This window comes from Pseudomonas brassicacearum (genome assembly GCF_003732265.1).
GTDB lineage: Bacteria > Pseudomonadota > Gammaproteobacteria > Pseudomonadales > Pseudomonadaceae > Aquipseudomonas > Aquipseudomonas brassicacearum_D.
Genome location: NZ_MOBK01000006.1, coordinates 287774 through 343637 on the forward strand (window position 1 = coordinate 287774; position 55864 = coordinate 343637).

Annotated in this window: 53 protein-coding genes (2 of these 53 cut by a window edge); 26 read left to right on the plus strand and 27 right to left on the minus strand. The window is 60.0% G+C overall.

The annotated features are described in order from the left end of the window. Positions 1–362, minus strand: the 5' portion of a protein-coding gene (locus BK660_RS14025) for a COG3650 family protein (RefSeq protein WP_123433769.1). Its footprint begins 292 nt before the window's first position; the window shows 362 of its 654 coding nt (coding positions 1–362); its start codon is at positions 360–362; the stop codon falls past the left edge of the window. A gap of 134 nt (positions 363–496) precedes the next feature. On the opposite strand from BK660_RS14025, the gene BK660_RS14030 reads away from it, so the two are divergent. Beyond that, positions 497–1597, plus strand: a complete 1101-nt coding sequence (locus BK660_RS14030) for an acyltransferase family protein (RefSeq protein ID WP_123433770.1) — start codon at positions 497–499, stop codon at positions 1595–1597. Positions 1598–1616: 19 nt separating this feature from the next. Here BK660_RS14030 and BK660_RS14035 read toward each other — a convergent pair whose 3' ends face one another. Continuing rightward, positions 1617–2216, minus strand: a complete 600-nt coding sequence (locus tag BK660_RS14035) for a short chain dehydrogenase (protein ID WP_123433771.1) — start codon at positions 2214–2216, stop codon at positions 1617–1619. Between the two features lie 104 nt (positions 2217–2320). Between BK660_RS14035 and BK660_RS14040 the strand changes: the two genes are divergently transcribed. Beyond that, positions 2321–3235, plus strand: coding sequence for a LysR family transcriptional regulator (locus BK660_RS14040; protein WP_123433772.1), 915 nt, complete (start codon positions 2321–2323; stop codon positions 3233–3235). Between the two features lie 140 nt (positions 3236–3375). Here the strand turns inward: BK660_RS14040 and BK660_RS14045 are convergent, their stop codons facing one another. From BK660_RS14045 to BK660_RS14090, 9 genes are all read right to left on the minus strand, one after another. Then, a complete protein-coding gene (locus tag BK660_RS14045; RefSeq protein WP_123433773.1) occupies positions 3376–3858 on the minus strand; it encodes a DoxX family protein in 483 nt (160 codons plus the stop codon). Further along, complete coding sequence (locus tag BK660_RS14050; RefSeq protein WP_123433774.1) at positions 3855–4616, minus strand: HvfC/BufC N-terminal domain-containing protein; 762 nt, start codon at positions 4614–4616, stop codon at positions 3855–3857. Before BK660_RS14050 ends, BK660_RS14045 begins: the two co-directional genes overlap by 4 nt. After that, positions 4613–5467, minus strand: coding sequence for an MNIO family bufferin maturase (gene bufB / locus BK660_RS14055; protein WP_123433775.1), 855 nt, complete (start codon positions 5465–5467; stop codon positions 4613–4615). Before bufB ends, BK660_RS14050 begins: the two co-directional genes overlap by 4 nt. A gap of 25 nt (positions 5468–5492) precedes the next feature. Beyond that, positions 5493–5795, minus strand: a complete 303-nt coding sequence (locus BK660_RS14060; RefSeq protein ID WP_123433776.1) for a BufA1 family periplasmic bufferin-type metallophore — start codon at positions 5793–5795, stop codon at positions 5493–5495. A gap of 301 nt (positions 5796–6096) precedes the next feature. Beyond that, positions 6097–6798: an ABC transporter ATP-binding protein gene (locus tag BK660_RS14070; RefSeq protein ID WP_123433777.1), complete on the minus strand. Its 702-nt coding sequence runs from the start codon at positions 6796–6798 to the stop codon at positions 6097–6099. Beyond that, entirely contained in the window at positions 6799–7566 is a 768-nt protein-coding gene (livG, locus tag BK660_RS14075) for a high-affinity branched-chain amino acid ABC transporter ATP-binding protein LivG (protein ID WP_123433778.1), read from the minus strand. Beyond that, positions 7563–8819: a high-affinity branched-chain amino acid ABC transporter permease LivM gene (locus tag BK660_RS14080; protein WP_123433779.1), complete on the minus strand. Its 1257-nt coding sequence runs from the start codon at positions 8817–8819 to the stop codon at positions 7563–7565. The genes livG and BK660_RS14080 overlap by 4 nt, the downstream gene beginning before the upstream one ends. Beyond that, positions 8816–9739: a high-affinity branched-chain amino acid ABC transporter permease LivH gene (gene livH / locus BK660_RS14085; protein ID WP_027925628.1), complete on the minus strand. Its 924-nt coding sequence runs from the start codon at positions 9737–9739 to the stop codon at positions 8816–8818. Before livH ends, BK660_RS14080 begins: the two co-directional genes overlap by 4 nt. A 232-nt stretch (positions 9740–9971) precedes the next feature. Beyond that, positions 9972–11099, minus strand: a complete 1128-nt coding sequence (locus BK660_RS14090; RefSeq protein WP_123433780.1) for a branched-chain amino acid ABC transporter substrate-binding protein — start codon at positions 11097–11099, stop codon at positions 9972–9974. A gap of 350 nt (positions 11100–11449) precedes the next feature. Here BK660_RS14090 and BK660_RS14095 point away from each other — a divergent pair, with 350 nt between their 5' ends. Then, positions 11450–11755, plus strand: a complete 306-nt coding sequence (locus BK660_RS14095; RefSeq protein WP_123433781.1) for a DUF2288 domain-containing protein — start codon at positions 11450–11452, stop codon at positions 11753–11755. A gap of 303 nt (positions 11756–12058) precedes the next feature. Here the strand turns inward: BK660_RS14095 and BK660_RS14100 are convergent, their stop codons facing one another. Next, a complete protein-coding gene (locus BK660_RS14100) occupies positions 12059–14260 on the minus strand; it encodes a hypothetical protein (protein WP_123433782.1) in 2202 nt (733 codons plus the stop codon). Positions 14261–14455: 195 nt separating this feature from the next. On the opposite strand from BK660_RS14100, the gene BK660_RS14105 reads away from it, so the two are divergent. After that, positions 14456–15343, plus strand: coding sequence for an NAD(P)-dependent oxidoreductase (locus BK660_RS14105; RefSeq protein WP_123433783.1), 888 nt, complete (start codon positions 14456–14458; stop codon positions 15341–15343). Here the strand turns inward: BK660_RS14105 and BK660_RS14110 are convergent. Further along, positions 15243–17525 (minus strand): putative bifunctional diguanylate cyclase/phosphodiesterase, encoded by a 2283-nt coding sequence (locus BK660_RS14110; RefSeq protein WP_123433784.1) that lies wholly within the window; start codon positions 17523–17525, stop codon positions 15243–15245. The two genes, BK660_RS14105 and BK660_RS14110, sit on opposite strands and share 101 nt — an antisense overlap. Positions 17526–17673: 148 nt before the next feature. Next, on the minus strand, positions 17674–18039 hold the full coding sequence (locus BK660_RS14115) for a YkgJ family cysteine cluster protein (protein WP_123433785.1): 366 nt from the start codon (positions 18037–18039) through the stop codon (positions 17674–17676). A 291-nt stretch (positions 18040–18330) separates the two neighbouring features. Here BK660_RS14115 and BK660_RS14120 point away from each other — a divergent pair, with 291 nt between their 5' ends. Beyond that, positions 18331–19680, plus strand: coding sequence for a spinster family MFS transporter (locus BK660_RS14120; RefSeq protein ID WP_123433786.1), 1350 nt, complete (start codon positions 18331–18333; stop codon positions 19678–19680). Between the two features lie 180 nt (positions 19681–19860). On the opposite strand, the gene rapA is transcribed toward BK660_RS14120, so the two are convergent. Then, entirely contained in the window at positions 19861–22707 is a 2847-nt protein-coding gene (gene rapA, locus BK660_RS14125; RefSeq protein ID WP_123433787.1) for an RNA polymerase-associated protein RapA, read from the minus strand. Between the two features lie 218 nt (positions 22708–22925). On the opposite strand from rapA, the gene BK660_RS14130 reads away from it, so the two are divergent. From BK660_RS14130 to ccoM, 3 genes are all read left to right on the plus strand, one after another. After that, positions 22926–23267 (plus strand): hypothetical protein, encoded by a 342-nt coding sequence (locus BK660_RS14130; RefSeq protein WP_027925620.1) that lies wholly within the window; start codon positions 22926–22928, stop codon positions 23265–23267. Between the two features lie 59 nt (positions 23268–23326). Further along, positions 23327–23488 (plus strand): hypothetical protein, encoded by a 162-nt coding sequence (locus BK660_RS32590; RefSeq protein WP_007935839.1) that lies wholly within the window; start codon positions 23327–23329, stop codon positions 23486–23488. A gap of 143 nt (positions 23489–23631) precedes the next feature. After that, complete coding sequence (gene ccoM, locus BK660_RS33445; RefSeq protein ID WP_027925619.1) at positions 23632–23745, plus strand: cytochrome c oxidase subunit CcoM; 114 nt, start codon at positions 23632–23634, stop codon at positions 23743–23745. Positions 23746–24008: 263 nt separating this feature from the next. Here the strand turns inward: ccoM and BK660_RS14135 are convergent, their stop codons facing one another. After that, positions 24009–25484, minus strand: a complete 1476-nt coding sequence (locus BK660_RS14135) for an inorganic phosphate transporter (protein ID WP_123433788.1) — start codon at positions 25482–25484, stop codon at positions 24009–24011. 376 nt (positions 25485–25860) lie between these two features. Further along, the gene (locus BK660_RS14140; RefSeq protein WP_007935837.1) at positions 25861–26061 is read right to left on the minus strand and encodes a hypothetical protein; all 201 of its coding nucleotides are present in this window, start codon (positions 26059–26061) and stop codon (positions 25861–25863) included. A 675-nt stretch (positions 26062–26736) separates the two neighbouring features. Between BK660_RS14140 and pcaR the strand changes: the two genes are divergently transcribed. From pcaR to pcaC, 11 genes are all read left to right on the plus strand, one after another. Continuing rightward, positions 26737–27579 (plus strand): pca regulon transcriptional regulator PcaR, encoded by an 843-nt coding sequence (gene pcaR / locus BK660_RS14145; RefSeq protein ID WP_027925617.1) that lies wholly within the window; start codon positions 26737–26739, stop codon positions 27577–27579. A gap of 153 nt (positions 27580–27732) precedes the next feature. After that, positions 27733–29079 carry a 4-hydroxybenzoate transporter PcaK gene (gene pcaK / locus BK660_RS14150; protein ID WP_123433789.1) on the plus strand — a complete coding sequence of 449 codons (1347 nt, stop codon included), beginning with the start codon at positions 27733–27735 and terminating at the stop codon, positions 29077–29079. Positions 29080–29347: 268 nt separating this feature from the next. Then, on the plus strand, positions 29348–30205 hold the full coding sequence (locus BK660_RS14155; protein WP_123433790.1) for a CoA transferase subunit A: 858 nt from the start codon (positions 29348–29350) through the stop codon (positions 30203–30205). Then, entirely contained in the window at positions 30205–30984 is a 780-nt protein-coding gene (locus BK660_RS14160) for a CoA-transferase subunit beta (RefSeq protein WP_123433791.1), read from the plus strand. Before BK660_RS14155 ends, BK660_RS14160 begins: the two co-directional genes overlap by 1 nt. After that, positions 30981–32186 (plus strand): 3-oxoadipyl-CoA thiolase, encoded by a 1206-nt coding sequence (gene pcaF, locus BK660_RS14165; protein WP_185045123.1) that lies wholly within the window; start codon positions 30981–30983, stop codon positions 32184–32186. The genes BK660_RS14160 and pcaF overlap by 4 nt, the downstream gene beginning before the upstream one ends. Before the next feature lie 37 nt (positions 32187–32223). Further along, positions 32224–32928: a protocatechuate 3,4-dioxygenase subunit beta gene (gene pcaH, locus BK660_RS14170; protein ID WP_123433793.1), complete on the plus strand. Its 705-nt coding sequence runs from the start codon at positions 32224–32226 to the stop codon at positions 32926–32928. 1 nt (position 32929) lies between these two features. Then, a complete protein-coding gene (pcaG, locus tag BK660_RS14175) occupies positions 32930–33496 on the plus strand; it encodes a protocatechuate 3,4-dioxygenase subunit alpha (protein ID WP_123433794.1) in 567 nt (188 codons plus the stop codon). 185 nt (positions 33497–33681) lie between these two features. Then, positions 33682–34986, plus strand: coding sequence for an MFS family transporter (locus BK660_RS14180; protein WP_123433795.1), 1305 nt, complete (start codon positions 33682–33684; stop codon positions 34984–34986). Between the two features lie 45 nt (positions 34987–35031). Continuing rightward, positions 35032–36396, plus strand: a complete 1365-nt coding sequence (locus BK660_RS14185; protein ID WP_123433796.1) for a 3-carboxy-cis,cis-muconate cycloisomerase — start codon at positions 35032–35034, stop codon at positions 36394–36396. An 11-nt stretch (positions 36397–36407) separates the two neighbouring features. Continuing rightward, a complete protein-coding gene (pcaD, locus tag BK660_RS14190) occupies positions 36408–37196 on the plus strand; it encodes a 3-oxoadipate enol-lactonase (RefSeq protein WP_123433797.1) in 789 nt (262 codons plus the stop codon). 13 nt (positions 37197–37209) lie between these two features. Next, on the plus strand, positions 37210–37602 hold the full coding sequence (pcaC, locus tag BK660_RS14195) for a 4-carboxymuconolactone decarboxylase (protein ID WP_123434609.1): 393 nt from the start codon (positions 37210–37212) through the stop codon (positions 37600–37602). A gap of 130 nt (positions 37603–37732) precedes the next feature. Here the strand turns inward: pcaC and BK660_RS14200 are convergent, their stop codons facing one another. The 5 genes from BK660_RS14200 to emhA all read right to left on the minus strand — a co-directional run bounded on the left by BK660_RS14200 (position 37733) and on the right by emhA (position 46220). Further along, positions 37733–38548 carry a methyltransferase domain-containing protein gene (locus BK660_RS14200; RefSeq protein WP_123433798.1) on the minus strand — a complete coding sequence of 272 codons (816 nt, stop codon included), beginning with the start codon at positions 38546–38548 and terminating at the stop codon, positions 37733–37735. Positions 38549–38744: 196 nt separating this feature from the next. Beyond that, complete coding sequence (locus tag BK660_RS14205) at positions 38745–40004, minus strand: OprD family porin (protein ID WP_123433799.1); 1260 nt, start codon at positions 40002–40004, stop codon at positions 38745–38747. Between the two features lie 433 nt (positions 40005–40437). Next, positions 40438–41898, minus strand: coding sequence for an efflux RND transporter outer membrane subunit EmhC (gene emhC, locus BK660_RS14210; protein WP_123433800.1), 1461 nt, complete (start codon positions 41896–41898; stop codon positions 40438–40440). Beyond that, on the minus strand, positions 41895–45059 hold the full coding sequence (emhB, locus tag BK660_RS14215; protein ID WP_123433801.1) for an efflux RND transporter permease subunit EmhB: 3165 nt from the start codon (positions 45057–45059) through the stop codon (positions 41895–41897). Before emhB ends, emhC begins: the two co-directional genes overlap by 4 nt. A 3-nt stretch (positions 45060–45062) precedes the next feature. Beyond that, complete coding sequence (gene emhA / locus BK660_RS14220; protein ID WP_123433802.1) at positions 45063–46220, minus strand: efflux RND transporter periplasmic adaptor subunit EmhA; 1158 nt, start codon at positions 46218–46220, stop codon at positions 45063–45065. A 265-nt stretch (positions 46221–46485) separates the two neighbouring features. On the opposite strand from emhA, the gene emhR reads away from it, so the two are divergent. Beyond that, positions 46486–47118, plus strand: coding sequence for an efflux system transcriptional repressor EmhR (gene emhR / locus BK660_RS14225; protein WP_123433803.1), 633 nt, complete (start codon positions 46486–46488; stop codon positions 47116–47118). Positions 47119–47341: 223 nt separating this feature from the next. Here the strand turns inward: emhR and BK660_RS14230 are convergent, their stop codons facing one another. The 3 genes from BK660_RS14230 to BK660_RS14240 are packed head-to-tail and all read right to left on the minus strand — an operon-like array spanning position 47342 to position 49923. Next, entirely contained in the window at positions 47342–48391 is a 1050-nt protein-coding gene (locus tag BK660_RS14230; RefSeq protein ID WP_027925598.1) for an alkene reductase, read from the minus strand. Positions 48392–48419: 28 nt separating this feature from the next. Then, positions 48420–49586 carry an MFS transporter gene (locus tag BK660_RS14235; protein ID WP_123433804.1) on the minus strand — a complete coding sequence of 389 codons (1167 nt, stop codon included), beginning with the start codon at positions 49584–49586 and terminating at the stop codon, positions 48420–48422. A 34-nt stretch (positions 49587–49620) separates the two neighbouring features. Beyond that, complete coding sequence (locus BK660_RS14240) at positions 49621–49923, minus strand: ArsR/SmtB family transcription factor (protein ID WP_110966785.1); 303 nt, start codon at positions 49921–49923, stop codon at positions 49621–49623. Between the two features lie 171 nt (positions 49924–50094). Here BK660_RS14240 and BK660_RS14245 point away from each other — a divergent pair, with 171 nt between their 5' ends. Continuing rightward, positions 50095–50673, plus strand: a complete 579-nt coding sequence (locus BK660_RS14245) for an acyl carrier protein phosphodiesterase (RefSeq protein WP_123433805.1) — start codon at positions 50095–50097, stop codon at positions 50671–50673. A gap of 108 nt (positions 50674–50781) precedes the next feature. Here BK660_RS14245 and BK660_RS14250 read toward each other — a convergent pair whose 3' ends face one another. After that, positions 50782–51573, minus strand: a complete 792-nt coding sequence (locus BK660_RS14250; protein ID WP_123433806.1) for a lysophospholipid acyltransferase family protein — start codon at positions 51571–51573, stop codon at positions 50782–50784. Then, positions 51573–52328, minus strand: coding sequence for an L-ornithine N(alpha)-acyltransferase (gene olsB / locus BK660_RS14255; RefSeq protein WP_123433807.1), 756 nt, complete (start codon positions 52326–52328; stop codon positions 51573–51575). Before olsB ends, BK660_RS14250 begins: the two co-directional genes overlap by 1 nt. Positions 52329–52482: 154 nt before the next feature. Here olsB and BK660_RS14260 point away from each other — a divergent pair, with 154 nt between their 5' ends. The 5 genes from BK660_RS14260 to BK660_RS14280 all read left to right on the plus strand — a co-directional run. Beyond that, positions 52483–53361: an acyl-CoA dehydrogenase middle domain-containing protein gene (locus tag BK660_RS14260; RefSeq protein ID WP_123433808.1), complete on the plus strand. Its 879-nt coding sequence runs from the start codon at positions 52483–52485 to the stop codon at positions 53359–53361. A gap of 157 nt (positions 53362–53518) precedes the next feature. Then, positions 53519–54613, plus strand: a complete 1095-nt coding sequence (locus tag BK660_RS14265; RefSeq protein ID WP_123433809.1) for a serine hydrolase domain-containing protein — start codon at positions 53519–53521, stop codon at positions 54611–54613. Further along, a complete protein-coding gene (locus BK660_RS14270) occupies positions 54610–54930 on the plus strand; it encodes an amidase (protein WP_123433810.1) in 321 nt (106 codons plus the stop codon). Before BK660_RS14265 ends, BK660_RS14270 begins: the two co-directional genes overlap by 4 nt. Positions 54931–55180: 250 nt before the next feature. Continuing rightward, on the plus strand, positions 55181–55771 hold the full coding sequence (locus BK660_RS14275; RefSeq protein WP_123433811.1) for a YceI family protein: 591 nt from the start codon (positions 55181–55183) through the stop codon (positions 55769–55771). Between the two features lie 2 nt (positions 55772–55773). Further along, positions 55774–55864, plus strand: the start of a protein-coding gene (locus BK660_RS14280) for a phospholipase D-like domain-containing protein (protein WP_123433812.1). The gene runs 1067 nt beyond the window's last position; only the first 91 of its 1158 coding nucleotides appear in the window; its start codon is at positions 55774–55776; its stop codon lies off the right edge, out of view.

Genomic DNA, 55864 nt, shown 5'->3' on the forward strand with positions numbered 1-55864 from the left:
AGAATCTGCAGTTTGAAATTGGGATCGTCGCAGGCCGTGCCCGAGCGCTCGACGCGGTACAGCTGCTCCAGATCGAGGCGGCTGTCGATGATGCGCCCGCGCACATCGGCAAACAACTTGCCCTTGGTATCAGCCAGGGACGCCGCCTGTTGCAGCACGCTGGTGCCGCCGGTGTCGTTGACCACATAGCTGCTGGTTTCATTGCAGGGCTGGAACAGCAACTTGCCGTCCGCCGCCGTCAATTGGCCTTGCATGCGGGTCTGACCCACGTGGGAGGCGCTTTCACGCGGGCCATCAAACAACTGACAGGCGGCAAACAGCGGCAGCAGGGCAACGACGACTAAGGAACGGGCAACACGCATCTTTGGCTCTCCAGACAAGTGCCGCCACGTTACTCAGGCACGCCTGCGATCACAAGGCTTGTGTGCCAGGGATTGAGTTGCCGGGTGCGTCCCAGCATAGTGGCGCCCTTGTTCAGGATCGGGCCCACTTGCGCATGAACCAACACCTGTCTGTTTTCCCCAAACGGTTGTACGCACTGGATGCGCTACGCGGTATCGCGGCGTTGGCGGTGGTGTTCTGGCATTGGCAGCATTTCTTTTTTCAAGGAGCGTTGCCGGGCCCGCTGCAAACCGGACAGCAACCGTTCTACAGCGTGTTCGCCTTGTTTTATCGACACGGTGGCGATGCGGTCGCGTTATTCTTCAGTTTGTCCGGGTTCATCTTTTTCTGGTTGTTCGGTCAGGCCCTGGCGCGCAGGGACCTGACCGCAAAACAGTTCTTCATCGAGCGTTTCAGCCGCATCTATCCGCTGCATCTGGCGACCTTCGCCGCTGTTGCGCTATTGCAGATGATCTACACACGGCACACGGGGAGCGCCTTTGTTTATCCGTTCAACGATTTCTATCACGGCGTGTTGAACCTGTTTCTCGCCCCGGCGTGGGGATTGGAACAAGGCTGGTCATTCAACGCCCCAGCCTGGTCGATTTCGGTTGAAGTGCTGCTCTACGCGGCGTTCTTCTTGCTGTGGCGCTATTCGCCCCTGCCCATACTGATCAGCCTGTTATTGATCGCTGTGGCCGCTTACGTCTTTCCGGCGCAATACAAAGTCACGCTGGGCGTGTTCAGTTTTTTCTGCGGTGGCGTTGGCTATGTGTGGGTGGCGTGGCTGCTGCAACGAATGCCACCGCGCTGGGTGGGAATGGGTTTGACGATCGGGTGTGTGGCAGGGTGGTGGTTGTTTGGCGCTGATCAGCCGTTGATCAAGTTTGCGCTGTTGTTCCCGCTGACAACCATGGCCATTGCAGCCTGTCATCAGGTACTGGAACCGGTTGCCCGGCGCCTGGCGTGGCTGGGGGATATCAGCTACGCCTCCTATTTGCTGCATTTCCCGTTGCAAATTATCGTCGCGCTGCTGGCCGATAAATTCTTTCCGGGGCGAAGCGTTTTTTATCAGCCGTGGACGTTGCTGCTGTTCTTTGCGGTACTGGTCGGTGCCAGCCTGATCTGCCATCGCTGGTTCGAACGGCCAATGCAACAGTGGCTGCGACGGTTCGGGCGCGAGCGCCTGGCGAGCGGTGTGATCGCTCGCCAGTAACGCCTGTCAGAAAGGACGGTCAGCCGACGTGAAACGTCTGACCTGTCTGCAAGCCTTCCACGCTTTTGGCGTAGGCCAATGCCACATCGGCTGCGGGAACCGGTTTGAAACCGCGGAAGTAAGGCGCGTATTTGCCCATGGCTTCCAGCAGCACATTCGGGCTGATCGAATTCACTCGCAGGCCGCGAGGCAGTTCGATGGCCGCGGCGCGCACGAAGCTGTCCAGCGCACCATTGACCAGCGCTGCCGAGGCGCCGCTGCGAATCGGGTCGTGGCTGAGCACGCCGGTGGTGAAGGTGAACGAGGCGCCGTCGTTGGCGAACTCGCGACCGATCAGCAACAAATTGACTTGGCCCATCAGTTTGTCCTTGAGGCCCAGGGCGAAGCTGTCTTCGCTCATTTCATCCAGTGGTGCGAAGGTCACGTTACCCGCCGCGCAGATCAGGGCATCGAACTTACCGGTCTGTTCGAACAGCTTGCGGATCGAGGCGCTGTCGCTGATATCCACGTGAAAGTCGCCACTGTTGCGGCCGATGCGGAGGATCTCGTGACGCTGGGACAGTTCCTTGTCGACGGCCGAGCCGATGGTGCCGCCTGCGCCTATCAATAGAATTTTCATCGTGCTGATTCTCGATTGGTTGAAAGTGATCTCAGTCTAGAGTGGTTTTTTCTGTTGATAAGCGCACTAATAGGCAACCTTTGGTTTTCAAATGGAAACAATCCATGAGCGAGATGGATGACCTGGCGGCGTTCGCGGTATTGATCGAAGCAGGCAGTTTTACCTTGGCAGCGCAGCAATTGGGTTGCAGCAAGGGCCAATTGTCCAAGCGCATCAGCTTGCTGGAGTCACGGTTTTCGGTGGTTCTGCTCCAACGCACTACGCGCCGCTTAAGCCTGACGGCGGCGGGCGCGGCGCTGTTGCCACAAGCTCAGGCACTTGTCGTCCAGGTCGAAAGGGCGCGTCAGGCATTGGCGCGGTTGAAGGACGACATGGCCGGGCCGGTGCGCATGACCGTTCCGGTGTCGCTGGGGGAAACCTTCTTCGATGGTTTATTGCTGGAGTTTTCCGGCAAGTACCCACAGGTGCAGATCGAGCTCGATCTGAACAACAACTTTCACGACCTGTCCCGGGATGGTTTCGATCTGGCTATTCGTTCCGAGGTGGGCAAAGACGAGCGTCTGGTGGCCAGACCGCTGTTGGCCTGGCATGAAATGACCTGCGCGAGCCCGGCTTATCTTGAACAGTATGGCGAGCCGGTAACGCCGCAGGCATTGGCCGAGCATCGCTGTTTGCTCAACAGCCATTACAGCGGTCGTGAAGAGTGGCTGTACCACCAACAACATGAGTTGCTGCGCGTGCGGGTGTCGGGGCCGTTTGCCAGCAACCACTACAGCTTGCTGAAAAAAGCCGCATTGGCGGGGGCGGGTATTGCGCGTCTGCCGTCCTATTTGCTGCAGGCGGAATTGGCTGATGGGCGATTGCGCTGGTTGCTGCGTGACTATCAGACGCGGCGCATGCCGATGTACCTGGTTCATCCGTATCAGGGCGGTTTGCCGAAACGTACGCAGGTGCTGGCGGATTACCTGATCGGCTGGTTCAAGCGCAGCGGTGAGGCGCTGGATCGCCTTCAGCGCTAGATTTTGAATCCACACACACACATTCCAAATGTAGGAGTGAGCCTGCTCGCGATGGCGGGGTGTCAGTCAACATCAATGCTGATTGTCACACCGCTATCGCGAGCAGGCTCACTCCTACAATGGTTCTTCATCGCCTGGTATTAGCGGGCAAAGCGCCGGGCGATCAGGTGATCGATGGACAACTTACCCGGCCCCGTCGCCATCAAATACAGCAGCACCGCCGCCCATGTGCCGTGAGTCGGGTACGCATCCGGGTACACGAACAGTTGAATCGTCAGGGTCATGCCGAGCAAGGCCAGCGCCGAAAAACGCGTGGCAAAGCCAATCAAAATCAGCGCCGGGAAAAGGTGTTCGGCAAACGCCGCCAGGTGCGCAGCGATCTCTGGCGACAGCAATGGCACGTGATACTCGCTCTTGAACAATGGAATGGTCGAATCGGCGAGGCGTGGCCAGCCGAGCTGGAACGTGCCGTCGAACAGATCAATGGCGAGCCCTTCGACTTTGGTTTGCCCGGACTTCCAGAACACCGCCGCGATGGAGAACCGCGCAATCAAGGCGATCAGGCTCTGTGGAATCATCTCCAGCAGCGCGATGGCGCGGCTGATCGGGTTCTGAGTGTTCATGGCGATACCTTGTTGTGGTGTAGGTGAGTAATGGCGTTGTGGCTGATCAGCAGGGCCAGGGTTTGGCTGAGGTCGAACGCGGGGGCGGACTCCACGGCCTGAATCAGCGGCTGGCCGTTTTGCAGGTTCTGGATGAAGGCGCTGGCGCCGGGTTCGATGACGAAGACTTCAACGTCCAGACCGTTGCGCAGGATCAACGCGTGTTCGCCGTGGTCCAGATCAATCCCCGCCAGCATTGCTTCTTGCTGATGTGCGGCCCAGATCGAGACCACGGCGAAGGCCGATTTCAGCAGGTTGAGCGAGGGGTGAAGTTCGACGCTCAGCTCACTCAGGGTTTGCGGGTCAGCGAGCGCTGCGCTGATCTGTTCAGGGCTCAACGGCTGGGCGTCGGCCGCGTGATAAGCGAGGGTGCGCAGGCGTTCCAGCCTCGCGACATCGGCCAGGTACGGCACGCTGCCCGCCGGTTCGAAGCCTTCGATAAAGTCCGCCAAATCCTGGCCGTAATCCTTGATCAACGGACTCTGAGGCGCATTGCCGAGCAAATAGATCGCGGCCATGGCACGGAAAAATTCATCGCCGACCAATTGCGCAACCACGGGGTAGCTGTGCGCCAAGGCGTTGATCAGTGACCTCTGTACGTTATTGCGATACACCGCGAACCGGCTGGCGGGATCGGCGCCGTTAGCGCTGATCAAACCCTCGGGGCAGTTCAGTCGGGGATCAAGCAGGGCCGCAGCAAAAGCCGCTTGCGTGCTCATGACCGGCCTCCCGCGCACCGCAACAATTCGTCAGCCTGACGCGCCTCTGCGTGCAAGACGCTGAAGGCCGGCAACTGATTGTCGCGTTCGATCAGGGTCGCTATCGGGCCCGTTCGCTCCAGTACGTGCTGGTACAAGGTCCAGACGGCGTTATCGATGGCGGCGCCGTGATCATCGATCAGCAGACGGTCACCGAGGCTGTCGGTGTCTTCGGCGAAGCCGGCCAGATGAATCTCGCCGACGGCATGGAGGGGCAGGGCGTCGATGTATGCCAACGGATCGCGCTGATGATTGATGCTCGATACATAGACGTTGTTCACGTCCAGCAACAGCCCGCAGCCCGTGCGGCGGATGACTTCGCTGATGAAGTCGGCTTCATCGAGCGTCGAGCGTTCAAACGCCAGATACGTGGCCGGGTTCTCCAGCAGCATCGGGCGTTTGAGGGTGCTTTGGACGTGATCAATGTGTTCACAGACGCGGCTCAGCGTCGGCGTGTCATAGGCCAGGGGCAGCAGGTCATTCAGAAACACCGGGCCATGGCTGGACCAGGCCAGGTGTTCGGAAAAGGACTGGGGTTGATAGCGCTCGATCAGTGCGCCGAGGCGCTTGAGGTGCCGAATGTCCAGTGGACCTTCAGCCCCAATCGACAAACCCACGCCATGTAGCGACAGCGGGTACTGCTCGCGAATCAAACCCAGGTAGTGGTGAAACGGGCCGCCGGCCACCATGTAGTTTTCGGCGTGGACTTCGAAGAAACCGATGTCCGGTTGCGAACCGAGCACTTCACGAAAGTGCTCGGTCTTGAGGCCCAGCCCGGCGCGGGGCGGGAGCCCGAACGGTAGATTGTTCATGGTCGACACTCGGGCTGGGTCGGGATCAGGCTTTGGCTTTGAACGCTTCCATCTGCCCGAAACCGGTCGGCGAGGTCTTGCTTTCGGTGGTAGCGCAGGTGCCTTTAGGGACCAGTTTCCAGGCGTTAGGCTGGAAGTCGGTTTTCGAGGTGCCGGCGCAGGTGGTACCGGCGCCTGCTGCGCAATCGTTATGACCTTTCATGGCCACGCCGAAGCATTTTTCCATGTCGTCGGCCGCGTGGACGGTGGACACGGCGGCCATGCTCAAGGCAGAACCGAGGGCCAGAACCAGGGCAGTGGCGGACAGGGTGCGGGTGGTAGCAGTCATGATGTTTCTCCGGTTTTTGAGGTTTTGGTCAGCAGCGTTTGTGCTGGCTTACCCCTCTAGAGAAAGGTCATGGCGATGCGTTACAGCCGTGCCCGATATTTTTTAAAAAACTTAAAAACACCACCAATCTACTGTGGGAGCGGGCTTGCTCGCGAAGGCGTAGGGTCAGTCAATATGTATGTTGAATGACACACCGCCTTCGCGAGCAAGCCCGCTCCCACAAGGGATCTCCGTTGTCAGTACGGTTTGTGGCTGGCACAAAAAAACGGCCCGAAGGCCGTTTTCTGTTTACCGCAAAGACTCAACCACCCAGATACGCTTCACGCACTTTCGGGTCAGTCAGCAGGGCTTCCCCGGTGCCTTGCATCACCACCCGGCCGTTCTCGAGAACGTACGCGCGGTCTGCAATTTTCAGCGCCTGGTTGGCGTTCTGCTCGACCAGGAACACGGTCACGCCATCCTTGCGCAGTTGTTCGATGATGTCGAAGATCTGCTGGATGATGATCGGTGCCAGGCCCAACGAAGGTTCGTCGAGCAGCAGCAGCTTGGGTTTGCTCATCAGCGCACGGCCGATGGCGAGCATTTGCTGTTCGCCGCCGGACATGGTGCCGCCGCGCTGGGCGAAACGTTCTTTCAGGCGTGGGAAAAGTTCGAGAACCTTGTCCATCTGTTCCTGATAGTCGCCCTTGTCGGTGAAGAAGCCGCCCATGGCGAGGTTTTCTTCCACGGTCAGGCGGGAGAACACTCGACGACCTTCCGGGACCACCGCGATGCTCTTGCGCATGATCTGCGACGAGCTCTGGCCGACCAGTTCCTCACCCATGTAGCGGATGCTGCCGCTGTGGGCCTGCGGCGAACCGCAAAGCGTCATCAGCAGGGTCGACTTGCCGGCACCGTTGGCGCCGATCAGGGTCACGATCTCGCCCTGACGGACTTCCACGTTGACGCTGTGCAGGGCCTGGATCTTGCCGTAGAAGGTGGAAACGTTTTCGAATTGCAGCATTTACGCTTCCCCCAGGTAGGCTTTGATCACTTCGGGATTGTCGCGGATCTGTTCCGGCGTGCCGTTGGCCAGGGGCGTGCCCTGGTTGATCACGACGATGTGGTCGGAAATGCTCATGACCAGTTTCATGTCGTGTTCGATCAGCAGCACGGTCACGTTGTGCTCTTCACGTAGCACGCTGATCAGCGCCTTGAGGTCTTCGGTTTCCTTCGGGTTCAGGCCGGCAGCCGGTTCGTCGAGCATGAGGATCCGCGGGCGGGTCATCATGCAGCGAGCGATTTCCAGACGACGTTGCTGACCGTAAGCCAGGGTGCCGGCAGGACGGTTGGCGAAGGCCTTGAGGTTGACCTTCTCCAGCCAGTACTCGGCGAATTCCATGGCTTCGCGTTCGCTTTTGCGAAAGCCCGGGGTCTTGAACAGGCCGGCCAGGAAGTTGGTGTTCAGGTGACGGTGCTGGGCGATCAAGAGGTTCTCGACCGCGGTCATGTCCTTGAACAACCGCACGTTCTGGAAGGTGCGCACCACGCCTTTGAGGGCGATCTTGTGGCCCGGCAGGCCTTCGATCGGCTCGCCGTCCAGCAGGATGCTGCCGCCGCTCGGCTTGTAGAAACCGGTCAGGCAGTTGAACACGGTGGTCTTGCCGGCGCCGTTGGGGCCGATCAATGCCACGACCTGTTTTTCCTTCACGGTCAGGGCGACGCCGTTGACCGCCAGCAAGCCGCCGAAGCGCATGCTCAGATTTTCGACTTTAAGGATCTCGCGGCTCATTTGCGCAGCTCCATGTGAGGACGTTGCATGGGCAGCAGGCCTTGAGGACGCCAGATCATCATCAGCACCATCAAGGCGCCGAACATCAACATGCGGTATTCACTGAACTCACGCATCATTTCCGGCAACAGGATCATCACCGTGGCCGCCAGTACGACGCCCAGTTGCGAGCCCATGCCGCCCAGCACCACGATGGCGAGGATGGTCGCCGACTCGATGAAGGTGAAGGACTCCGGTGTCACCAGGCCCTGACGCGCAGCGAAGAAGCTGCCGGCGAAACCGGCGAAGCACGCACCCAGGGTGAACGCTGAAAGCTTGATCGCCGTCGGGTTCAGCCCCAGCGCCCGGCAGGCGATTTCGTCTTCACGCAGCGCTTCCCAGGCACGGCCCAGAGGCATGCGCAGCAAACGGTTGATGACGAACAGGGCGAACAGCGACAACAACACCGCGATCAGGTAAAGGAAGATCACCTTGTTCACCGGGTTGTAGACCAGACCGAAGTACTCGTGGAAGGTCTGCATCCCCTCTGCGGCCGTTTTATCGAACGTCAGACCGAACAGCGTTGGCTTGGGAATGTTGCTGATGCCGTTCGGGCCGCCGGTGATGTCGGTCAGGTTGCGCAGGAACAGACGGATGATTTCACCGAAGCCCAGGGTCACGATCGCCAGGTAGTCACCGCGCAAACGCAAGACCGGGAAGCCCAGCAGGAAGCCGAACGTGGCCGCCATCAGGCCGGCAATCGGCAGGCAGATCCAGAAGCTCAGGCCGTAGTAATGCGACAGCAGCGCATAACTGTAGGCGCCGACTGCATAGAAACCGACGTAGCCGAGGTCGAGCAGGCCCGCCAGGCCGACCACGATGTTCAGGCCCAGGCCCAACATCACGTAGATCAACACCAGGGTGGCAATGTCCACCGCGCCGCGCGAGCCGAAGAACGGCCACACCAGTGCCCCGATGATCAGCGCAATGATGATCCAGCGCTGGGTGGTCGGCAGGGTCAGGAAGTTACTGGCCTTGGCCGGCATCACCGGCATGTTCGGCGAGGATTTCCAGGCGGCGCTGATCGACTTGTCGAACAACACCCGCAGGAACATCAGCACCGAGCACACGGCGATGATGAGCAGGGTGGTGTTGCTGGTGCCATGAACTTCGAGGTTGATGCCGACGATGGTCAGTTTCAAACCCAGTACCGGGTAGGCGACTGCCCACACCAGCAAAGCGCTGAACAGCGCTTGTCTAAGATTCCTAGTCATACTTTTTCAACCTCCGGACGGCCCAACAGGCCGGTTGGCCGGAACAACAACACCAGAACCAATAGACCGAAAGCCACGACGTCCTTGTATTGGTCGCCGAAGATATCGGCACCAAAGGCTTCCGCTACCCCCAGCACAATCCCGCCGAGCATGGCGCCGGGAATGCTGCCGATACCGCCCAATACCGCTGCGGTGAAGGCCTTGAGGCCGACGAGGAAACCGGCGTTCGGGTTGATCACGCCATATTGCATGCTCAGCAGTACGGCCGCGATGGCCGCCAGTGCAGCACCGATGACGAAGGTCAGGGCGATGATGTTGTTGGTGTTGATACCCAGCAGGTTGGCCATCTTGATGTCTTCGGCACAGGCACGGCAGGCGCGACCCAGGCGAGAGCGGGAGATGAACAGCGTCAGGCCGAGCATGGCGACGAAGGTCACCACGAACACCACGATTTGCATGTAGGAAATCAGCACTTCATGTGCGCCACCTGGCCCGATGGTGAAGTTACCAGGGATCAGGTTGGGGATGGATTTGTCCTTGGAGTCTTGCGCCAGCAGAACCGTGTTCTGCAGGAAGATCGACATGCCGATGGCGGAAATCAGCGGAATCAGACGGTTGCTGCCGCGCAAGGGGCGGTAGGCGATCCGTTCGATGCTGTAGCCGTAGGCACTGGTCACGACGATGGTCGCGAGGAAAGCGGCGGTCATCAACAGCGGAACGCTGTCGAGTCCCATCATGGACAGGCCCGCGATGGCGATGAACGCCACGTAGGAACCAATCATGTACACCTCGCCGTGGGCGAAGTTGATCATTCCAATGATGCCGTAAACCATCGTATAGCCGATGGCGATCAGGGCATACGTGCTGCCAATGGTCAGGCCATTAACCAGCTGTTGGAAAAAGTGATAGATGTCAGGCATTACAGCGCTCCTAAAAACCTGATACGCATTTCACTGGTGGAGTCATTTTCCCGCTCGAGCCCCGTGGATCTGCATCCACTTCGAACGCGAGGTTTGCCAGCGAACCGCTGATGACGGTTTTGAGATTTTCAGGTGGGGAGACTGGCGGATCACGCCAGCGCGGCCCAAAACGTTCGTAAAACAAAGCCCACGGCACGCCGTGGGCTTTGTTGGCAGTCAGTCAGGCAAGGCCTTACTGAGGCGAAGCTTCAGTTTTTGGTTTGCCGAAGTGCCACTCGTAAACCACAAATTTGAAGTCTTTCAAGTCGCCCTTGGCATCGAACTGCAGATCGCCAGTCGGGGTCTTGAAGGTGCCAGCGTGGATGGCAGCAGCCACTTTGGCAGTGTCTTCGCTCTTGGCGGCTTCGATACCACCGGCAATCACTTCAACAGCCGAGTAGGCCGGGAACACGAACGGACCGCTCGGGTCTTCTTTCTTCGCCTTGAACGCGTCAGCCAGGGCAACGTTGGCCGGATCCTGGTCGAAGGATTTCGGCAGGGTTACCAGCAGACCTTCGGAAGCGTCTTTGGCGATCTGCGAAATGGAGTCGTTACCCACGCCTTCCGGACCCATGAACTTGGCTTTCAGGCCTTTTTCCTGGGATTGACGCAGGATCAGACCCAGCTCCGGGTGGTAGCCGCCGTAGTAGACGAAGTCGACGTTGGCTTGCTTGAGCTTGGCGATGATCGAGGAGAAGTCCTTGTCGCCGGCGTTGATGCCTTCGAACACGGCAACTTTCACGCCTTTGCCTTCCAGGGTTTTCTTCACGGCGGTGGCGATGCCTTCACCGTATTGCTGTTTGTCGTGCAGAACAGCAACGATTTTCGGTTTTACGTGATCGGCAATGTAGTTACCGGCGGCAGGGCCCTGGGCGCTGTCCAGACCGATGGTACGGAATACCATTTTGTAACCACGAGCGGTGATGTCCGGGCTGGTGGCAGCCGGGGTGATCATGATCACGCCTTCGTCTTCGTAGATGTCCGAAGCCGGTTGAGTGGAGCTGGAGCACAGGTGACCGACCACGAACTTGACGCCGTCGTTGACGACTTTGTTCGCGACCGCTACCGCTTGTTTTGGATCACAGGCGTCATCGTATTCAACGGCTTCGAGTTTCTTGCCGTCTACGCCGCCTTTGGCGTTGATCTGTTCGATGGCCATTTTGGCGCCACTGAACTGCATGTCGCCGTATTGGGCTACAGGACCGGTCTTAGGGCCGGCAATGCCGATCTTGATGGTGTCAGCTGCGAACGAATGGCTGGCAACCCCGGCCAGAACCATAGCGGCAAACAGTTTGGAAATCTGCTTAGTAGCCTTAGTCATAGTGCTCCACTCTTACTGTTGTAGTTTTTATAGTCCTGGCGCCGTAGCAGCAGAACCGGGTCAGATATCTTCGATATCCTCCGGAAAATGCCCCCGGCAACTGTACCGGTACAGTGTAGAGCGCCAATTGTTAGCCTGGGAAGCTGGCGCCAGGGGGCAAATCCAGAGGGTGTCGCTTTTTTGAAAGAAAAAGACAGAATCGCGGCGGGATGTTAGCTGGCTAATTGCTTGATTCAGCGGCATTCCTTGGCTTTCCTGCTCTTTCCAGTCGGTGACTCGATTGCAACCGGGTTTTTCTGGCGGACCACCGACGTTATCATTCGCGTCGATTTCTTTTCCGGACAGGACCCATGACTCAAGAACCTAGCACCCTCTATGCCAAGCTGCTTGGTGAAACCGCATCTATTACCTGGAAAGAGTTGGAGCCGTTCTTCGCCAGGGGTGCCCTATTGTGGGTCGACCCGAGTCTGGATTTGATCGCTGCCGCCGAGGCCGTGGCCACGGACGAAGGCGAGAAAGTGGCTGCCTGGCTGGCCGCCGACCAGGTCGCCAAGCTGTCTGAAACGCGGGCGCTGGATCTTTTTGAACGCGACCCGGAGCTGTGGGCGGTAGTGGTTTCGCCGTGGATTCTGATCCAGGAAAGGGCGACGAGCTGAATCGCTGCACATTATTGGTGCGTCATGCGCGCGAGCAAAAGTGTGTAGGTGAGTAGCGTGATGGCACGTTGCCGTAGAGAAAGGCCACAAGCATGGCCAGCATCACGGTGACGTAAACGTAACGGGAACAGTTTGTCGGGCAGCCTGAGGGCTGCTTAATTGTTTCTGGATGTTTGATTTGTGTTGAATCTGATGCCGCCTTCGCGGGCAAGCCCGCTCCCACATTCGACCGCATTCCTTCAGGAGGAACGCGGTTAAATGTGGGGGCGGGCTTGCTCGCGAATGGGGCGACGCGGTATCGGATCAGACAGTAAACGTCTTGCCAGTATGGTTATTCAGCGAAATAACCTTGGTCTTGCCAATGCGGTGACGGTAGATCTCACGCAGGTACTTGACCGCTTTCTTCACGCAATCACGCGACAGGCGAATGTCGTTGATCGAGACAAACTTGTCCTTGTCGTTGATCAGCTCGCGGTACTTCTTCTCGTACATCGGTTTGATCGCGTACCAGTTGGTATCGAGGATCTTCGCCGGGTTCTCGAATTCGTTGAGCAATTCGTCGATCCGGTCTTCGTCGAATTCTTCATTAATGATGAAGTCGAGGATCGAGTTGTCCAGCGTCTCGTCGAAGCGGTACGGGTTCTTCGCGAAGCAGCGCTTGATGAACGCGACGATCAGCGTCAGGAAGTCATCCGACAGGCACGGGCTCTTGGCGATCAGGGTGGTCAGCGACAAGTTGGCCGAGGCGCCGATCACCAGTGCGTAACGCTTGAGCGTGGTGTTCGGGAACAGGCTGTTGAGGTGGGTCTTCAACCGGTTCAGGTCCATGTAGGACAGCTTGTAGTCTTTTGGCAACGAAACGATCGACACCACCGACGAGCAGTTCTTGAAGAAATGCAGGTCGTGCAACGCGGCCGCGTCGTAACCGGAATTCTTGTACTGCTCCAGCGAGGCGCGATAGCGCTTGGACTCGATCGGCAACAGGCTGATGCCTTCGATTGCCTGGGTCACTTTGTTGAAGTGCGGCAGGTCGATGGAGCGGAAGAACAAATCATCGATGTTCAGGCGCTGCGGCTCTTTCTCGAACACCTTGAACTTGTCGCTGCTTGGCGGCGGGGTTTCCGGTACCACGGACTCGGCGTAGGCAATCGCCACCGGGCCGGCCAGGCTCATGAACAGGTCGTTGGCATCGAGGCGAATGGTTTCGCCGATGTCGATGCCGGCGCGACGGAAATAGTTCTGGTCGTAGTCAGTCGTGACCGCCTGGGCCGTCAGAATGTTGAAGATCTGTTGCGAGATGTACTGGTTGGCGTGTTTTTCCATCGCATTGACGTCAATGTTCTGGATGTTGCCGTCATCGCTTTCTTCGGCGTAACGCATGATGTCGTTGGAGATCAGCATCATCGCGTTCCATGGGCGGATACGGCCCATGACGCTGGCTTCGCTGCTGTCTTCGTTGGCGAAGTTGTAGGAGAAGTCCCACTCTTCCGACAGGTATTTGCACAGCAGGCGACCGGCGTTGATGTGCAGCGCCTCGGACATTTCACTGCGGTGATCGGAAATATTCGGCAGCACGCAAATGCCGCTGGTGAAGATCGGCTCGAAGACGAAGGAATGACCGCTCTTGCCGTCGTGCTCGTCCATCGGCTTGGTGTCGAACGTCTTGTTCATGTACGAGTGCTGCTGGGCCAGGCCGAATTCCGAGGCCATGCCCGAACCGGTACCGCCGCCGGCACTGAAGATCGAGAAATACAGGCGCGACTGGTTGGCCTTGATCCCGCAACTGTCGATCAAATACGAGTGAATCATCTTCCAGTCAGGGCTGGAGAAACGCTGGGTGTCCTTGTTCAGGATGATCTTGGCCAGGTACTGACCGAGGATCGGCGCGTTACCGGCGCCACCGGCGTGGACTTCCGACAAGTCCATGATTTTCATTTTGCTGTAGTCGCGCAGGAAGCCGCTTTTTTCGCCCTTGCGCGAGAAACGGATGCGACCGGCAATGTCTTTGTCGAGGTCGCCGAGCATGACCAGCGGTTCCACCAGGAACACCGGTTTGGCACCCTTGTTGGTGCCCAGGCGCAGGTTGTTGCGAATCCATTGGGCCGGGCTGTAGCCCTTTTCCGCAAAGCGTTTGTCCGGCGACAGACGGTCTTCGTTGTTGAATTCGTTGAGGTAGAACTTGCGGGCGTTGTACACCAGCTCCGCGACGTCCAGGGCAATGTTCGAGCCGCAACGACCGAGACCGATCAGGCACACCGACGGGAATTCCTGGTCGTTGTGTTGTTCGCTGGCGCCTTCCAGATGGGGCGGGCGCGGGAACACCATGTCGCGCAGGCCGTCGAGGTTATCGAGGATGCGGTCGGTATTGGTTTCAGTGAAATACAGGTATTGCTGAGTGGCCAGCGGGCGCGTCGGGGTCAATGGCTTCGACGATGAGGGGCTGTTCGCCGCGGGGCTCAGAGTCAGATCGGAGACCGTAGTGGCCGGGTTATTTTTAGAAGTCATTGGGCGCCATCTACCTGGACTGGTGGCTGAGCGACAACTGTCGTCAAACCTTCACGGAATGGGATCTCGCGTCTTTTTTTTGCGCGTATTTGGCCAAAGTCTCAGGGACTCGCCTGAGCAGCAGTGGGTGGAATCCTTTCCTTAGTCATGATGGATCGGCCAATATTCGGCGATCTTTAATCAAAAGGAGGCTAAATGATGTCAACGCTACCTTCGTTGGGGTTCGCCGGAATTGGTCTGATGGGCCTGCCCATGTGCCGGCGCCTGCTGGCCGCGGGCTATCCGTTGACCGTGTGGAACCGCAATCCGGCCAAGTGCGCGCCGCTGGTCGAGGCCGGTGCCCGACAAGTGGCAACTCCCGCTGAACTGTGCCGGCACGCTGACATCGTCTTGCTGTGTCTGGCGGACACCTCGGTGGTGCGTGAGGTGGTGTTTGGCCCGGCCGGGTTGGCCTCAGGGGCGAAAAGCGCTCAGTTGCTGGTGGACTTTTCCAGCCTGGAACCCAGTGCTACACGCGAAATGGCCAAACAACTGCTCGACAGCACCGGGATGAGTTGGCTGGATGCACCGGTGTCCGGCGGCGTGGTCGGCGCCGAAGCCGGCAGCCTGGCGATCATGGTGGGCGGCGAAGCGGGAGATTTGCAGCGAGTGCGTTCGGTATTGCTGACCCTGGGGCAGCGTGTCACCCACATGGGCGGCGTTGGGGCCGGGCAGGTGACCAAGGCGTGCAATCAGATGATCGTGGCGTGCAATGCGCTGGTCATTGCCGAAGTGGTGGCGCTGGCCGAGTCTTCCGGCGTTGACGCCGGTTTGATCGCCGAGGCGTTGGCCGGTGGTTTTGCCGATTCAAAACCGTTGCAGATCCTCGCCCCGCAAATGGCCGAGAGCCGGTTCGAACCGGTGAAATGGCATGTGCGCACGCTGCTCAAGGACCTCGACACCGCCGTGAAATTTTCCCGCGAACAGGGTTCGGCGACGCCACTCAGCGGATTGGCTGCGCAACTGATGCGACTGCATGGGAGCCAGGGATTCCTGGAAAAAGATCCATCGACGTTAGTGCAGATGTACCGCGAGCCAGGCTAAGAGGTGTGACGTTGCACGAATGCCTGCGCTGGTTGATTTCGTTCAGCACCGGACGCAATTCGGCGAGCGGCACCGGGCGGCTGAGCAGATAACCCTGCACAAAGTCGCAGCCCAGGCGTTCGAGAAAATCGTACTGCTCAAAGGTTTCGACGCCTTCGGTGACCACCTGCAAATGCAGGCTGTGGGCCATGACGATAATGGCCTGGACGATTTCCATGTCCTGGGTGGCTTTGGGAATGTCCTGGATAAACGAGCGGTCGATCTTCAGCGTGTTCAGCGGCAGGCGCTTGAGGTAGGCGAGGGACGAATAACCGGTGCCGAAGTCATCGATCGACAACGAAACCCCAAGGGCGCGAATCTGGCGCAGCAGAACCAGCGTGTTGGCGAGGTTGCCCATCAGCGCATTTTCGGTGACTTCCAGCTCCAGCCGCTGCGGCGCGACCCCGGAGGCGTGCAGCGCCACTTCTATTTCGTCGGCCAGCTCTTCACGGGCAAGGTTCAGCGGTGAGCAGTTCACGGCGATTTTCAGCGCTTCGCAACCATTGCGCGACAGTTCACCCAGGTCTTCGCAGGCTTTGCGCAGCACCCAGTTGTCGAGCTCGCGGATCAGGCCGTTCGCCTCGGCAATGGCGATAAACCGATCAGGCGCGAGCAAACCGTGAACCGGGTGCTGCCAGCGAACCAGTGCTTCGAGCTTGCTGACCTGGCCGGTTTTCAGATCGAAGATCGGCTGGTAATACAGCATCAACTCATCATCTTTACGCAACGCGTGGCGCAGTTCCTCTTCGAGCTGCAGCTCCATCGTGGCGCGGGTCTTGAGAATGGAGCTAAAGAAATTCAGGCCGTTGCGGCCAGCGTCCTTGGACTGGTACAGCGCCAGGTCGGCGTTTTTCAGCAGTTCTTCACAGGTCTTGCCGTCTTGCGGGAACAGGCTGATGCCGATGCTGGTGGTCATGACCATGTTGCGGCCGGAGAGCTCGATGGGCTCCTTCATTTTCAGCATGATGCGCTCGGCCATGTGCTGCGCTTCTTCGGGATCATTCAGGCTGATGAGGATGCAGAACTCGTCCCCGCCAAATCGGGCCACGACATCCTTGTGGCTGCGCACCGAGCTTTTGATATGGCCGGCCAGCACCTTGAGCAGCTCATCGCCGGCGTCATGGCCGAGGCTGTCGTTGATGCGCTTGAAGTGGTCGATGTCGAGGAACATCACCGCGAGCATGCCGCCTTCGTTAGTCTTCTCGATCAGCTTCTCGGCGAATATCTGATTGAAACCACGACGGTTGATCAGGTTGGTCAAGGCGTCGTAGTGCGCCACTTGTTGCAGCGACAGGCGCGCCTGATCCAGTTGGCTGAGCAGCGAGTTGACCCGCTGCAGATCACGCTCCTTGTGTTGCAGTTTTTTGTCCGCCAGTGCCGCGCTGATGCTGCTGCCAATGATCAGCAGCGTGATGACCGCCACCGTCAGCGCCAGTTGCAGGTGGCTGGGTTCGCTCGCCGGCGCCAGGACGCTACTGCTGGGCATCACCAGATTGAAGGCGGCCATGCCGGTGAAGTGCATGCTCAGGATGCCGGCCCCGAGGAGCAGGCTGGCGCTGTACTTGAGCAGTTGGTGAAACATCCCGGTGCCGTTACGCAAATAACGCGACAGCAGCAGCGCCGCGAGGCTGGCGCCAATCGCGATGGCGATGGACAAGGCGAACAACGTCGGCTGGTAGTAGACCGTGGCACTCGAATGCATCGACGCCATGCCCACGTAATGCATGGCGGTAATCCCCAGCCCGACCCACACCGAGGCCTTGAGGCAATGCCGGACATTCAGGTCGGGGAGGCTGAGGGTGTGCATCACCAGCCATGACGTGCACAGGGCGATCAGCAGTGAAAGCAGGGTGACGGGGAGTTGATAGTGAAGTTCGACAGGCGCCTGAAACGCCAGCATGCCGATAAAGTGCATGGCCCAGATTCCGCCCGCCAGGCACCCGCTGCCGACCCAGCGCCAAAGCCTTTGCGAGGCCGGACTTTCTGCATGCGCTACACGCTCTGCCATATCCAGCGTGGCAAAGCAGCCGACACACGCCACTACATAAGCCAGCAGCACCAGAAAAGGGTCATGCGTGCAATTGAGTATGAATTGCCCGCTCGCTGTCTGCTCGGTAATGAAATGCAGACCAAGCCACTCCATAGCACGCCCCGTCGTTGTCATCCTGGCCGGCGTAATAAACGCCAGCGAATGTCATCGAGTATAGAGGCCGTGTCTGGAGTGCAAGCGGTGATGTCAAAATGGCTCCATATGATTTTGGCATCAAGCTAATAGCGTTTGGTACTAAGCCTCAGGCGCTTTGTTCAAAAGGGATTTCGTACGCCGGTTGCAGGGCTGGAAGGCCGAATGCTGCCCGGGCCGCGTCGCAATCAACGTTTGCCTCGCCATTTTCCCAAGACGCCTCAAACTCCCGGCATGTGCTGGAGCGTTCGTTGTAGATCGAACATTTGACCTCGCTGCCGACGTCTCCCACCAGGCTGATGCAGCGGGTCGGTTTGCAATCGGTGCCGAGCATCGCTACGCGACTGGGGCTGATCGACGCGACCAGATCATCCGGCACCGTTCCACCGGACGAGGCGCATTCACCCCAGAAAAAAGACACACGGAAATGGGAACAGCAGGCACCGCAATTCAGACACGGACTGACTTCGGACATGGTCGATTTATCTACGCAGGAGGGGTACGCAGGGGAGCGGACAGGGGCGCTATTCTAGGCTTCGCAACGGGCTTTGGAAGGGGGTAGGAAAGGTATTTTTCAGCGACGAACGGCGCAGTAAAAATAGCGACCGGATCCCCGTGAATACTGGGCCTGGCGGTCAGCCCGCCTGCGTGAACGCCATGGCCTGATATCAGCCTTGCAAATAATGACAGACAGTGTGGGCGGGCCTGTCTAGATTGACGGTTCCGGGGACAGTGAGGCCCCAATAACAATAAAAGAGACGGACCCATGCAGAACTCGACCCAAGCGGCGAATGCCTGGCGCATTCTGTTCCTGTTGTTCCTGGCCAACCTGTTCAACTTCTTCGATCGCACCATTCCCGCCATCATCATCGAACCGATCCGCATGGAGTGGCACCTCAGCGACTTCCAGTTGGGGATCATCGGCACCGCTTTCACCCTGGTTTACGCGATTGCCGGCCTGCCGCTGGGGCGGATGGCGGATACCGGGTCGCGCAGCAAGCTGATGGGCTGGGGCCTGGCGGTCTGGAGCGGGCTGACCGCGGTCAACGGACTGGTGGGCAGCTTCTGGAGTTTCCTGATCGTGCGCATGGGCGTCGGCATCGGTGAAGCCAGTTATGCACCGGCTGCCAACTCGCTGATCGGCGACCTGTTTCCGGCGCACCGCCGGGCGCGGGCGATGGGCATTTTCATGCTGGGTCTGCCGCTGGGGCTGCTGCTGGCGTTCTTCACCATCGGCGCGATGGTCAAGGCGTTTGACAGCTGGCGTGCGCCGTTTTTTATCGCGGCGGTGCCGGGGCTGATCCTGGCGATCTTCATGTTCTTCATCAAAGAGCCGAAGCGCGGCGCAGCAGAAACCGTGCAGGTGTCGCAGGAACGTGTAGACCGGCCGATCCGCCGGGTGCTGGCGGTGCCGACGTTCCTGTGGCTGGTGATGGCCGGACTGTGCTTCAACTTCGCGACTTACGCTTGCAATTCATTCCTGGTGCCGATGCTGCAGCGCTACTTCCTGATGCCGTTGCAGGAAGCGGCGGTGGCCACGGGGGTGATCGTCGGCGTGACCGGTTTGTTCGGCCTGACGCTCGGCGGCTGGGTCGCTGACAAGATTCACCAGCGTGTAGCCAACGGGCGGCTGTTGTTTGCAGCGTTCAGCCTGATCATCTCGACTGTGTGCACGGCGTGGGCGCTGCACTCGGGGCGCATCGAAATTGGCGTGTTTGTCGCAGTCTTCAGTGTGGGCTGGTTGTTTGCCTACAACTTCTACACCTGCGTCTACACCGCGATTCAGGACGTGGTCGAGCCGCGTTTGCGGGCGACGGCGATGGCGTTGTTCTTTGCCGGGTTGTATTTGCTCGGCGGTGGATTGGGCCCCGTGGTGGTGGGCGGTTTGTCCGATCACTTTGCGCACACGGCGATGCTGGCCGCGGGTGCCGAGCAGATGACCGAGGCGTTCAAGGCGGTTGGATTGCACGACGCGATGTACCTGATTCCGGTGGCGTTGTTCTTCACCATGGTGTTTCTGTTTATGGCGTCGCGGGTTTTTGTACGGGATGCGAAGCGGATGAAGGACGGGTTGGTGGCGGTGGTTGAGCCTGTGGGGTCTGCGGCGACTGCATGATCGCCTTCGCGAGCAAGCCCGCTCCCACATTTGAGCGGGTTCTTTCAGGAGAAATGCGGTCGAATGTGGGAGCGGGCTTGCTCGCGAAGAGGCCGTCAGTAACACCGCAACAATCAAGCAGACAAAAAAAGGCCCGCATCACTGCGGGCCTTCTTTATTTAGCCGGGTAGAGCAGGGGACTTAACCCGCCACCAACACTCGAATCGCTTCCAGTCGCAACGCAGCCTTTTCAAGCATGGCCAACCCTTGCTCGCGCTGTTTGCGCAGGGCAATCAGTTCGCTGTCGCGCACGGTCGGGTTCACGGCTTGCAATGCGGTCAGGCGCGCCAGTTCTTCATCGGTATCCGCCGCCAGGCGACGCTGCGCCTCGGCCACACGCTCGGCGTGACGTGGCAGGATCTTCTCTTCGCCAGCGTTGATCCGTGGCGTCAGCTGATCGCGCTGAGCCTGGATGAACTTGTTGGCGCTGGCACGCGGGACGCTTTCCAGTTGATCGTTCAAGGTCTCGAACGACACCCGGGCCGACAGGTCATTACCGTTGGCATCGAGCAGGCAGCGCAGGGCGGCCGGCGGCAGGTAACGGCCCAGTTGCAGCGAGCGCGGGGCAACCACTTCGCTGACGTAGAGCAGTTCCAGCAACACGGTGCCAGGCTTGAGCGCCTTGTTCTTGATCAGCGCGACGGCGGTGTTGCCCATCGAGCCGGACAGGACCAGGTCCATGCCGCCCTGAACCATCGGGTGCTCCCAGGTGATGAACTGCATGTCTTCGCGAGACAGCGCCTGGTTGCGGTCGTAAGTGATGGTCACGCCTTCGTCGTCGCCCAGCGGGAAGCTGGCGTCGAGCATTTTTTCGCTCGGCTTGAGGATCAGGGCGTTTTCCGAATGGTCTTCGCTGTCGATACCGAAGGCGTCGAACAGGGTTTCCATGTAGATCGGCAAGGTGAACTGATCGTCCTGCTCAAGAATGTCTTCGACCAGCGCATCGCCTTCGCCAGCGCCGCCGGAATTGAGTTCCAGCAAGCGGTCACGGCCGGTGTGCAAGTCGGCTTCCAGACGCTCACGCTCGGTGCGGGCTTCGTCGATCAGCGCTTGCCACTCGCCGTCGTCGGCCTCTTCCAGCAGCGGCAGCAGGCGCGGGCCGAACTGATGCTGCAAGGCGTTGCCGGTCGGGCAGGTGTTGAGGAACGCGTTCAGCGCTTCGTGGTACCACTGGAACAGACGCTCTTGCGGGCTGGTTTCCAGGTACGGCACGTGCAGCTCGATGATGTGCTTCTGGCCGATCCGGTCTAGACGACCGATACGCTGCTCCAGCAGGTCCGGGTGTGCCGGCAGATCGAACAGCACCAGGTGGTGCGAGAACTGGAAGTTGCGACCTTCACTGCCGATTTCCGAGCAGATCAGCACTTGTGCACCGAATTCTTCGTCGGCGAAGTAAGCGGCGGCGCGGTCACGTTCGAGGATGTTCATGCCTTCGTGGAACACCGTGGCAGGGATGCCGGAACGCACGCGCAGGGCGTCTTCCAGGTCCATGGCGGTTTCCGCGTGGGCGCAGATCACCAGCACTTTGGTGCGCTTGAGCATCTTCAGGGTGTCGATCAGCCACTCGACGCGCGGGTCGAATTTCCACCAGCGTTCTTCTTCATTGGCGTCCGGCTGAGCCTGGAAGCTGACTTCCGGGTACAGCTCGGCGTGATCACCCAATGGCAGTTCGAGGTATTCGTCGGGGCATGGCAACGGGTACGGGTGCAGTTTGCGCTCCGGGAAACCCTGCACGGCGGCGCGGGTATTACGGAATAGCACGCGGCCAGTGCCGTGGCGGTCCAGCAGTTCACGCACGAGGCGCGCGCTGGCTTCGGTGTCGCCATCGTTCACGGCGGTCAGCAAGGCTTCGCCTTCGTTGCCGAGGAAACCGTGAATGGTCTTGTGTGCTTCCGGCGACAGGCGCCCCTTGTCCAGCAGCTCCTGGACGGCTTCAGCCACCGGGCGATAGTTTTCGCTCTCGGCGCGGAAGGCGGCCAGGTCATGGAAACGGTTCGGGTCGAGCAGGCGCAGACGCGCGAAGTGGCTGTCCTGGCCCAGTTGTTCCGGGGTCGCGGTCAGCAGCAGTACGCCGGGAATGGTCTCGGCGAGTTGTTCGACCAGGGTGTATTCCGGGCTGGCCTTGTCTTCATGCCACACCAGGTGATGGGCTTCGTCGACGACCATCAGGTCCCAGCCGGCGGCAAACAGTGCGTCCTGGGCTTTCTCGTCTTCGACCAGCCACTCCAGTGCAACCAGCGCGAGCTGGGTGTCTTCGAACGGGTTGGTGGCATCGCTTTCGATGAAGCGTTCTTCGTCGAACAGCGCGACTTGCAGGTTGAAGCGGCGGCGCATCTCGACCAGCCACTGGTGCTGCAGGTTCTCGGGAACCAGGATCAGCACGCGGTTGGCGCGGCCCGAGAGCAGTTGGCGATGGATCACCAGGCCGGCTTCGATGGTTTTACCCAGGCCTACTTCGTCCGCCAGCAGAACGCGCGGCGCAATGCGGTCGGCGACTTCGCGGGCGATGTGCAATTGGTGCGCGATCGGTTGCGCACGCACGCCACCGAGGCCCCACAGCGCGGACTGCAACTGGCGGCTGGTGTGTTCCAGGGTGTTGTAACGCAGGGAGAACCAGGCCAACGGGTCGATCTGGCCGGCGAACAGACGGTCGCTGGCCAGACGGAACTGAATGAAGTTCGACAGCTGGGTTTCCGGCAGCGTGACGCTTTCGTTCTGCGCGTTGAGGCCGTGGTAGACCAGCAGTCCATCGACGTCGTCGACTTCCTGGACCGTCAGCTTCCAGCCTTCGAAGTGAGTGATCGAGTCACCGGGCGAAAACCGCACGCGGGTGAGGGGCGCATTCCGTAGCGCGTACTGGCGAGTTTCGCCAGTGGCCGGGTAGAGCACGGTCAACAAGCGGCCGTCCTGTGCCAGAACGGTGCCTAAACCCAGCTCGGCTTCGCTGTCACTGATCCAGCGTTGCCCCGGTTGATACTGCTGCGCCATGCTGCCTGACTCCCACCTTGAAAAAGCGGGCTATCTTAACGGAAGGAGGCCCTCAGGGCCAAAGGACTCTCATAAAAACTCGCAGTCTTACGTTAGCCCAATGAGGCCGTGCCCGCAGGTCGGGGCACCAATCAGTGCCAAACCGGTCACAGTTTGCGACCGATGGCTCAAGTCGCCATCCGCGCAGCCGACAGCCTGCTGACAGGAGACCCATAATTATGCTGCTACCGATGCTCCCCTTGAGCGCCGTGCCGATCACTTCACAGCACGACCCGATCCGCCAGCGCCCGGATATTCCGCCGGTGGTGCCGGTGCAGGAAAGCTCGAACGAAAGCACGATCGACCTGCAGCAGCGCGATCCCGAAGAAGCGGCTTTTCAGCTGCGCGAGGAACAACGCCGCAAGCTGGAGCGCGAGCGTCGCCGCCGCGAGGCCGATGAAGACCCCGAGGAGCACCTGGCGATTCCCGGTGACGAACTGAATGCCGACAACACCGTGCCGGTGGCGCCGCTGATGGAAGATCAGCCGCGTCAGGGCTTGTGGGTCGATATTCAGATTTGAGTTGTGGCGGGTCAGACCGCATTATTGCGACAAACCTGTCAAACGATGCACTGAGCACCATGAGCCAAGACGATAAGCTGATTGATCTCAACTCTGAACGCGCCAAGCGAGTTCACGACCTGAATGAAAAACGTTTGAACGAAGTTCGTCAGGCGTTTGAGCAGGCGATGCCATTGGGCAAAGCCAAGAAGAAACCGAAGAACAAACCGAAAAAGCGTTGAACCCCCTGCATCTTTTGATGCAGGTCAGTTATTACCCCGCCTTTACGCCCGGTCTCGGGCGACATTGATCCAGGTCAATTTTCTCTTCTGCCTGTTTGGTTAACTTAGCCCTATCGCAACAGGGCAAGCCCAGGAGGCCAGTCATGTTTTTCGACAACGTGGTGATCGCCGGAGTGCTGACTGTCAGCCTCATGGTTATGTTTTTCGCAGGGTTTGGATTTTTTATCTGGAAGGATTCGCACAAGCGCAAACCGTAGTTCTTTCGGATGTAATGAGCACGCAAGGCATTTTGGGCAACTTCGGTTGCCCTTTTTTTTGCCTGCAATTTAGATTTTGCAATACAAAACCCTTTTAGGAGTGAGCCTGCTCGCGATAGCGGTGTGTCAGTCACATTAATGCTGGATGTGCCGCCGCCATCGCGAGCAGGCTCACTCCTACAAGGGTTCTGCGTTGAATTTGAAATTGCGCCCACAAAAAAGCCCGACGCAATGGTCGGGCTTTTTCATTGCTTGGCGCTGTATCAGCTACCCAGCGCCTTCGATGCCAGCCAGAACAGGCCGGCCGACAGGCCCACCGTCGCCGGCAGGGTCAGGACCCAAGCCAGCAGGATGGTTTTCACCGTGCCGCCTTGCAGGCCGCTTTTGTTTGCGACCATGGTCCCGGCAACGCCCGAGGACAGCACGTGGGTGGTGGAGACCGGCAGGCTGAAGATGTTGGCCAGGCCGATCATGCACGCGGTGGTGATCTGCGCCGACATGCCTTGGGCGTAAGTCATGCCTTGCTTGCCGATCTTCTCGCCGATGGTCAGTACCACGCGTTTCCAGCCCACCATGGTGCCCAGGCCCAGAGCAAGAGCCACCGCCAGAATCACCCAGAACGGCGCGTATTCGGTGGTCGTGGTCAGGTCTTTGCGCAGTTTGTCCAGGTCAGCCTTTTCACGGGCATTGAGGGTAGGCAACTTGCCGACTTTCTTGGCCGTGTCATCCAGGCAGAGCAGGTAGCGACGCACTTCGATGCGGCTTTCCGACGACAACGAGTGGTAGTCCGATACACCTTTAAGGGTGCCGAGCAGGGCAGTGATGGTCGGTTCAGTCTGTTGCGGGTTACAACGGAATTTCTCCGGCAGATCACCTTCGATGCTTTTGCCCAGTGCCAGGTATTCACCCAGGGTGTCGGCGTTGCGCTTGTAGAACTGGCTCAGGTGCAGCGTCGCATCGCGAGTCCGCTCGATCTGGTACGTCGTGCTGCCCAGGTCGAGTACGAACTGCGCCGGTACGATACCGATCAGCACCAGCATGATCAGGCCGATACCTTTCTGGCCATCGTTGGAGCCGTGCACGAAGCTCACGGCCATGGCCGAGATCACCAAGACCAGACGGTTCCAGAACGGTGGATGCTTCTTGTCATCGAGCTTGCGACGCTGATCCGGTGTCTTGTGCATCTTCGACAGTGGACGCCACCATTTAAGGCCGATCAACACCAGAGCCGCGACGAGGAAGCCGGCCATTGGCGAGAACACCAGGGAGGCACCGATGTCGATCGCCTTCTGCCAGTTCACGCCATCGGCCAACGGAATGTCGTTGATCAAGGCGTTGGCCAGGCCTACACCGAGGATCGAACCGATCAGGGTGTGGGAGCTGGAGGCCGGGATACCGAAGTACCAGGTGCCCAGGTTCCAGGTGATGGCAGCAGCAAGCAGCGAGAACACCATGGCCAGTCCGTGACCGGTGTTCACATTGATCAGCAGTTCTACCGGCAGCAGGTGGACGATGGCATACGCCACGCCAACACCGCCCAGCAGCACGCCGAGGAAGTTGAACACCCCGGAAAAGAACACCGCCAGATGGGGCGGCATGGCTTTGGTGTAGATAACAGTGGCCACCGCGTTTGCGGTGTCATGAAAGCCGTTGATGAACTCGAAGGCGAGGACAAAGGCCAGGGCGAGCAAGAGGCTCACAAGCACCCAAGCATCCAGTCCGCTGAATAAATCGATCATGAAGGTTTTCTGACCCGGTCGTAAGGGGGCGCGATTATGCCAGAAAAGACTGCTAATCAATGCACTTGCTGCTCATCGGTAACATTCTTCAACGAATTAATTGGCGAGGTGCGCCTATCTCCCAGCGTTTTACCGGGATTTGCAAGCCGTTGAATTCATAGGGAAAGACAGCGGGCACAAGGGTTTCTCTCGTGTAGTCGAGAGGCTTGAACGCTTGTGTGAAATATCTGAGAAGAGGGTCAGAAACGAGCCATTTGCCTCATCCGAGGGCTGAGGTGGCCGCTGCCCGCTTGTAGCGGGCACGAAAGGCTTGATCGATGCCACCCGCTTTTAGCGGGAGCCGACGCAGACCCCTGAAAGAAATCGGGCCGAGGCGTCAAGGCTCTTCGGCTTTGAGTTCCTTTTCCATCTTCTGCAGTTCTTGGGTGAACGCCTGGTCCTGAACGGTGGCGCGTTTACGCCAGGGTTTACGTTCCGGTTCGGGCTGGGCGGCGTAGGTGGTGACTTCCCCGCCGTAAACTTCCTTGTAACGTTGTTCCTGGCGCTCAAGTTCCGCGCGCAGTTCGTCTTTCGTCACAGTGCTACCTGTATGAGTTGGGATAATTTCCGGTGAAACGCGCTGCATCGAGTCGATTGACCACGCTCATAAAAAGGGTAATGCCCGGGAAGGCAACCTTTTGACGGCATGTGAACAATACTTCCATGTTGCAGGCGGCCACGACACCAGAGAAAAACAGCTGACGTAGCATCAGGTTCCTGTTTCAGCGAGCGCATTGGCGGAGCATATGCAATGAGCGTCAGGCGCTTGCTGCGGGCAACGACAATGGGACATCGCGCTGCCGGGTGACAGAGTCGGTGGATAAAAAACCGTTTCGCCACTGGATTGCATTATAGCGGTCGATTCGAAGAACACTATCACCGAGGCGTTAAAAGTAGTTCGTCATGTGTGATTGTTTTGTTACTGACAAGTGTTAACGGCAACTAGGAGGCCGATGATGTCATTGTGCAGCGATGTCTTTCTGGCGCCATTAAGGCGAACAACTTAAACCGCTTACATCGACCTTTAAAAAGTCGACCAGACAAAAAATAAAGCGGGCAGTTAATGGCGGGAATCGCATCAGGCCCCGCGTGCCACCGATTGCGATTATCGGCCTGTCGTCCGATAATCGCCCAATCTTGGCGGTCCCGGACTTGTGTGCAGAAGCGGGGGCCGCGTGTAATAGCCGCTGTTCCGCCTCGGAAAGGACCTGTCATGAACGATCAAATGCGCAACTCTTTCACTTCAGTGGCGCCGCCGATCGTCGCCTCACCCGCAAAGCGAATCCAGGCCCTGACCGGCGATCCTGACTTCATGACCTCCCTGGCGCGTGGCCTGGCGGTGGTACAAGCGTTTCAAGAGCGCAAGCGCCACCTGACAATCGCCCAGATCAGCCACCGCACGGAAATTCCCCGCGCCGCCGTGCGCCGTTGCCTGCATACCCTGATCAAACTCGGCTACGCCACCACCGACGGCCGCACCTATTCGCTCCTGCCCAAGGTGTTGACCCTGGGCCACGCCTATTTGTCTTCGACGCCCCTGGCGGTATCGGCCCAGCCGTACCTGGACCGCATGAGCGAGCAACTGCACGAAGCCTGCAACATGGCCACGCTGGAGGGTGATGACATTTTGTACATCGCGCGCTCGGCGACCACGCAGCGGCTGATTTCAGTCGACCTTTCAGTCGGCGGGCGCTTACCGGCCTATTGCACTTCAATGGGACGGATTCTTCTCGCCGCGCTGGACGACACTTCGTTGCGCGAATACCTCGATCATGCAGAACTGCAGGCCAAGACCAGTCGCACGCTGCACACTCCCGAAGCGTTGCTCGAATGCCTGCAAGAGGTGCGGCAACAAGGTTGGTGCATCGTCGATCAGGAACTGGAACAGGGCCTGCGCTCGATTGCCGTGCCGGTGTACGACGCGTCCGGCCAGGTTGTGGCCGCCTTGAACGTCAGCACCCACGCCGGCCGTGTCAGTCGCAACGAACTGGAACAACGCTTCCTGCCCGGACTGCTCAGCGCCAGTCGCGACCTCAGCGCACAGCTCTTCGCATGAGCCCCCAACCTAAGCCTTCCATCTAAGATGTTCGATAAACGCACAGACTTGCGTTTATCGAATTGACGCTCTTTCCCCTTGATCATTACTGTCGCGGCAGCGCCAGCTCAGGCTGGCACCTGTCCGACTGCGTTCTTGCGTGGAATAAAAATAATGAACCAGCCCCAGTCTGCTGTAGGTAACTGCCTCGACGTGCAGTCCTTCATCAATGCTCAACCCATTTCGCGCTATCAGTGGCGAGTGGTGATCCTGTGTTTCCTGATTGTCTTCCTCGATGGCCTCGACACCGCGGCCATGGGCTTTATTGCGCCTGCGTTGTCGCAGGATTGGGGGATCGACCGCGCCAGTCTCGGCCCGGTGATGAGTGCCGCATTGATCGGCATGGTCTTCGGCGCGCTGGGTTCCGGCCCGTTGGCTGACCGCTTCGGGCGCAAAGTCGTGCTGGTTGGCGCGGTGTTGTTGTTTGGCGCCTTCAGTCTGGCCTCGGCCTACAGCACCAATGTCGATCAATTGCTGGTGCTGCGTTTCCTCACCGGCCTGGGCCTTGGCGCCGGCATGCCGAACGCCACCACGCTGCTGTCGGAATACACCCCGGAGCGCAAGAAGTCCCTGCTGGTGACCAGCATGTTCTGCGGCTTCAACCTCGGCATGGCCGGCGGCGGGTTTATCTCGGCCAAGTTGATCCCGGCGTTCGGTTGGCACAGTCTGCTGTTGATCGGCGGGATTCTGCCGCTGATCCTCTCGGTCGTCCTGCTGTTCTGGCTGCCGGAATCGGCGCGCTACCTTGTAGTCCGCAACCGCGGCACCGACAAAGTACGCAAGACGTTGGCGCCCATCGACCCGACCCTCGTCGCCCAGGCTTCCAGCTTCAGCGTGCCGGAACAGAAAACCGTGAAGGCGCGCAACGTGTTCGCGGTGATCTTCTCCGGCACCTACAGCACCGGCACCTTGCTGCTGTGGCTGACCTATTTCATGGGCCTGGTGATCGTGTACCTGCTGACCAGTTGGCTGCCGACACTGATGCGCGACAGCGGCGCGAGCATGGAGCAGGCCGCGTTCATTGGCGCGCTGTTCCAGTTTGGCGGGGTGCTGAGTGCGGTGGGCGTAGGCTGGGCGATGGACCGGTTCAATCCGCACAAGGTCATCGGCATTTTCTACCTGCTGGCCGGGGTGTTTGCCTACGCGGTGGGGCAGAGCCTGGGCAACATCACGCTGTTGGCGACGTTGGTGCTGGTGGCAGGTATGTGCGTCAACGGTGCGCAATCGGCGATGCCTTCCTTGGCGGCGCGGTTTTATCCGACACAAGGGCGGGCGACCGGGGTGTCGTGGATGCTCGGGATTGGCCGGTTTGGCGCAATTCTCGGGGCATGGATGGGCGCGACGTTGCTCGGGCTGGGCTGGAATTTCGAGCAAGTGCTGACGGCGCTGGTGATTCCGGCGGCGCTGGCGACCACGGCGGTGGTGATCAAGGGCATGGTCAGTCATGCGGATGCGACCTGACAGCCTGATCTGGAATCTTCAGCGGTTTTGATGGCCTCTTCGCGAGCAAGCCCGCTCCCACATTAGAACGCGGTCAACTGTGGGAGCGGGCTTGCTCGAGAAGCTTTTGATCATCGGTAGGCAGCCAACAATATGTTCGATAAACGAACACTTAGTCGATTATCGGATTGTTTGGTGTTTTGCACAGGCTTAACCTTCAGTCATTCCGGCGCGCGCATCGCGCCTTTTTCATCCACTGTCGGTTGATAACAAAACGGGAGCCTGCCCCATGGCTGAAATCCTTTCGCTGCACGACGCGGTGAAGCAATTCGTAAACGACGGCGATACCGTCGCGCTCGAAGGCTTTACCCATCTGATCCCTACGGCGGCGGGTCATGAAATCATTCGTCAGGGCAAGAAAGACCTGACGCTGGTGCGCATGACCCCGGACTTGATCTACGACCAGTTGATCGGCGCCGGTTGTGCTCGCAAATTGATTTTCTCCTGGGGCGGCAACCCGGGTGTGGGTTCGCTGCACCGTCTGCGTGATGCCGTCGAGAAACAGTGGCCGCATCCGCTGGAGATCGAAGAGCACAGCCACGCCGACCTGGCCAATGCCTACGTCGCTGGCGCTTCCGGCCTACCGTTCGCGGTGCTGCGGGCCTACGCCGGTTCCGACCTGCCAAAGGTCAATCCACTGATCAAGACCGTCACCTGCCCGTTCACCGGTGAAGTGTTGGCGGCGGTGCCGTCGGTGCGTCCGGACATCACCGTGATTCACGCGCAGAAAGCCGACCGCAAAGGCAACGTGCTGCTGTGGGGCATTCTCGGGGTGCAGAAAGAAGCCGCACTGGCCGCCAAGCGTTGCATCGTCACCGTCGAAGAAATCGTCGACGACCTCAATGCCCCGATGAACTCCTGCGTCCTGCCGACTTGGGCCTTGAGCGCGGTTTGCCTCGTCCCTGGCGGCGCGCATCCGTCCTACGCCCACGGTTACAACGAGCGTGACAACCGCTTCTACCAGGCCTGGGACCCGATTGCCCGCGACCGTGAAACCTTCACCGCGTGGATCAACGAATACATCCACGGCTGCGCTGACTTCAGCGAGTTCCAGGCCAAGCTGGCCGCTGCTTCGGAGGCCAAGTAATGACTTACACCACCAATGAAATGATGACCGTCGCCGCCGCTCGCCGTTTGAAGAACGGTTCGGTGTGCTTCGTCGGCATCGGCTTGCCGTCGAAAGCGGCCAACCTGGCGCGCCTGACGTCGTCGCCGGATGTGGTCCTGATCTACGAATCGGGTCCGATCGGCGCCAAGCCAAGCGTATTGCCGCTGTCGATTGGTGACGGTGAGCTGGCGGAAACCGCCGACACCGTGGTCCCGACCGGTGAGATTTTTCGCTATTGGTTGCAGGGCGGGCGCATCGATGTCGGTTTCCTCGGCGCTGCGCAAGTCGACCGTTTCGGCAACATCAACACCACCGTGGTCGGCGATTACCACGCGCCGAAGGTGCGCCTGCCGGGTGCCGGTGGCGCGCCGGAGATTGCCGGTTCGGCCAAAAGTGTACTGATCATCCTCAAGCAGTCAGCGCGCTCTTTCGTCGACAAGCTCGACTTCATTACCTCGGTCGGCCATGGCGAGGGCGGCGATTCGCGCAAGCGTCTGGGTCTGCCGGGCGCAGGGCCAGTCGGCATCATTACCGACCTGTGCATCATGGAACCGGAAGCCGGCACCCATGAATTTGTGGTCACCGCGTTGCACCCTGGCGTGACCCGTGAGCAAGTGGTTGCCGCCACCGGTTGGCCGATTCGTTTCGCTGACACGGTTGAAAACACCGCCGAGCCGACCGAAGTCGAATTGAAGGCGCTGCGGGATCTTGAAGCCCGCACCGCCGCCGCTCATGGCCAAGCACCCGGAGAAGCCTGATGCGTGACGTTTATATCTGCGACGCCATTCGCACCCCCATCGGCCGTTTCGGCGGTGGTCTGTCGGCCGTTCGCGCGGACGACCTGGCCGCCGTGCCGATCAAGGCGCTGATGGAACGCAACCCGTCGGTGGACTGGACGGCAGTGGACGAGGTGTTCCTCGGCTGCGCCAACCAGGCCGGTGAAGACAACCGTAACGTGGCGCGCATGGCGCTGCTGCTGGCCGGGCTGCCGGAAAGCATTCCCGGTGTCACGCTCAATCGCCTGTGCGCGTCGGGCATGGACGCCATCGGCACGGCGTTCCGCGCCATCGCCAGCGGTGAAATGGAGCTGGCGATTGCCGGCGGCGTCGAGTCGATGTCCCGCGCACCGTTCGTGATGGGCAAGGCCGATGCCGCGTTCTCGCGCAACATGAAGCTGGAAGACACCACCATTGGCTGGCGTTTCATCAACCCGTTGATGAAAGCGCAATACGGTGTGGATGCGATGCCGCAGACCGCCGACAACGTGGCCGACGATTACCAAGTCTCCCGCGAAGACCAGGACGCTTTCGCGCTGCGCAGCCAGCAGCGCACCGCCGCCGCGCAAGCTGCCGGATTTTTCGCTGAAGAAATCGTCGAAGTGCGAGTTGCGCACAAGAAGGGTGAAACGGTCGTGACGCAGGATGAACATCCTCGTGGCGATACCACACTAGAGATGTTGGCCAAACTCAAACCAGTCAACGGCCCCGACAAAACCGTCACCGCCGGTAATGCTTCGGGCGTCAACGACGGTGCGGCGGCGTTGATTCTGGCCTCGGCCGAAGCCGTGAAAAAACACGGCCTCACCGCCCGCGCTAAAGTGCTGGGTATGGCGAGCGCCGGTGTCGCCCCACGGGTGATGGGCATCGGCCCGGTCCCGGCGGTGCGCAAACTGACTGAGCGTCTCGGCGTGGCGGTCAGCGATTTCGACGTGATCGAACTCAACGAGGCCTTCGCCAGCCAAGGCTTGGCGGTGCTGCGCGAACTGGGCATCGCCGACGACGCGGCTCAGGTCAACCCGAACGGTGGCGCCATTGCCTTGGGCCATCCGCTGGGCATGAGCGGTGCGCGCCTGGTCCTGACCGCGTTGCATCAATTGGAAAAAACCGGCGGCAAGAAAGGCCTGGCGACCATGTGCGTCGGCGTCGGCCAGGGTCTGGCCCTGGCGATCGAACGCGTCTGACACGCCGCGTCGACAAATAAGAACAGAGGAAAGCGCAATGACTGACAAGCCTGGTTATCGTCGTCCGCAGGAAGGCACTCAGCCGGAATACCTGCACCCGACGTATCAATCCACCAACCTTCGCTCGCCGTCCAAACCGTTGGTGTTTCTGCCCCATTCGCTGTCGGAAATCACCGGTCCTACCATCGGTGCCGAACGCGTCAACGAGAAGGACAACGACCTGACCGTTCAGCACAAGGGCGAGCCGCTGGGTGAACGCATCATCATTCACGGCCGTGTGCTTGATGAAAACGGTCTGCCGGTGCCGGGGATTCTGGTGGAGATCTGGCAGGCCAACGCCGCCGGTCGCTACAACCATGCCCGCGACCTGCACGACGCGCCGCTGGACCCGAACTTCACCGGCACCGGCCGCACCGTGACCGATGCCGATGGCTGGTATCAATTCCAGACCATCAAGCCTGGCGCCTATCCATGGGGCAACCACCACAACGCGTGGCGCCCGGCGCACATCCATTTCTCGTTGTTCGGGCCGAGCATTCTGACGCGGCTGGTCACGCAGATGTATTTCCCGGGCGACCCGCTGCTGGCCTACGACCCGATCTACAACTGCGTGCCGGACACCAGCGCCAAAGAGCGCTTGATCGCCACGTTCGATCTGGAAAAAACCGTCCCTTCCTACGCCCTCGGTTATCGCTGGGACATCGTCTTGCGCGGCCGCGACGCCACGCCGATGGAGAAATAAGATGACGCTGAACGCGACCACGTCCCACACCGTCGGGCCGTATTACCACATCGGCTTGACCTGGCTGAACCGCGAAGACCTGACTGTCGAACAAACCCTTGGCGAGCGCGTGGCGATCACCGGGCAAGTCATCGATGGCAACGGCGATGTCGTCAACGACGCGATGCTGGAAGTCTGGCAGGCCAACGCGGCCGGCAAGTACGACCATCCGGAAGACGATCAGGACAAACCGCTGGACCCGAACTTCGAAGGCTTTGGACGGGTGCCGGTGGACGCCGAAGGGCGTTTCCGTTTCACCACGATCAAGCCGGGCACGGTTGAAGGCCTGAAAGGCTCGACCCAGGCGCCGCACCTGGTGGTGCTGGTGTTTGCCCGCGGGTTGGTGAAGCATTTGCTGACGCGGATTTACTTTGAGGGTGAAGCGGCGAATGTGTCGGATCCGTTGCTGGAGTGCGTACCGGCCGAGCGTCGCGGTACGTTGCTGGCGAAGCAGGATGCGTCCGGTGTTTATCAGTGGAATGTGATCCTGCAAGGCACTGATGCCGAGACGGTGTTCTTCGACTACTGATCGAACACTGTTCCCCTGTGGGAGCGAGCCTGCTCGCGATCGCGGAGTGTCATTCAGCATTGATGGCACTGATACACCGCTATCGCGAGCAGGCTCACTCCTACAGGGGGCAGTATTGCCATCTGGGGAACAGGACTGTTGCGAAGTGTGTCTAGACTCTCACTGTCCCCATTGAGTGAAAAACAATGACAACGACTGCTGCTTCAACAGAACACTACACCGGCGAAGAGCGCAGCAAGCGTATCTTCGCCATTGTCGGCGCCTCGTCCGGCAATCTCGTGGAATGGTTCGACTTCTACGTCTACGCCTTTTGCGCGATCTATTTCGCCCCGGCCTTTTTCCCCTCCGACAACCCCACGGTGCAGTTGGTCAACACCGCCGGCGTGTTCGCCGCCGGGTTCCTGATGCGCCCCATCGGCGGCTGGATTTTCGGCCGGGTGGCGGACAAGCACGGGCGCAAGAACTCGATGATGATCTCGATTCTGATGATGTGCTTCGGTTCGTTGTTGATCGCTTTCCTGCCGACCTACAAGGACATCGGCGTCTGGGCGCCAGTCTTGTTGCTGTTCGCGCGTTTGATTCAAGGGTTGTCGGTGGGCGGCGAGTACGGCACCACCGCGACCTACATGAGTGAAGTCGCGCTCAAGGGCCAGCGAGGCTTTTTCGCCTCGTTCCAGTACGTGACGCTGATTGGCGGACAATTGCTGGCGGTGTCGCTGGTGGTGATCCTGCAACAGTTCCTCAGTGAAGATGAGCTGCGTGCCTACGGCTGGCGGATTCCGTTTGTGGTCGGTGCGGCGGCCGCGTTGATTTCGCTGTTCCTGCGCCGTTCGCTGAAAGAAACCAGCAGCAAGGAAATGCGCGAAAACAAGGACGCCGGCAGTATCGCAGCGCTGTTCCGCGACCATAAAGCCGCGTTCATTACCGTGCTCGGTTACACCGCCGGTGGCTCGCTGATTTTCTACACCTTCACCACGTACATGCAGAAATACCTGGTGAACACCGCCGGCATGCAGGCCAAGACCGCCAGCTACATCATGACCGGCGCGCTGTTCCTTTATATGTGCATGCAGCCGTTGTTCGGCATGCTCGCCGACAAGATCGGCCGGCGTAATTCGATGCTCTGGTTTGGCGCCCTCGGGACCTTGTGCACCGTGCCGATTCTGTTGAGCCTGAAAAGTGTCAGCAGTCCGTTCCTGGCCTTTGTGCTGATTACCGTGGCGCTGGCGATCGTGAGTTTCTACACCTCGATCAGTGGCTTGGTGAAAGCCGAGATGTTCCCGCCGGAAGTGCGCGCCCTCGGCGTTGGCCTTGCCTACGCGGTGGCCAATGCGATCTTCGGTGGTTCGGCGGAATACGTGGCCCTGAGCCTGAAAGCCGTGGGCATGGAAAACTCCTTCTACTGGTACGTTACGGTGATGATGGCGGTGGCCTTCCTGTTCAGTTTGCGTCTGCCGAAGCAGGCGAAGTATTTGCACCACGACCTCTGATCTTTCCGCGCGGGCCTGACGGGCCCGCGCCTTCAAGGACTGTTTATGAACGATCGACCGGGCAATCAATTGTTCGATGCCTATTTCACTGCCCGCGATATGCGTGAGGTGTTCTGCGATCAGGGCCGCGTGCAGGCCATGCTCGACTTCGAAGCCGCGCTGGCCCGGGCCGAGGCGCGTGTCGGGTTGATCCCGCAAACCGCTGTCGCTTCGATTGAAGCGGCGTGTCAGGCCGGGCATTACGACTTCGCCGCCCTCGGCGAGGCGATTGCCACGGCGGGCAACTCCGCCATTCCATTGGTCAAGGCGTTGGGTAAACAGATCGCGGCCAGCGATGCCGAAGCCGAGCGCTATGTGCATTTGGGCGCGACCAGCCAGGATGTGATGGACACCGGTCTGGTGTTGCAACTGCGTCAGGCACTGGCCCTGATCGAAAGCGATCTAGCGCAACTGGGCGACACCCTCGCCACTCAAGCCAAGCGTTATGTCGCCACGCCGTTGGCCGGACGCACCTGGTTGCAGCACGCCACACCGGTCACCCTCGGCATGAAAATCGCCGGTTGGCTGGGCGCGGTGACCCGCAGCCGTCAGCGCTTGCAGGAGCTCAAACCGCGGCTGCTGGTGCTGCAATTCGGCGGTGCTTCGGGAACCCTGGCCGCCCTCGGCGCGCAAGCGATGCCGATTGCCGAAGCGCTGGCCGGCGAGTTGCAACTGAGCTTGCCGGATCAGCCTTGGCACACCCAACGTGATCGTCTGGTGGAGTTCGGTTCGGTACTGGGATTGATCGCCGGCAGCCTCGGCAAACTCGGTCGCGACATCAGTCTGTTGATGCAAACCGAGGCGGGCGAAGTGTTCGAACCCTCGGCGCCGGGCAAGGGCGGCTCTTCGACCATGCCGCACAAGCGCAACCCGGTGGGCGCAGCGGTGCTGATCGGTGCGGCGACTCGGGTTCCCGGTTTGCTCTCGACGCTCTTCAGCGCCATGCCGCAGGAACACGAGCGCAGCCTCGGTCTATGGCATGCCGAATGGGAAACCCTGCCGGAGATTTGCTGCCTGGTGTCCGGCAGCCTCAAGCAAGCCTTGCTGGTGGCGCAGGGGCTGGAAGTGGATGCGGCTCGCATGGCGCGCAACCTCGATTTGACTCAAGGCCTGGTGCTGGCCGAAGCGGTGAGCATCGTCCTCGCCCAACGGGTCGGCCGCGACACCGCGCATCATCTGCTGGAACGCTGCTGCAAACGTGCGGTGGCTGAACAGCGGCATCTGCGCGCCGTCCTGGGTGACGAGCCGCAAGTGACCGCTGAGCTTTCGGCGGCTGAACTCGATCATTTGCTGGACCCCGCCCATTATCTCGGCCAGGCACAGACCTGGGTCGAGCGGGCGGTGGCTGAACATTCTGCGTTGACTGCCTGAAGGAGATTGCTGTGGCTTTCGTACAACTCGCCGAGGGCGAACTGCATTACCAATTGGATGGCCCGAAAGATGCGCCGGTACTGGTGCTGTCCAACTCGCTGGGCACCGACCTGCACATGTGGGACGCGCAGATGGCGGCGTTCACCGAACATTTCCGGGTGCTGCGTTTCGACACCCGTGGCCACGGTCAATCGCTGGTGACGCCGGGGCCGTACAGCATCGAGCAACTGGGCCGCGACGTCCTGGCACTGCTGGACGCGTTGCACATTGAGCGTGCGCATTTCTGCGGATTGTCCATGGGCGGTTTGATCGGCCAATGGCTGGGAATCAACGCCGCTGATCGACTGAACAAACTGGTGGTGTGCAACACCGCGGCGAAAATCGGCGATCCGTCGATCTGGAATCCACGCATTGAAACGGTTCTGCGTGACGGTCCGGCCGCGATGGTTGCACTGCGTGATGCCTCGATTGCGCGCTGGTTTACTCCGGATTTTGCTGCCGCCAATCCGTCTGCCGCGAAGCGAATCACCGACATGCTCGCCGCTACGTCGCCTGAAGGCTATGCAGCCAATTGCGCAGCCGTGCGGGATGCCGATTTCCGTGATCAGTTGTCGTCGATCAAGGCGCCGCTGCTGGTGATCGCCGGCACCGAAGACGCAGTGACTCCGCCGTCCGGCGGGCACTTCATTCAAGAGCACGTGCCGGGCGCCGAATACGCCGAGTTCTATGCCGCGCATTTGTCCAACGTCCAGGCCGGCGCTGCGTTCAGCGCGCGGGTGTTGGCGTTTTTGTCAGCTTAATAAGGGGATGGTTGTGGACGAAAAACAACGTTACGACGAGGGCATGAAAGTCCGTCGCGCAGTACTCGGCGACGCTCACGTCGACCGCAGCCTGACCACCCTGACCGAGTTCAACTCGGAATTTCAGGAGATGATCACCCGCCACGCCTGGGGTGATATCTGGACCCGCCTGGGCCTGCCGCGCCATACCCGCAGCCTGATCACCATTGCCATGCTGATCGGCATGAACCGCAACGAAGAACTGAAACTGCACCTGCGCGCCGCCGCCAACAACGGCGTGACCCGTGGCGAGATCAAGGAAGTGATCATGCAGAGCGCGATCTACTGCGGCATCCCGGCGGCGAATGCGACGTTCCATTTGGCGGAGTCGGTTTGGGATGAGTTGGGGGTTGAGTCTCGGGAGTAAAATTCGCTTTTTTTGGGGTCAGTGCTGACGCCTTCGCGAGCAAGCCCGCTCCCACATTTAGACCGCATTCTCCCTGGGAGAACTCGTTCAACTGTGGGAGCGAGCCTGCTCGCGATAGCGATGCCATGGCTTACACAGTAGCCACAATGAAAACCCGCTTGAACGGAAACAACGTGTGCCCATCCCCCTCCCGCGGATATTGCGCATGCACCCGCATCATGAAGTGATAGATGAACCTCGCCTGTTCGTCATCCTTCAATCCCTGCATTACCTCCCTTAACGCCGACACCTTGATCCAGTCATAAATCGGCGACTTGCCGTCAACCACCTGTAGCTGCTCGGTTTCCCAGATATCCAGCGTGGCACAGAGCGGCGCCAGCAATCGGTAGTAGTCCTCCAACGACAACAGTGGCCGCCGGGCCATGGTTTCGCGCAACTGCGGTGTGCCCAACGGCTGACCGTTGTGGCCGCCATCGTCGAGGGTTTCGAGCATCAGCTGATACCAAGGCGCATCCCGCCAGTCAGGCATGTGCGCCGCCAGACAACCGCCCGGGTCGAGGTGTTTGAGCAATCGGGGCAACAACCTTTGATGATCGTCGATGAAGTGCAGTACGGCGGCGGCAAACAGTAGGTCGGCAGGGTGTTCAGGCTGCCAGTTTTGCAGGTCGCACTGCTTCCAGTGGGCCCTGATCGGCAAGGCTCTGGCCTCCTCGAGCATTTGCTCCGAACTGTCGATACCCATCAAGTGCGCGCGGGGCCAGCGCTTGGCCAGCACCTGAGTCGCAATGCCGGTGCCGCAACCCAGGTCGTAGATGCGCTTCGGGTTTTTGATGTCGACACGGTCGAGCAATTCGTTGACGGGGCGTTGCCTGAGGCGGGAAAACTGCTGGTATGCCTTGGCGTCCCAGTCGCTTTGGACGGGAGCTGATTGCAGTGGGGTGATCATGAGGTGGTCCTCTGGTGATCAAGGCGTGTCTTCCGATGACAACCTGGTTCAAGTCTTGCGGACCAACATCAACAGATAACGGAAGTGAGGAGGGTTGGAATTCACCTGAGTCCTGCCAGGTTTTGTCACTGTAATTGACCGTCGCCAAAGCGCCAGCCAGCCTGACCGGCGGCGCTCCCACATGTTTGGTCCGTGTTTACATCAGGCTGATCGGATAGCTGACGATCAACCGGTTCTCGTCGAATTCGTTGTTGCTGAAGTCGCGGCGGATGGTCGAGTTGCGCCATTTGACGTTGAAGTCCTTTAGCACGCCGCTTTGCACGGTGTAGCCCAGTTCCGATTCGCGGCCCCATTCCTTACCGTCCGTGATAGTGCCGGTGTGCACGTTGTCGCCGCTGATGTAGCGGTTCATCAAGGTCAGCCCCGGAATGCCGAGGGCGACGAAGTTGTAGTCGTGACGGACTTGCCAGGATTTTTCCTGCGCGTTGTCGTAACTGGCGTTGTAGCTGTCGTTGGCCAGGGTGCCGCCGCTGGTGCCGTTGACGCGCATCCAGGCGCTGTCGCCCGTGAGTTTTTGCAGGCCGACGTAGAAGGTGTTGCCGCCGTATTTGGCCGAGAACAGGCCGGACCAGGTCTTGTTGTCGAGATCGCCGGCGCGGGCGCTGCCGTCATCCTTGCCGTAGAAAAACCCGAGGTTGGCGCCCAGGGTCCAGTCGCCCAGTGGCTGGCTGTGGATCAGGTTGACGAATTGCTGGCTGTAGATGTCCTTCAGTTCGGCGTTCCACAGGCCGATCTGGGTGCGTTTGTCGTTGAAGGCGTATTCAGCGCCCTCGAAGTTGAAACGGTCGGAGGTGAAGGCCGGTTTTCCGTTCATCGACATGTCGCTCATGCTGCTGTCATCGCGCGGGCTGTTGGCGCGGAACTGGCCGCCGTAGAGCGTCAGGCCGGCGATTTCCTTCGAAGTGATCTGGCCGCCTCGGAAGGTTTGCGGCAGGGAACGCCCGTCGTCCGAACGCAGGATCGGCAGCACCGGCATCCATTCACCGACCTTGACTTCGGTCTGGGACAGCTTGGCCTTGAACGCGACGTTGGTGCGGCCGAAGTTGTCCGCCGGGCGTCCGTCATGGTCCAGCGGCAGCAACTGCGTACCGCCGGTGCCTTTGCCGCCGTCGAGCTTCACCGAATACAACCCCAACACGTCCATACCGAAACCGACAGTGCCCTGGGTGAAGCCGGATTTGGCGTCGAGGATGAAGCTTTGTGTCCACTCTTCAGCCTTGCCCTGGGCCTTGGTCGGGTTGGTGAAGTTGCGGTTGATGTAGAAGTTGCGCAGGTTCAGGTTGACCTTGGCGCCGTCGACAAAACCCGCTTCCTCGGCCTGGGCGGGCAGGGCTGTGCCGGCCACTGCAATGGCCAGAAGGCCGGGGAAGAAATACTGCGCGGTGGAAGGCGTCATGGGCTCGGGTCTCTCTAATTGTTGGGGATGAAGCGGGGTGATGCCGCAACCCTGGGTTGCAGACAAAAGTGTTGATCGATTGAAAAAAACGCAGCGGAATCAGCCGGACAGGGCAGGGCGCGGGGGCATGAGGGTGAACCTGATGTTGTTGGTCTTGTGCGAGGGATGGTGCGGGGAATGGACTGGATGGTTCAATTGGCGAAAGCGGGTTTTGGGCGATTATCGAACGTAAGATTGGCGAGGATATGTGTTGTCTGTGGCGGCCCCTTCGCGAGCAAGCCCGCTCCCACATTTGACCGCATTCTTTCTGGATGGCCCCGATTAAATGTGGGAGCGAGCCTGCTCGCGAAGGGGCCAGTGAACACACCACCACTTTTCCCGCCCCCAACAAAAAGCCCACCAAAAGGTGGGCTTCATTGTTTTCACAGCGCTATCAGAACATCTTCATCTTCGGCGCTTCTTCTTTCAGCGGCTCGACCTTGGCGGTCTGCTGATTCCAGCCACCACCCAGTGCCTTGTACAGATTGACCGCGCTGACCAACTGCGCCAGACGGTCAGTGATCAACACTTGTTGCGCGTTGAACAGCTGACGCTGGGCATCGAGGAAGGTCAGGTTGCTGTCGACACCAATGCGGTAACGACGCTCGGCCAGGCGGTAGTACTCCTGGTTGGCGGTGACGTTGTCACGCTGCGCCTGCAACTGATGGGTGTAGGTCTCGCGGGCGGCCAGGCCGTCGGCGACTTCCTGGAAGGCCGTTTGAATGGACTTCTCGTAGTTCGCCACGCCGATGTCTTTCTGGATTTTCGAGTAATCCAGGCTGGCGCTCAGGGCGCCGGCGTTGAAGATCGGCAGGTTGATCTGCGGCGAGAACAGCCAGGTGCCCGAACCGCCCTTGAACAGGCCGGACAAGTCCGGGCTCAGGGTGCCGGCATTGGCTGTCAGGCTGATGCTCGGGAAGAACGCAGCCCGTGCCGCGCCGATGTTGGCGTTGGCAGCCTTGAGGTTGTATTCGGCCTGGAGGATGTCCGGACGACGTTGCAGCAAGTCCGATGGCAGACCGGCGGGCACCTCGCTCAGCAAATCGTCAGACAGCGGTTTGGCGGCTTGCAGGTTGGCCGGGATACCGGTGCCGAGCAGGAGCACCAGGCTGTTTTCATCCTGAGCGACCTGGCGGGTGTATTTCGCCAGTTGAACCCGGGCGGTTTCCACCGAGGTGCGCGACTGGGCGAGGTCCAGCGCCGAGGCTACACCGACTTCGGCACTGCGCGAGGTGAGCTTGTAGCTCTCCTCGAACGCACCGAGGGTGTCCTGGGTCACTTTCAGCAGTTCCTTGTCGGCTTGCCAGGCCAGGTAAGCGTTGGCCACGCTGGCCACCAGGCTGAGCTGCGTGCTGCGCCGACCTTCTTCAGTGGCGAAGTATTGCTGCAGCGCTTCTTCACTCAGGCTGCGAACCCGACCGAACAGGTCGAGTTCGTAGGCGCTGATGCCGACCGTGGCCGAGTAGGAACTGCTGATGCCCGCCTGACCGGTCTGCGAAGCATCAGCCGGAACGCGTTGGCGGCTGCCGGTGCCGTTGGCCGACACGGCCGGGTACAGGTCGGCACGCTGGATGCGGTATTGAGCCGCAAAAGCGTCGATGTTCAAGGCCGCGACACGCAGGTCACGGTTGTTTTCCAGTGCGACCTGGATCAACTGTTGCAGGGCCGGGTCATGGAAAAACTGCTTCCAGCCTTGCTCTGCTGCCGCCTGGCCAGGCGCCTGGGCGGGCGAATACGCCGGGCCCTGCGGGTATTGGGCTGCCACCGGTGCCGCAGGTTGCTGATAATCAGGTATCAGCGAGCAACCACCGAGCACAAACGCGGCAACGGCTAGGGAGAGTAGCGACTTGCTCATTGGCCAGCCTCTTTAGGAGTTTCAGTGGCGTCATCCTGGTCGACTTTTTTGCGCTGACCGATGGACGACACAGTGACGAAGAACAGTGGGACCCAGAAGATCGCCAGAACGGTGGCGGTGATCATACCGCCAATCACCCCGGTGCCGATGGCATGCTGGCTGCCCGAACCTGCTCCGGTGGAAATCGCCAGGGGTACCACGCCCAGGACGAAGGCGAGCGAGGTCATGATGATCGGTCGCAGACGCATCCGGCAGGCTTCAATCGCCGCATCGCGCAAGCTACGCCCTTGTTCATGCAGTTCCTTTGCAAATTCGACAATCAAAATGGCGTTTTTCGCCGCCAGGCCGATGGTCGTCAACAGGCCCACCTGGAAGTACACGTCGTTGGACAGGCCACGCAGGCTGGTCGCCATCAGTGCACCGATGATCCCCAGCGGCACCACCAGCATCACCGCAATCGGGATCGACCAGCTTTCATACAGCGCCGCCAGACACAGGAACACCATCAGCAGCGACAGGGCGTACAGCGCTGGCGCTTGGGAACCGGACAACCGTTCCTCGTACGACAGGCCAGTCCAGGAAATACCGACACCCGCCGGCAGTTTCGCGGCAATGGCTTCGACTTCGGCCATGGCTTCACCGGTGGAGTAGCCCGGCGCCGGGGAACCGAGGATTTCCATCGCTTCCACGCCGTTGTAACGGGCCAGCTTCGGCGAGCCGTAAATCCATTCACCCTTGGCAAACGCCGAGAACGGAACCATGGTGCCGGCGCTGTTGCGCACATACCATTTCTTCAAGTCTTCGGGGCTCATACGCGAGCCGGGCTGACCTTGTACGTACACCTTTTTCACTCGACCACGGTCGATGAAGTCGTTGACGTAGCTACTGCCCAGCGCGATCGACAGGGTGTTGTTGATGTCGGCGATGGTAATGCCCAGGGCACTGGCCTTCTCGTCGTCGATTTCCAGCTGGTACTGCGGTTCGTCGTTCAGGCCGTTCGGGCGCACTTGCGTCAGAATCTTGCTCTGCGCGGCCATGCCGAGGAACTGGTTGCGTGCTTGCATCAGTTTCTCGTGACCGATACCGGCGCGGTCCTGAAGGAACACGTCGAAACCGGTGGCGTTACCCAGTTCCAGCACCGCCGGTGGCGCAAAGGCAAACACCATGGCATCACGGAAGGTGAAGAAGTGCTGTTGGGCACGGGCCGCCACCTTGAACACGTTGTTGTCGGCGTTACGTTCGTCCCAGGGGCGAAGCATGATGAACGCCATACCCGAGCTCTGGCCACGACCGGCGAAGTTGAAGCCGGTCACGGTAAACACCGAATTCACCGCATCGCCTTCACCGCCATCCTTGCCTGGACGCAGCAGGAATTCACGCATCTCGTCCACGACCACCTGGGTCCGCTGGGCCGTTGAACCGGCCGGCGTCTGCACCTGGGCGAACAGTACGCCCTGGTCTTCTTCCGGCAGGAACGCCGTCGGAATACGGGTGAACAGCCAGATCATGCCGACAATGATGAGGAGATAGGCCAACAGGTACGGCGCCTTGCGCGAGAGCATGCTGCCCACGCCGCGCTCATAGCTTCTTACGCCACGGTCGAAATTACGGTTGAACCAGCCGAAGAAACCACGCTTGGGTGTGCCGTGCTCACCCTTCGGAATGGCCTTGAGCATGGTGGCGCAGAGCGCCGGGGTGAAGATCAGTGCAACCAGTACCGACAAGGCCATGGCCGAGACGATGGTGATCGAGAACTGCTTGTAGATCACGCCGGTGGAGCCGCTGAAGAATGCCATGGGCAGCAGAACCGCCGACAGCACCATGGCGATACCGACCAGTGCACCCTGGATCTGCCCCATGGATTTCTTGGTGGCCTCCTTGGGTGACAGGCCTTCTTCACTCATGACCCGTTCGACGTTTTCCACCACGACGATGGCGTCGTCCACCAGCAAGCCGATGGCCAGGACCATACCGAACATGGTCAGGGTGTTGATGCTGAAACCGGCGGCCGCGAGGATGCCGAATGTACCCAGCAGTACCACCGGCACGGTCATCGTGGTGATGATGGTGGCGCGGAAGTTTTGCAGGAACAGGAACATCACCAGGAACACCAGCACGACGGCTTCGACCAAGGTGTGAACCACGCCTTTGATCGACTCGGTCACCACCGGGGTGGTGTCGTACGGGAATACCACTTCCATCCCTTGCGGGAAGAACGGCTTGAGGTCGTCGATGGTCTTGCGCAGGGCTGTGGCGGTATCCAGGGCGTTGGCGCCCGTGGCCAGCTTCACGGCCAGGCCGGACGCCGGAGCGCCGTTGAACTGGGCGTTGATGCTGTAGTTTTCACCGCCCAAACCGACGTCGGCGACATCTTTCAAGCGAACCTGAGAGCCGTCCTTATTGACCTTGAGCAGGATTTTATTGAACTGCTCAGCGGTCTGCAGACGGGTCTTGCCGATGATCGTGGCGTTCAGTTGCGTGCCGGGCAGGGCCGGCAAACCACCGAGTTGACCGGACGAGACCTGCACGTTTTGCGCGGCGATGGCGGCTTTGACGTCAACCGGGGTCAGGTTGAAGTTGTTCAACTTGGCCGGGTCGAGCCAGATACGCATGGCGTACTGGGAACCGAACACCTGGAAGTCACCGACGCCGGCGGTTCGCGAGATCGGGTCCTGCATGTTCGACACGATGTAGTTGGACAGGTCGTCCTTGGTCATGCTGCCGTCACGCGAGACCACGCCGATCACCAACAGGAAGTTTTTCACTGCCTTGGTCACGCGGATACCTTGCTGCTGCACTTCTTGCGGCAGCAGCGGGGTGGCCAGGTTCAGCTTGTTCTGGACCTGAACCTGCGCGGTATCGGAGTTGGTGCCTTGCTCGAAGGTCGCGGTGATGGTCATGGTGCCGTCGGAGTTACTTTCCGAGGACACATAACGCAAGTGGTCGATGCCGTTGAGCTGTTGCTCGATCACCTGCACCACGGTGTCCTGTACCGTTTGTGCCGAAGCACCTGGGTAGGCCACAGAGATGGCGATCGCCGGAGGCGCAATGCTCGGGTATTGGTTGATCGGCAGCTTGAGGATCGATAGTGCCCCGACCAGCATGATCACCAGGGCAATTACCCAGGCGAAAATCGGACGGTCGATAAAAAATTTCGACATGGTTTACTCCCCTTTGCCGCTGGAAGCCTTATCAGCTGCCTGTGCGGGGGCCGGGTTCTTTACGCCAACGTTAGTCGCTTCACTGGCCTTGACTTCGATGCCAGGTTTGACGAATTGCAGCCCTTCGGTGATCAGGCGATCGCCTGCCTTCAGGCCGTCCTCGATCAGCCATTGGCTGCCTACAGTGCGGCTGGCCTTGAGCTGACGCAGCTCGACCTTGTTGTCAGGACCGACGACCAGTGCAGTCGGCGTGCCTTTCAGGTCACGGGTCACGCCTTGTTGTGGCGCCAGAATCGCTGCTGCGTTCACCCCGGACTGCAACTGGGCGTGCACGAACATGCCTGGCAGCAGGGTGTGTTCCGGGTTCGGGAACACGGCGCGCAGGGTCACGGAACCGGTGGTCTGGTCAACCGAGACTTCGGAGAATTCGAGCTTGCCGTCCAGCTTGTACTGGCTGCCGTCTTCGAGGGTCAGTTTGACCGTCGCCGCGTTGTCGCCAGCCTTTTGCAGGCGACCGCTTTCCAGTTCGCGGCGCAGTTGCAGCAATTCCACCGAGGACTGCGTCACGTCGACGTAGATCGGGTCGATTTGCTGGATCACCGCCATTGGATCGGCCTGGCCACTGGTGACCAGCGCGCCTTCAGTCACGTTGGAGCGACCGATTCGACCGGTCAGCGGCGCGTAGACCTTGGTGTAGCGCACGTTGATCTGGGCGGTTTGCAGGGCGGCTTCCGATTGCATCCGGTTGGCCACAGCCGTGTCGTATTCCTGACGGCTGACGGCTTGTTCGTTGACCAATTGCTTGTAGCGGTCGGAGATCGACTTGGTCTGTTGCAGGTTGGCTTCGGCACTTTTCAGGGTGGCGTCATACACCGACGAATCGATCTGATAGAGCTGTTGGCCAAGCTTGACGTCGCCGCCTTCCTTGAACATGCGCTTGAGAATGATGCCGTTCACCTGAGGACGCACTTCGGCGATGCGGTACGCGCTGGTACGGCCCGGCAGGTCGGAGGTCAGCGTAAACGTTTGCGGTTGCAGGGTAACGACGCCGACCTGAGGAGGCGGTGCGGCTGGTGCCGCTTCTTCCTTTTTGCATCCGCTGAGCAGCGATGCCAAGGCGACGGCAGTGACCAGAGCGGTAACAGCTGGCTTGAATTGCATGAAAATCCTCGGGTCAGGCGCGCAAGGTGCGCACTAGAAAGGTGGAAGGGTAAAAATAGGGTGCTGAGTGGATAAGTAGCTTGCTAAGGAATATACTTACGTTCATGGTTGTTTGTAAACACCTTGGCTGCGTACCCACTTCGCTACAAAAGCCGTTCGAAGGTTTGAATTCTAAGACGGGGACGGCGCCCAAGAGCGAACGCTCCACTTTTATTCAGCTGATGTTCAGACATCACTGAAGCATCCTGATTGAGGTTTTACTGCCATGGTCCGTCGCACCAAAGAGGAAGCTCAAGAAACCCGCGCCCAGATTCTCGAAGCGGCAGAGAAAGCCTTTTATGAAAGGGGCGTGGCGCGCACGACACTGGCGGACATCGCGACCCTGGCCGGCGTGACTCGCGGTGCCATCTACTGGCATTTCAGCAACAAGGCCGATCTGGTGCAGGCCATGCTGGATACCTTGCATGAGCCACTGGATGAGATGGCCCGGGCCAGCGAAAGCGAAGAGGAACTTGATCCGCTCGGCTGCATGCGAAAGCTTCTGATTCATTTGTTTCATCAAGTTGCACTGGACCCGAAAACCCGACGCATTAATGAGATTTTGTTTCATAAGTGCGAATTCACCGATGAAATGTGCGATCTGCGCCAACAGCGCCTGACGGCCAGCCTCGATTGCAATGTGCGAATCGGCCTGGCCCTGCGTAATGCCGTGAATCGGGGGCAAATGCCCGAAGACCTCGACACGGCGCGCGCGGCCATCAGCCTGCACGCGTACATCGATGGCATTCTGTACCAGTGGCTGCTGGCCCCCGACAGCTTTCAATTGCACGCCGAAGCCGAGCGTTGGGTCGAGACCGGGCTGGACATGCTGCGCTTGAGCCCAAGCCTGCGCAAATGAAACAAAATGCGTAATTGGCTTCGCCCGTGTCAACTTTTGGGGCGGGTGCCGATTCCATGGGGTGCTTTTATATACGGACGCTCGCCAGGATGACAGGTAGCGAGCTACGTATTTTGTAGGAATTTTGTGTCCAGGGTGTGAACATGGGTGATCACGCCACCTTAAAAACCAAAAAGCCCCGGCTCTCACGAGTCGGGGCTTTTTGCATTTCAGAGACTGATGCTTACAGCGCCGGGTAGTCGATGTAGCCGACCGGGCCTTTGGCGTAGAACAGTTCTGGACGTGCTTCGTTCAGCGGCGCATCGGCCTTCAAACGTGCCGGCAAGTCCGGGTTGGCAATGAACGGTACGCCGAAGGCGACCGCATCGGCCTTGCCGCTGGCCAGCCAAGCGTTGGCGCTGTCCTTGGTGAAGCGTTCGTTGGCGATGTACGGGCCGCCGAAGGCTTCTTTCAGTTGTGGGCCAAGGCTGTCGCCGGCTTCTTTCTCGCGGGAGCAGATGAACGCGATGCCACGCTTGCCCAGTTCGCGAGCGACGTAGGTGAAGGTTTCGGCCAGGTTGTCGTCGCCCATGTCATGGGAGTCAGCGCGCGGTGCCAGGTGCACACCGACGCGACCGGCGCCCCAGACTTCGATGGCTGCGTCGGTCACTTCCAGCAGCAGGCGTGCACGGTTTTCCAGGGAACCACCGTAGTTGTCGGTGCGCTGGTTGGTGCTGCTTTGCAGGAACTGGTCGAGCAGGTAACCGTTGGCGCCGTGGATTTCCACGCCGTCAAAACCGGCAGCCTTGGCGTTCTCGGCACCGGTGCGGTAAGCGTCGATGATGTCGGCGATTTCAGCGGTTTCCAGGGCACGCGGCGTTGGATAGTCGGCCAACGGGCGAACCAGGCTGACGTGACCTTTAGGCTGGATGGCGCTCGGTGCGACCGGCGCTTCGCCGTTCAGGTACGAGGTGTGGGACACCCGGCCGACGTGCCACAGTTGCAGGAAGATCTTGCCGCCCGCGCCATGGATCGCTTTGGTCACGTTTGCCCAGCCACGGACCTGGTCGTTGGACCAGATGCCCGGGGTGTCCGGGTAGCCGACACCCATTGGCGTGACCGAAGTGGCCTCGCTGAGGATCAGGCCGGCGGACGCGCGCTGGACGTAGTACTCGGCCATCAGTGCGTTCGGAACGCGGCCTTCGTCGGCGCGGCAACGGGTCAGCGGCGCCATGATGATGCGGTTGGCCAACTCGATGTCGCCCAGTTTGATCGGATCGAAAATAGTCGTCATGAAAGCACCCTCGTGAGGTTTAAGTGGATTAGTGAGTCGCTGGAGCCAGTTCGGGATTGCCGCTCTGGCGGAAAGTAATCAGGGTCACCAGCAGGGCGAGTACCGCCAGTGCGGCAGCCGCGAGAGGCACGCTGGTCAGGCCGAAGCCGTGGGCGATGACGCTGCCGCCGACCCAGGCACCGAGTGCGTTGCCGATGTTGAAAGCGCCGATGTTCAGGGTCGACACCAGGTTCGGTGCCGCTTTGCCAAAGGTCACCACGTTGACTTGCAGGGCCGGCACGGCGGCAAAACACGCTGTGGCCCAGAGGAACAGGGTGATTTCGGTCGGGATCAGCGCGACGCTGGTCCACGTCAGTACGGTGGAGATCACGGCCATGCTGATGAACACGCCGATCAACGTCGCGGCCATGCCTTTGTCCGCCAGTTTGCCGCCGATGATGTTGCCGACGGTCAGGCCCAGGCCGATGAGCATCAGGGTCCAGGTCACGCCACGTGGCGAGACACCGGTGACTTCGCCCAGCAGCGGCGCGACGTAAGTGAACAGGGTGAAGACCGAAGCGGCGAACAGCGCAGTCATGCTCAGGGACAACCAGATCCCGGCGCCCTTGAGTGCGGCCAGTTCGGCGCGCATGTCGAGTTTTTCTTCATCGCGCTTGGCCGGCAGGAAGCGGATCAGGCCAATCAGGGCGATCACACCAATCACGGTCACGGCCCAGAAGGTCGAGCGCCAGCCAGCCTGTTGGCCGAGCGCGGTGCCCAGTGGTACGCCGAGCACGTTGGCCAGGGTCAGGCCGGTGAACATCAAGGCCACGGCCGAAGCGCGTTTGTTGGCCGGCACCAGGCCTGCCGCCACCACCGAACCGATACCGAAGAAGGCACCGTGGCAGAGGGCCGTGACGACGCGGGCAAACATCAACACGTTGTAGTCACTGGCGAGGGCGCAGAGCAAGTTGCCGATGATGAAGATCCCCATCAACGCCACCAGTGCGGCCTTGCGCGGCAGTCGGGCGGTGGCCAGCGCCATGAACGGAGCGCCGATGGCCACGCCCAGGGCGTAACCGGTGACCAACCAGCCAGCGCCGGGGATCGACACACCGAGGTCCGCGGCCACATCGGGCAGCAGGCCCATGATGACGAACTCGGTGGTGCCGATGGCGAAGGCACTCAAGGCCAGTATGAGAAGCGAGAGGGGCATTGTTGATTCCTTGTCGGCTGACTGACGTTAAGGGTCAGAGCTCTTTACTGAAGGTCTTGAGGAATTCCTGGATGGTTTCCTCATTACGTTTGAAAAAATGCCACTGGCCGACTTTGCGGCTGCTGATCAGGCCGGCGCGTTGCAGGGTCGCCAGGTGCGCGGACACCGTGGACTGCGACAAACCGCAACGTTGATCGATCTGCCCGGCACAAACGCCGTGCTCGTTGCTGTGGGACTGGTCCGGGAATTCGACGTCGGGGTCTTTGAGCCAGTGCAGGATTTCTCGCCGTACTGGGTGTGCCAGGGCTTTTATTATTTCGTCGAGATTAATGGTCATTGGGGTGAGCTCGTGATGGTTAAAACGCTATATCGCGATGAAGCGAACTTTAGATCGGTATTTCGCGATATACAAATATGATTTGGCTCTGAGCCGCTAACAATTCGGTATATCGGGTTATAACGATACGTGGGGTGTAAAGATCCAAAGGCGCAATGCTAAGCTGCGCCCATGAACTATCTCGCACATCTTCACCTTGGTGGCCAGCGTCCCGGCCAATGGCTCGGCAGTCTCTATGGCGATTTCGTCAAAGGACGGCTGCAAGGGCAATTCGCGCCGGAGATCGAGGCGGCCATCCAGTTGCATCGCAGCATCGACGTATTTACCGACCGCCATCCGTTGGTGGATATTGCGTTGTCGCGGTTTTCCACGACACGCCGGCGTTACGCCGGGATCGTGCTCGACGTGTTTTTCGACCACTGCCTGGCACGGGACTGGACCCTGTACGCCGACCGGCCACTGGAACTGTTCACGACGGATGTGTACCGGGTGCTGTCGGCCGAGCCGCAGTTGCCGGAGCGGTTGGCGAGAATCGCGCCGCACATGGTGGCGAATGACTGGTTGGGGTCGTATCAGGAGTTCGAGGTGCTGGAGCAGGTGCTGCGGGGGATTTCGCGACGGTTGACCCGGCCGGAGGAACTGGCGGGGGCGATGCAGGAATTGCGGGTGTTGTACGAACCGTTGAGCGAGGATTTCAGGTTGTTCTATCCGCAGCTCCAGACCTTCGCCCAAAACTACCCAACACCCTAAAACCAATGTGGGAGCGGGCTTGCTCGCGAAAGCGGCGTGTCATTCAACATTGATGTCGACTGATGTACCGCTTTCGCGAGCAAGCCCGCTCCCACATTAGACATGTGTTTATGCGGCGATTGCGGGACGCATTGGCGCTTCCTGCTTTTCCGGAATCGCCCCAAACAACGCTTTCTGCACCGCTTGCTGCGCTTCGAACGCCAGCGCCGCACGTTCGCGACCTTCGCAAGCAATCGGCTTGAGCAGATGAATCTCCACATCCCCCCGGTCATTGGCAAACAAGCGCATCAAGTGCGACAGCAGATCATCATCGCCAATGAACGGTGCCAGGGTATCGAGCTGACCGTCACGCAGGTAACGAATCGCCACCGGTTGCAGTTGCACCTCTGAATCAATCGCCGCCGACAGCAAGCGACCATGGAAGGTACGCAACGAACGGCCATCGGTGGTGGTGCCTTCCGGGAACATCAGCAGCGGATGCTCCTGTTCGAGGTGGCGGGTCATTTGTTTGCGGATCAGCTGACTGTCACCCGACCCGCGACGGATAAACAGACTGCCGGCCTTGGCCGCCAACCAACCCGCCACCGGCCAGGTGCGCACTTCGGCCTTGGACAGGAACGACATTGGCGTCAGCATGCCCAGCAGCGGGATGTCGGTCCAGGACACGTGATTGCTGACCCAGAGCATCGGTTGCTTGGGCAGTTCACCCTGAACGGTGACCTGGAAGGGCAGGGCATTGCTCAACCGCGCCATGAAAAACCGTGACCAGCGCTGGCGGCGGACCATCGAGTGGGCGATGCCCATGCGCTCGAACAGCCCAAACACACTGGCCATGGTCAATCCCAGAGCGACCACCACCAATACTCGCGCAATCCGCGCGTACACCCGCAACCGACTCATCACATGGCCGCCTTGAAGTGCTTGGCGTAACGCGGGCAGAGCTCGTCGCGCTTGAGCAGGATGAACACGTCGGCCACCTGGAAATCTTCGTCCCAGCACGGCTCGCCGCAAATCTTCGCGCCGAGGCGCATGTAGGCCTTGAGCAGCGGCGGCATTTCGGCGATCACGTTGGAGGGGATATCCAGGGTCGGCAGCGGATTTCTCGGTTCGGCGCGCAGGTGTTCGGTGCACAGGTAGCGTTCGCGCAGGCGCTGCATGATCGCGTGGGCCTGAATGCCGCCGTCCTGCATCGGGATGCTCGCGCAGCCCATCAAATAGCTGTAGCCGCCCTCATTCAGTACTTCGGCCAGTTCACCCCAGAGTACGGCGATGGTGCCGCCGTTGCGGTAGGCCGGGTCGACGCAGGTGCGACCGATTTCCAGGATCGGGCCTTTGAGGTGCACCAGGCCGTGCAGGCTGAATTCTTCTTCGCTGTAGAACTTGCCCAGGCTGCTGGCCGCCGTGTGGTCGAGCAAACGGGTGGTCGCCACCAGGCGCCCGGTGTTCAAGTCACGCACGCCGATGTGGGCGCAATGAACATCATAGTCATCCATGTCCAGACCCAGCTCAGCGCCCTTCAGCTTGGCGTTGAACTCGCCGCTGAATACGTTGAAGCGCAAGGCCTGGGCTTCCTGCAAGGCTTGGCTGCCGATCAGGCGTTCGGCTTGCAGGCGGCGGTCGTTGCCGGTGTCGCGGATGCGGGCGATCTGAGTCATGGCGATTCTCCGTGCGGGCTGCTCACCCGTCTTGGGTTACAGCGGATCGACTTTCTTTATGCAGCCGTTTTGTGCAAGGTCAGGCTATGTAGCCCCGGTGTCATCGCCATTAAGCTTTGGTGATGCTTATATGACAGCCCACGAGGAGCCTCTTATGCCCTGGCAAAACCTGTTGAATCGCCACGAACGCCTGCCCGCCAACCCGGATCTGGCGGAAGGTTTCGTGACCTTGTTGCACCAGTTGGGCACGGTGACGCCGTTTGAACTGGCCGTGGCTGGCGGGCGTTTGATGGCCACGCCGGGGCTGGCGTTTCTGGTGGGGTATCAGGCAGCGTTGCGCATGCTCTGGCCGAGCGCGCCGTTGAGCCTCGGCGCGCTGTGTGCGACCGAGCAACGCAGCCTGCGACCGGCGGACATGCAAACCCGTCTCACCGATTTGCGCCTGAGCGGGCGCAAGGATTTCGTCACCGCCGGTGATGCCGCCGAATGGCTGTTGATCGCTGCCCGCAGTGAAGCGCCCGGCGAGGCAGTAAGCCTGAGCCTGGCGGTGGTCTATCCCGATGAACCGGGCGTGCGCCTGGAAAAGCTGCCGGCAATCGCGCTGATGCCGGACATCAGTCATGGCCGGTTGTTTCTCGACAATGCCCAGTGCGAGTTGTTGGCGGGGGATGGTTGGGATGCCTACGTCAAACCGTTCCGCACCCTTGAAGATGTTTACGTATTGAGCGCGATGACGGCGTGGCTGTATGGCATTGGCCAGGACAGTGACTGGGCGCAAGCGTTGCAGTTGCGGTTACTGGCGTTGTTGGCCGGGTGCGCGGAAGTCAGCCGCCAGGCGCCGAACAATGCGGCCGGGCATGTGTTACTGGGTGGGTTGTTTGCGCAGTTCGAGGGGCTCAAGGTCGAGATCGATCAGGCGCTGGCCGATGGGCCGCCGCATTGGGCGGCGATGTGGCAGCGGGATCAGGCGGTGATGGCGTTGGCGGCGGGGGCCAGAGGTAAGCGGTTGGCCAAGGCATTTGCAGTGAATTGAAGGGCCCCATCGCGAGCAGGCTCACTCCTACAGGGGAATGCATTTCAAACTGTAGGAGTGAGCCTGCTCGCGATGGGGCCAGTATGGGCAACACAAATCCCAAAACTGTCATCAACCTCAACTACGCTCTGCCAGTTGACCCCTCCGAGCCCACTCCATGTTCAAAGGCTTGTCCCTGATCGTCATGCTGCTGCTCAGCCTCCCGGCCCACGCCGAAAACTGGCCGGCCGAGCAATGGTCAACCGGCCCGGTCATCACCGGGCCAGCGCTTCAAGCCCTGGAAACCTACGCCTTCCCAACCCGCGACGACAGCACCCGAAAAGGCGTGCGCACCGACGCCTTGCTGGTGATTCGCGACGGTCAATTGATCTACGAACGCTACGCCGGTCCGACCACCGCCGACACGCCGCACCTGACGTGGTCGATCAGCAAAAGCCTCATGGCCACGGTGCTGGGAGTGGCGTATGGCGAAGGCCTGTTCAAACTCCAGGACCCGGTGCAGACGTTTTATCCGCCGATGAAAAAACACCCCAGCGTGACCATGGCCGACCTGCTGCATTGGGCTTCGGGGCTGGACTGGCAGGAAGACTATGAATACGCCCCGTTGAAGTCCTCAGTGGTGGCGATGCTCTATACCCGTGGCCATCAGGACATGGCCGCGTTCACTGCCGACCGTGGCGAATACGCAAAGCCCGGCCAGGCCTTTCGTTACTCAAGTGGTGACAGCGGTTTGCTGTCCGCCGCGCTGAAAAATATCGTCGGCACGGCACGTTATCCAGACTATCCCTGGACCGCACTGTTCGATCCCTTGGGCATCCACCATGCCGTTTGGGAAACCGATGCCACGGGCACTTTTGTCGCTTCCTCTTACGCCTATCTGACAGCTCGCGACCTGGCACGAATCGGCTGGTTGATGGCGCGCGACGGGCGCTGGCAAGGTCGTCAATTGCTGCCCAAAGACTGGGTCGCCTTCAATCGCGAACCGTTCGCCCGCTATCACGCCCATCAGGATGACGCCGTGCCTGGCGGTCAATGGTGGCTCAATCGCGCGGTAGACGGGGCGGTAAAACCCTGGCCCGATGCGCCGGCTGATACCTTTGCGGCGCTGGGGCATTGGGGTCAGGCGATGTACGTTATTCCCAGCGAAAGCCTGGTGATCGTGCGCTATGGCGATGATCGTGACGAGAGCTACCAGCACAACGAATTGCTCAAGCTCGCGCTCAAGGCGTTTGCTCAGAAGGTGCAGCCATGAGGTTTCTTCGACACAGACCGTTCAGCGCGTTGTTCCTGATATTGCTGGTCGCGTTGCTCGGCTGGATCTGGCAGGAGCGAGTGGCGCTGTGGGCGTTCCCCGACATCATCAGCGCCTACACCGCCAAGGAATACTGCTCGTGCCGGTATGTGATGAACAACGAGGCCGGCTATTGCCACCGCTATGTAAAACAGTGGCTGCCCACCAGCAGCTTTGTCGATGACGCCGCGAGCAAACGCGTGACGGTCAGCGGCATGGGCCGCAGCAATAGCGCCACGTGGATCGGCGAACGCCAGGGCTGCCGCCTGCAACCCTGATTGCGCCAGAGGTTTCCGTGGCGAGCGGGCTTTTGTGGCGAGGGGGCTTGCCCCCGTTGGAGTGCGAAGCGCTCCTAATATCAGACAATGAGTTCTATCTGGCGTACCGAGTTCGCAGATTTTACGACTGCTGCGCAGCCGGACGGGGGCAAGCCCCCTCACCACAATGGTCGAGTGGCAGTGACGGACAGTTTGCATCTTGCTCACGGGCGGTTAAGGTTCGTGCAGGTTTATCCGCACATGAGTCTCTATGTTCAACCGCTCCCTCTCTAAAACCCTCGCATTCCTCCTGTTGGCCGGTGCCACGCTGTCGGCCCACGCCGATTGGTATCTGGACGGCGAGTCCTCGCGCCTGTCGTTCATCAGCACCAAAAACGCCAACCTCTCCGAAGTGCAGCGCTTTCTGGTGCTGCACGGCAAGGTCGACGCCAAGGGCCTGGCCGAGGTGGAAGTCGAGCTGGAGTCGGTGAACAGTGGCATCCCGCTGCGCGATGAACGCATGCGCAAGGAGCTGTTCGAGATCCAGACTTTCCCCGAAGCGTTGATCACCGCGCAGATTGATCTGCGTCCGATCAACGACCTCGCGCCCGGTGCGCAGTTGGAGTTGCGCTTGCCGCTGACCGTCAACCTGCATGGCAAGCAACATCAATACAACGCCGAATTGCTGGCGACGCGTCTCGATGACCGACGCTTTCAAGTGGTAACGCTGGAGCCGTTGGTGATCAATGCCGAAGATTTTGATCTGGCCCCCGGGCTGGAAACGTTGCGCAAGGTCGCCGATTTGTCGGCCATCAGTCTGTCGGTACCGGTGGGTGCGGTACTGATTTTCACGGCGCGCTGACCATGGCCGGTGCAATTTTTCCCTGGCGTGAAGGCAACCACTTTGAGCTGCTGATCGACGGTCCGCAGTTTTTCCCGCGCATGCTCGTCGCGA

What these genes read in the sequence shown, in the direction of transcription:
- BK660_RS14030 (WP_123433770.1), top strand. Translation starts at nt 497, where the DNA reads ATGAACCAACACCTGTCTGTTTTCCCCAAACGGTTGTACGCACTGGAT.
- BK660_RS14035 (WP_123433771.1), bottom strand. Translation starts at nt 2,216, where the DNA reads ATGAAAATTCTATTGATAGGCGCAGGCGGCACCATCGGCTCGGCCGTC.
- BK660_RS14040 (WP_123433772.1), top strand. Translation starts at nt 2,321, where the DNA reads ATGAGCGAGATGGATGACCTGGCGGCGTTCGCGGTATTGATCGAAGCA.
- BK660_RS14045 (WP_123433773.1), bottom strand. Translation starts at nt 3,858, where the DNA reads ATGAACACTCAGAACCCGATCAGCCGCGCCATCGCGCTGCTGGAGATG.
- BK660_RS14050 (WP_123433774.1), bottom strand. Translation starts at nt 4,616, where the DNA reads ATGAGCACGCAAGCGGCTTTTGCTGCGGCCCTGCTTGATCCCCGACTG.
- bufB (WP_123433775.1), bottom strand. Translation starts at nt 5,467, where the DNA reads ATGAACAATCTACCGTTCGGGCTCCCGCCCCGCGCCGGGCTGGGCCTC.
- BK660_RS14060 (WP_123433776.1), bottom strand. Translation starts at nt 5,795, where the DNA reads ATGACTGCTACCACCCGCACCCTGTCCGCCACTGCCCTGGTTCTGGCC.
- BK660_RS14070 (WP_123433777.1), bottom strand. Translation starts at nt 6,798, where the DNA reads ATGCTGCAATTCGAAAACGTTTCCACCTTCTACGGCAAGATCCAGGCC.
- livG (WP_123433778.1), bottom strand. Translation starts at nt 7,566, where the DNA reads ATGAGCCGCGAGATCCTTAAAGTCGAAAATCTGAGCATGCGCTTCGGC.
- BK660_RS14080 (WP_123433779.1), bottom strand. Translation starts at nt 8,819, where the DNA reads ATGACTAGGAATCTTAGACAAGCGCTGTTCAGCGCTTTGCTGGTGTGG.
- livH (WP_027925628.1), bottom strand. Translation starts at nt 9,739, where the DNA reads ATGCCTGACATCTATCACTTTTTCCAACAGCTGGTTAATGGCCTGACC.
- BK660_RS14090 (WP_123433780.1), bottom strand. Translation starts at nt 11,099, where the DNA reads ATGACTAAGGCTACTAAGCAGATTTCCAAACTGTTTGCCGCTATGGTT.
- BK660_RS14095 (WP_123433781.1), top strand. Translation starts at nt 11,450, where the DNA reads ATGACTCAAGAACCTAGCACCCTCTATGCCAAGCTGCTTGGTGAAACC.
- BK660_RS14100 (WP_123433782.1), bottom strand. Translation starts at nt 14,260, where the DNA reads ATGACTTCTAAAAATAACCCGGCCACTACGGTCTCCGATCTGACTCTG.
- BK660_RS14105 (WP_123433783.1), top strand. Translation starts at nt 14,456, where the DNA reads ATGATGTCAACGCTACCTTCGTTGGGGTTCGCCGGAATTGGTCTGATG.
- BK660_RS14110 (WP_123433784.1), bottom strand. Translation starts at nt 17,525, where the DNA reads ATGGAGTGGCTTGGTCTGCATTTCATTACCGAGCAGACAGCGAGCGGG.
- BK660_RS14115 (WP_123433785.1), bottom strand. Translation starts at nt 18,039, where the DNA reads ATGTCCGAAGTCAGTCCGTGTCTGAATTGCGGTGCCTGCTGTTCCCAT.
- BK660_RS14120 (WP_123433786.1), top strand. Translation starts at nt 18,331, where the DNA reads ATGCAGAACTCGACCCAAGCGGCGAATGCCTGGCGCATTCTGTTCCTG.
- rapA (WP_123433787.1), bottom strand. Translation starts at nt 22,707, where the DNA reads ATGGCGCAGCAGTATCAACCGGGGCAACGCTGGATCAGTGACAGCGAA.
- BK660_RS14130 (WP_027925620.1), top strand. Translation starts at nt 22,926, where the DNA reads ATGCTGCTACCGATGCTCCCCTTGAGCGCCGTGCCGATCACTTCACAG.
- BK660_RS32590 (WP_007935839.1), top strand. Translation starts at nt 23,327, where the DNA reads ATGAGCCAAGACGATAAGCTGATTGATCTCAACTCTGAACGCGCCAAG.
- ccoM (WP_027925619.1), top strand. Translation starts at nt 23,632, where the DNA reads ATGTTTTTCGACAACGTGGTGATCGCCGGAGTGCTGACTGTCAGCCTC.
- BK660_RS14135 (WP_123433788.1), bottom strand. Translation starts at nt 25,484, where the DNA reads ATGATCGATTTATTCAGCGGACTGGATGCTTGGGTGCTTGTGAGCCTC.
- pcaR (WP_027925617.1), top strand. Translation starts at nt 26,737, where the DNA reads ATGAACGATCAAATGCGCAACTCTTTCACTTCAGTGGCGCCGCCGATC.
- pcaK (WP_123433789.1), top strand. Translation starts at nt 27,733, where the DNA reads ATGAACCAGCCCCAGTCTGCTGTAGGTAACTGCCTCGACGTGCAGTCC.
- BK660_RS14155 (WP_123433790.1), top strand. Translation starts at nt 29,348, where the DNA reads ATGGCTGAAATCCTTTCGCTGCACGACGCGGTGAAGCAATTCGTAAAC.
- BK660_RS14160 (WP_123433791.1), top strand. Translation starts at nt 30,205, where the DNA reads ATGACTTACACCACCAATGAAATGATGACCGTCGCCGCCGCTCGCCGT.
- pcaH (WP_123433793.1), top strand. Translation starts at nt 32,224, where the DNA reads ATGACTGACAAGCCTGGTTATCGTCGTCCGCAGGAAGGCACTCAGCCG.
- pcaG (WP_123433794.1), top strand. Translation starts at nt 32,930, where the DNA reads ATGACGCTGAACGCGACCACGTCCCACACCGTCGGGCCGTATTACCAC.
- BK660_RS14180 (WP_123433795.1), top strand. Translation starts at nt 33,682, where the DNA reads ATGACAACGACTGCTGCTTCAACAGAACACTACACCGGCGAAGAGCGC.
- BK660_RS14185 (WP_123433796.1), top strand. Translation starts at nt 35,032, where the DNA reads ATGAACGATCGACCGGGCAATCAATTGTTCGATGCCTATTTCACTGCC.
- BK660_RS14200 (WP_123433798.1), bottom strand. Translation starts at nt 38,548, where the DNA reads ATGATCACCCCACTGCAATCAGCTCCCGTCCAAAGCGACTGGGACGCC.
- BK660_RS14205 (WP_123433799.1), bottom strand. Translation starts at nt 40,004, where the DNA reads ATGACGCCTTCCACCGCGCAGTATTTCTTCCCCGGCCTTCTGGCCATT.
- emhC (WP_123433800.1), bottom strand. Translation starts at nt 41,898, where the DNA reads ATGAGCAAGTCGCTACTCTCCCTAGCCGTTGCCGCGTTTGTGCTCGGT.
- emhB (WP_123433801.1), bottom strand. Translation starts at nt 45,059, where the DNA reads ATGTCGAAATTTTTTATCGACCGTCCGATTTTCGCCTGGGTAATTGCC.
- emhA (WP_123433802.1), bottom strand. Translation starts at nt 46,220, where the DNA reads ATGCAATTCAAGCCAGCTGTTACCGCTCTGGTCACTGCCGTCGCCTTG.
- emhR (WP_123433803.1), top strand. Translation starts at nt 46,486, where the DNA reads ATGGTCCGTCGCACCAAAGAGGAAGCTCAAGAAACCCGCGCCCAGATT.
- BK660_RS14230 (WP_027925598.1), bottom strand. Translation starts at nt 48,391, where the DNA reads ATGACGACTATTTTCGATCCGATCAAACTGGGCGACATCGAGTTGGCC.
- BK660_RS14235 (WP_123433804.1), bottom strand. Translation starts at nt 49,586, where the DNA reads ATGCCCCTCTCGCTTCTCATACTGGCCTTGAGTGCCTTCGCCATCGGC.
- BK660_RS14240 (WP_110966785.1), bottom strand. Translation starts at nt 49,923, where the DNA reads ATGACCATTAATCTCGACGAAATAATAAAAGCCCTGGCACACCCAGTA.
- BK660_RS14245 (WP_123433805.1), top strand. Translation starts at nt 50,095, where the DNA reads ATGAACTATCTCGCACATCTTCACCTTGGTGGCCAGCGTCCCGGCCAA.
- BK660_RS14250 (WP_123433806.1), bottom strand. Translation starts at nt 51,573, where the DNA reads ATGAGTCGGTTGCGGGTGTACGCGCGGATTGCGCGAGTATTGGTGGTG.
- olsB (WP_123433807.1), bottom strand. Translation starts at nt 52,328, where the DNA reads ATGACTCAGATCGCCCGCATCCGCGACACCGGCAACGACCGCCGCCTG.
- BK660_RS14260 (WP_123433808.1), top strand. Translation starts at nt 52,483, where the DNA reads ATGCCCTGGCAAAACCTGTTGAATCGCCACGAACGCCTGCCCGCCAAC.
- BK660_RS14265 (WP_123433809.1), top strand. Translation starts at nt 53,519, where the DNA reads ATGTTCAAAGGCTTGTCCCTGATCGTCATGCTGCTGCTCAGCCTCCCG.
- BK660_RS14270 (WP_123433810.1), top strand. Translation starts at nt 54,610, where the DNA reads ATGAGGTTTCTTCGACACAGACCGTTCAGCGCGTTGTTCCTGATATTG.
- BK660_RS14275 (WP_123433811.1), top strand. Translation starts at nt 55,181, where the DNA reads ATGTTCAACCGCTCCCTCTCTAAAACCCTCGCATTCCTCCTGTTGGCC.